Origin of the sequence: Paenibacillus sp. VCA1 (assembly GCF_031583795.1) — a bacterium.
Lineage (GTDB): Bacteria > Bacillota > Bacilli > Paenibacillales > Paenibacillaceae > Paenibacillus_AQ > Paenibacillus_AQ albilobatus.
Window position 1 is genome coordinate 57172 of record NZ_JAVLSX010000011.1, and the last position, 56050, is coordinate 113221.

General features: G+C 52.7%; 63 protein-coding genes and 3 pseudogenes (1 of these 66 cut by a window edge). 57 read left to right on the top strand and 9 right to left on the bottom strand.

Annotation, left to right across the window (positions count from 1 at the left end):
* From RJP21_RS23205 to RJP21_RS23270, 15 genes are all read left to right on the top strand, one after another.
* Positions 1–582, top strand: the final stretch of a protein-coding gene (locus tag RJP21_RS23205) for a transglutaminase-like domain-containing protein (protein ID WP_310861423.1). The gene continues 2034 nt to the left of window position 1, outside the view; 582 of the gene's 2616 nt are visible here — the last part of the coding sequence; its start codon lies off the left edge, out of view; it ends in the stop codon at positions 580–582.
* A 23-nt stretch (positions 583–605) separates the two neighbouring features.
* A complete protein-coding gene (locus RJP21_RS23210) occupies positions 606–1640 on the top strand; it encodes a glycoside hydrolase family 18 protein (protein ID WP_160042599.1) in 1035 nt (344 codons plus the stop codon).
* A gap of 250 nt (positions 1641–1890) precedes the next feature.
* Positions 1891–2049, top strand: coding sequence for a hypothetical protein (locus tag RJP21_RS23215; protein WP_160042597.1), 159 nt, complete (start codon positions 1891–1893; stop codon positions 2047–2049).
* Between the two features lie 48 nt (positions 2050–2097).
* On the top strand, positions 2098–2613 hold the full coding sequence (locus RJP21_RS23220; protein WP_310861424.1) for a GNAT family N-acetyltransferase: 516 nt from the start codon (positions 2098–2100) through the stop codon (positions 2611–2613).
* A 23-nt stretch (positions 2614–2636) separates the two neighbouring features.
* Positions 2637–4025 (top strand): GNAT family N-acetyltransferase, encoded by a 1389-nt coding sequence (locus RJP21_RS23225; RefSeq protein ID WP_310861425.1) that lies wholly within the window; start codon positions 2637–2639, stop codon positions 4023–4025.
* On the top strand, positions 4012–4356 hold the full coding sequence (locus RJP21_RS23230) for a cupin domain-containing protein (protein WP_310861426.1): 345 nt from the start codon (positions 4012–4014) through the stop codon (positions 4354–4356). The genes RJP21_RS23225 and RJP21_RS23230 overlap by 14 nt, the downstream gene beginning before the upstream one ends.
* Before the next feature lie 62 nt (positions 4357–4418).
* Positions 4419–5015, top strand: coding sequence for an AAA family ATPase (locus RJP21_RS23235; protein WP_310861427.1), 597 nt, complete (start codon positions 4419–4421; stop codon positions 5013–5015).
* Between the two features lie 21 nt (positions 5016–5036).
* Positions 5037–5414, top strand: a complete 378-nt coding sequence (locus RJP21_RS23240) for an aminopeptidase (RefSeq protein ID WP_310861428.1) — start codon at positions 5037–5039, stop codon at positions 5412–5414.
* The gene (locus tag RJP21_RS31340) at positions 5411–5515 is read left to right on the top strand and encodes a hypothetical protein (RefSeq protein WP_397386265.1); all 105 of its coding nucleotides are present in this window, start codon (positions 5411–5413) and stop codon (positions 5513–5515) included. The genes RJP21_RS23240 and RJP21_RS31340 overlap by 4 nt, the downstream gene beginning before the upstream one ends.
* Before the next feature lie 69 nt (positions 5516–5584).
* Positions 5585–6331: a GNAT family N-acetyltransferase gene (locus RJP21_RS23245; protein WP_310861429.1), complete on the top strand. Its 747-nt coding sequence runs from the start codon at positions 5585–5587 to the stop codon at positions 6329–6331.
* A 157-nt stretch (positions 6332–6488) separates the two neighbouring features.
* Positions 6489–7049, top strand: a complete 561-nt coding sequence (locus tag RJP21_RS23250; protein WP_310861430.1) for a DEAD/DEAH box helicase family protein — start codon at positions 6489–6491, stop codon at positions 7047–7049.
* A 25-nt stretch (positions 7050–7074) separates the two neighbouring features.
* Positions 7075–7692 carry a cyclase family protein gene (locus tag RJP21_RS23255; RefSeq protein WP_310861431.1) on the top strand — a complete coding sequence of 206 codons (618 nt, stop codon included), beginning with the start codon at positions 7075–7077 and terminating at the stop codon, positions 7690–7692.
* Between the two features lie 22 nt (positions 7693–7714).
* A complete protein-coding gene (locus RJP21_RS23260) occupies positions 7715–7897 on the top strand; it encodes a hypothetical protein (RefSeq protein ID WP_310861432.1) in 183 nt (60 codons plus the stop codon).
* Between the two features lie 16 nt (positions 7898–7913).
* Positions 7914–8726 carry a class I SAM-dependent methyltransferase gene (locus tag RJP21_RS23265; RefSeq protein ID WP_310861433.1) on the top strand — a complete coding sequence of 271 codons (813 nt, stop codon included), beginning with the start codon at positions 7914–7916 and terminating at the stop codon, positions 8724–8726.
* A gap of 49 nt (positions 8727–8775) precedes the next feature.
* Positions 8776–9294: an HXXEE domain-containing protein gene (locus RJP21_RS23270; RefSeq protein WP_310861434.1), complete on the top strand. Its 519-nt coding sequence runs from the start codon at positions 8776–8778 to the stop codon at positions 9292–9294.
* A 137-nt stretch (positions 9295–9431) separates the two neighbouring features.
* On the opposite strand, the gene RJP21_RS23275 is transcribed toward RJP21_RS23270, so the two are convergent.
* A complete protein-coding gene (locus RJP21_RS23275; RefSeq protein ID WP_310861435.1) occupies positions 9432–9734 on the bottom strand; it encodes a putative quinol monooxygenase in 303 nt (100 codons plus the stop codon).
* A gap of 134 nt (positions 9735–9868) precedes the next feature.
* On the opposite strand from RJP21_RS23275, the gene RJP21_RS23280 reads away from it, so the two are divergent.
* The 19 genes and pseudogenes from RJP21_RS23280 to RJP21_RS23370 all read left to right on the top strand — a co-directional run bounded on the left by RJP21_RS23280 (position 9869) and on the right by RJP21_RS23370 (position 20543).
* A complete protein-coding gene (locus RJP21_RS23280; RefSeq protein ID WP_310861436.1) occupies positions 9869–10282 on the top strand; it encodes a hypothetical protein in 414 nt (137 codons plus the stop codon).
* Positions 10269–10787, top strand: a complete 519-nt coding sequence (locus tag RJP21_RS23285) for a P-loop NTPase family protein (protein ID WP_310861437.1) — start codon at positions 10269–10271, stop codon at positions 10785–10787. The genes RJP21_RS23280 and RJP21_RS23285 overlap by 14 nt, the downstream gene beginning before the upstream one ends.
* A 206-nt stretch (positions 10788–10993) precedes the next feature.
* Complete coding sequence (locus RJP21_RS23290) at positions 10994–11716, top strand: SDR family NAD(P)-dependent oxidoreductase (RefSeq protein ID WP_310861438.1); 723 nt, start codon at positions 10994–10996, stop codon at positions 11714–11716.
* Between the two features lie 72 nt (positions 11717–11788).
* Positions 11789–12178: pseudogene (locus RJP21_RS23295) on the top strand (N-acetyltransferase family protein); the annotation flags it as partial.
* A gap of 72 nt (positions 12179–12250) precedes the next feature.
* Complete coding sequence (locus tag RJP21_RS23300; RefSeq protein WP_310861543.1) at positions 12251–12589, top strand: HIT family protein; 339 nt, start codon at positions 12251–12253, stop codon at positions 12587–12589.
* Positions 12590–12610: 21 nt separating this feature from the next.
* Positions 12611–12852, top strand: a pseudogene (locus RJP21_RS23305) (NUDIX domain-containing protein).
* A gap of 37 nt (positions 12853–12889) precedes the next feature.
* On the top strand, positions 12890–13309 hold the full coding sequence (locus RJP21_RS23310; protein ID WP_310861439.1) for a GNAT family N-acetyltransferase: 420 nt from the start codon (positions 12890–12892) through the stop codon (positions 13307–13309).
* Between the two features lie 70 nt (positions 13310–13379).
* Entirely contained in the window at positions 13380–14045 is a 666-nt protein-coding gene (locus RJP21_RS23315) for an HD domain-containing protein (protein WP_310861440.1), read from the top strand.
* A 16-nt stretch (positions 14046–14061) separates the two neighbouring features.
* The gene (pgsA, locus tag RJP21_RS23320) at positions 14062–14649 is read left to right on the top strand and encodes a CDP-diacylglycerol--glycerol-3-phosphate 3-phosphatidyltransferase (RefSeq protein WP_310861441.1); all 588 of its coding nucleotides are present in this window, start codon (positions 14062–14064) and stop codon (positions 14647–14649) included.
* A 47-nt stretch (positions 14650–14696) separates the two neighbouring features.
* Positions 14697–15131: a VOC family protein gene (locus RJP21_RS23325; RefSeq protein WP_310861442.1), complete on the top strand. Its 435-nt coding sequence runs from the start codon at positions 14697–14699 to the stop codon at positions 15129–15131.
* Positions 15132–15246: 115 nt separating this feature from the next.
* On the top strand, positions 15247–15687 hold the full coding sequence (locus tag RJP21_RS23330; protein WP_310861443.1) for a hypothetical protein: 441 nt from the start codon (positions 15247–15249) through the stop codon (positions 15685–15687).
* Between the two features lie 20 nt (positions 15688–15707).
* Positions 15708–16595, top strand: a complete 888-nt coding sequence (locus RJP21_RS23335; protein ID WP_310861444.1) for a TIGR01777 family oxidoreductase — start codon at positions 15708–15710, stop codon at positions 16593–16595.
* A gap of 99 nt (positions 16596–16694) precedes the next feature.
* Entirely contained in the window at positions 16695–17447 is a 753-nt protein-coding gene (locus tag RJP21_RS23340; protein ID WP_310861445.1) for an enhanced serine sensitivity protein SseB C-terminal domain-containing protein, read from the top strand.
* A 239-nt stretch (positions 17448–17686) separates the two neighbouring features.
* The gene (locus RJP21_RS23345) at positions 17687–18223 is read left to right on the top strand and encodes a hypothetical protein (RefSeq protein WP_310861446.1); all 537 of its coding nucleotides are present in this window, start codon (positions 17687–17689) and stop codon (positions 18221–18223) included.
* Positions 18224–18275: 52 nt separating this feature from the next.
* On the top strand, positions 18276–18446 hold the full coding sequence (locus RJP21_RS23350) for a hypothetical protein (RefSeq protein WP_310861447.1): 171 nt from the start codon (positions 18276–18278) through the stop codon (positions 18444–18446).
* Between the two features lie 68 nt (positions 18447–18514).
* Positions 18515–18703: a hypothetical protein gene (locus RJP21_RS23355; RefSeq protein WP_160042525.1), complete on the top strand. Its 189-nt coding sequence runs from the start codon at positions 18515–18517 to the stop codon at positions 18701–18703.
* Positions 18704–18706: 3 nt separating this feature from the next.
* On the top strand, positions 18707–18901 hold the full coding sequence (locus RJP21_RS23360) for a DUF4177 domain-containing protein (RefSeq protein ID WP_310861448.1): 195 nt from the start codon (positions 18707–18709) through the stop codon (positions 18899–18901).
* A 198-nt stretch (positions 18902–19099) separates the two neighbouring features.
* Complete coding sequence (locus RJP21_RS23365; protein ID WP_310861449.1) at positions 19100–19807, top strand: YjjG family noncanonical pyrimidine nucleotidase; 708 nt, start codon at positions 19100–19102, stop codon at positions 19805–19807.
* A 214-nt stretch (positions 19808–20021) separates the two neighbouring features.
* Positions 20022–20543 (top strand): hypothetical protein, encoded by a 522-nt coding sequence (locus RJP21_RS23370; protein ID WP_310861450.1) that lies wholly within the window; start codon positions 20022–20024, stop codon positions 20541–20543.
* A 96-nt stretch (positions 20544–20639) separates the two neighbouring features.
* Here RJP21_RS23370 and RJP21_RS23375 read toward each other — a convergent pair whose 3' ends face one another.
* Complete coding sequence (locus RJP21_RS23375) at positions 20640–21404, bottom strand: SDR family oxidoreductase (RefSeq protein WP_310861451.1); 765 nt, start codon at positions 21402–21404, stop codon at positions 20640–20642.
* A gap of 142 nt (positions 21405–21546) precedes the next feature.
* On the opposite strand from RJP21_RS23375, the gene RJP21_RS23380 reads away from it, so the two are divergent.
* Positions 21547–22353, top strand: a complete 807-nt coding sequence (locus tag RJP21_RS23380) for a DUF817 domain-containing protein (RefSeq protein ID WP_310861452.1) — start codon at positions 21547–21549, stop codon at positions 22351–22353.
* Between the two features lie 158 nt (positions 22354–22511).
* Here the strand turns inward: RJP21_RS23380 and cysK are convergent, their stop codons facing one another.
* The gene (cysK, locus tag RJP21_RS23385) at positions 22512–23435 is read right to left on the bottom strand and encodes a cysteine synthase A (RefSeq protein WP_310861453.1); all 924 of its coding nucleotides are present in this window, start codon (positions 23433–23435) and stop codon (positions 22512–22514) included.
* A 179-nt stretch (positions 23436–23614) separates the two neighbouring features.
* Positions 23615–24343 (bottom strand): YwaF family protein, encoded by a 729-nt coding sequence (locus RJP21_RS23390; RefSeq protein WP_310861454.1) that lies wholly within the window; start codon positions 24341–24343, stop codon positions 23615–23617.
* A 217-nt stretch (positions 24344–24560) separates the two neighbouring features.
* Between RJP21_RS23390 and araA the strand changes: the two genes are divergently transcribed.
* The 5 genes from araA (at position 24561) to RJP21_RS23415 (ending at position 31258) form a co-directional block, all read left to right on the top strand.
* Positions 24561–26048 carry an L-arabinose isomerase gene (gene araA / locus RJP21_RS23395; RefSeq protein WP_310861455.1) on the top strand — a complete coding sequence of 496 codons (1488 nt, stop codon included), beginning with the start codon at positions 24561–24563 and terminating at the stop codon, positions 26046–26048.
* A 129-nt stretch (positions 26049–26177) separates the two neighbouring features.
* Positions 26178–27272 (top strand): GntR family transcriptional regulator, encoded by a 1095-nt coding sequence (locus RJP21_RS23400; RefSeq protein WP_397386270.1) that lies wholly within the window; start codon positions 26178–26180, stop codon positions 27270–27272.
* 80 nt (positions 27273–27352) lie between these two features.
* Positions 27353–28048 carry an L-ribulose-5-phosphate 4-epimerase gene (gene araD / locus RJP21_RS23405; RefSeq protein ID WP_310861457.1) on the top strand — a complete coding sequence of 232 codons (696 nt, stop codon included), beginning with the start codon at positions 27353–27355 and terminating at the stop codon, positions 28046–28048.
* A 219-nt stretch (positions 28049–28267) separates the two neighbouring features.
* Positions 28268–29938, top strand: a complete 1671-nt coding sequence (locus RJP21_RS23410) for a ribulokinase (protein ID WP_310861458.1) — start codon at positions 28268–28270, stop codon at positions 29936–29938.
* Between the two features lie 192 nt (positions 29939–30130).
* On the top strand, positions 30131–31258 hold the full coding sequence (locus RJP21_RS23415; RefSeq protein WP_310861459.1) for a sn-glycerol-1-phosphate dehydrogenase: 1128 nt from the start codon (positions 30131–30133) through the stop codon (positions 31256–31258).
* Between the two features lie 211 nt (positions 31259–31469).
* Here the strand turns inward: RJP21_RS23415 and RJP21_RS23420 are convergent, their stop codons facing one another.
* A complete protein-coding gene (locus tag RJP21_RS23420; RefSeq protein WP_310861460.1) occupies positions 31470–32387 on the bottom strand; it encodes an ArsR/SmtB family transcription factor in 918 nt (305 codons plus the stop codon).
* Between the two features lie 617 nt (positions 32388–33004).
* Between RJP21_RS23420 and RJP21_RS23425 the strand changes: the two genes are divergently transcribed.
* The 3 genes from RJP21_RS23425 (at position 33005) to RJP21_RS23435 (ending at position 36138) form a co-directional block, all read left to right on the top strand.
* Positions 33005–34336 carry an ABC transporter substrate-binding protein gene (locus RJP21_RS23425; protein ID WP_310861461.1) on the top strand — a complete coding sequence of 444 codons (1332 nt, stop codon included), beginning with the start codon at positions 33005–33007 and terminating at the stop codon, positions 34334–34336.
* A gap of 71 nt (positions 34337–34407) precedes the next feature.
* Positions 34408–35301, top strand: coding sequence for a carbohydrate ABC transporter permease (locus RJP21_RS23430; RefSeq protein ID WP_310861462.1), 894 nt, complete (start codon positions 34408–34410; stop codon positions 35299–35301).
* A gap of 3 nt (positions 35302–35304) precedes the next feature.
* Positions 35305–36138, top strand: a complete 834-nt coding sequence (locus RJP21_RS23435; RefSeq protein ID WP_310861463.1) for a carbohydrate ABC transporter permease — start codon at positions 35305–35307, stop codon at positions 36136–36138.
* Positions 36139–36232: 94 nt separating this feature from the next.
* On the opposite strand, the gene RJP21_RS23440 is transcribed toward RJP21_RS23435, so the two are convergent.
* Complete coding sequence (locus tag RJP21_RS23440) at positions 36233–37150, bottom strand: ArsR/SmtB family transcription factor (RefSeq protein WP_310861464.1); 918 nt, start codon at positions 37148–37150, stop codon at positions 36233–36235.
* 357 nt (positions 37151–37507) lie between these two features.
* Here RJP21_RS23440 and arfA point away from each other — a divergent pair, with 357 nt between their 5' ends.
* The 7 genes from arfA (at position 37508) to RJP21_RS23475 (ending at position 45351) form a co-directional block, all read left to right on the top strand.
* Complete coding sequence (arfA, locus tag RJP21_RS23445; RefSeq protein WP_310861465.1) at positions 37508–39022, top strand: arabinosylfuranosidase ArfA; 1515 nt, start codon at positions 37508–37510, stop codon at positions 39020–39022.
* A 386-nt stretch (positions 39023–39408) separates the two neighbouring features.
* A complete protein-coding gene (locus RJP21_RS23450) occupies positions 39409–40623 on the top strand; it encodes an extracellular solute-binding protein (protein ID WP_310861544.1) in 1215 nt (404 codons plus the stop codon).
* Positions 40624–40709: 86 nt separating this feature from the next.
* The gene (locus tag RJP21_RS23455; protein ID WP_310861466.1) at positions 40710–41585 is read left to right on the top strand and encodes a carbohydrate ABC transporter permease; all 876 of its coding nucleotides are present in this window, start codon (positions 40710–40712) and stop codon (positions 41583–41585) included.
* Between the two features lie 51 nt (positions 41586–41636).
* Entirely contained in the window at positions 41637–42482 is an 846-nt protein-coding gene (locus tag RJP21_RS23460) for a carbohydrate ABC transporter permease (protein ID WP_310861467.1), read from the top strand.
* Positions 42483–42512: 30 nt separating this feature from the next.
* On the top strand, positions 42513–43994 hold the full coding sequence (locus tag RJP21_RS23465) for an alpha-N-arabinofuranosidase (RefSeq protein ID WP_310861468.1): 1482 nt from the start codon (positions 42513–42515) through the stop codon (positions 43992–43994).
* Positions 43995–44052: 58 nt separating this feature from the next.
* Complete coding sequence (locus tag RJP21_RS23470) at positions 44053–44319, top strand: DUF6171 family protein (protein WP_310861469.1); 267 nt, start codon at positions 44053–44055, stop codon at positions 44317–44319.
* Positions 44320–44367: 48 nt separating this feature from the next.
* Complete coding sequence (locus RJP21_RS23475; protein WP_310861470.1) at positions 44368–45351, top strand: glycoside hydrolase family 43 protein; 984 nt, start codon at positions 44368–44370, stop codon at positions 45349–45351.
* A 181-nt stretch (positions 45352–45532) separates the two neighbouring features.
* Here RJP21_RS23475 and RJP21_RS23480 read toward each other — a convergent pair whose 3' ends face one another.
* Positions 45533–46063 carry a GNAT family N-acetyltransferase gene (locus tag RJP21_RS23480; protein ID WP_310861471.1) on the bottom strand — a complete coding sequence of 177 codons (531 nt, stop codon included), beginning with the start codon at positions 46061–46063 and terminating at the stop codon, positions 45533–45535.
* A 298-nt stretch (positions 46064–46361) separates the two neighbouring features.
* Between RJP21_RS23480 and RJP21_RS23485 the strand changes: the two are divergent.
* From RJP21_RS23485 to odhB, 4 genes and pseudogenes are all read left to right on the top strand, one after another.
* Positions 46362–46910: pseudogene (locus RJP21_RS23485) on the top strand (AAA family ATPase).
* A gap of 85 nt (positions 46911–46995) precedes the next feature.
* On the top strand, positions 46996–47877 hold the full coding sequence (locus RJP21_RS23490) for a DUF72 domain-containing protein (RefSeq protein ID WP_310861472.1): 882 nt from the start codon (positions 46996–46998) through the stop codon (positions 47875–47877).
* Between the two features lie 349 nt (positions 47878–48226).
* Positions 48227–51103, top strand: a complete 2877-nt coding sequence (locus tag RJP21_RS23495; RefSeq protein WP_310861473.1) for a 2-oxoglutarate dehydrogenase E1 component — start codon at positions 48227–48229, stop codon at positions 51101–51103.
* Between the two features lie 6 nt (positions 51104–51109).
* The gene (gene odhB / locus RJP21_RS23500) at positions 51110–52363 is read left to right on the top strand and encodes a 2-oxoglutarate dehydrogenase complex dihydrolipoyllysine-residue succinyltransferase (protein WP_310861474.1); all 1254 of its coding nucleotides are present in this window, start codon (positions 51110–51112) and stop codon (positions 52361–52363) included.
* A 212-nt stretch (positions 52364–52575) separates the two neighbouring features.
* On the opposite strand, the gene RJP21_RS23505 is transcribed toward odhB, so the two are convergent.
* Both RJP21_RS23505 and RJP21_RS23510 read right to left on the bottom strand, forming a co-directional pair.
* On the bottom strand, positions 52576–53631 hold the full coding sequence (locus tag RJP21_RS23505) for an LCP family protein (protein ID WP_310861475.1): 1056 nt from the start codon (positions 53629–53631) through the stop codon (positions 52576–52578).
* Positions 53632–53860: 229 nt separating this feature from the next.
* The gene (locus tag RJP21_RS23510; protein WP_201452160.1) at positions 53861–54022 is read right to left on the bottom strand and encodes a hypothetical protein; all 162 of its coding nucleotides are present in this window, start codon (positions 54020–54022) and stop codon (positions 53861–53863) included.
* Positions 54023–54147: 125 nt separating this feature from the next.
* Here RJP21_RS23510 and RJP21_RS23515 point away from each other — a divergent pair, with 125 nt between their 5' ends.
* The 3 genes from RJP21_RS23515 (at position 54148) to RJP21_RS23525 (ending at position 55768) form a co-directional block, all read left to right on the top strand.
* Positions 54148–54768, top strand: coding sequence for an NUDIX hydrolase (locus RJP21_RS23515; RefSeq protein WP_310861476.1), 621 nt, complete (start codon positions 54148–54150; stop codon positions 54766–54768).
* Positions 54769–54926: 158 nt separating this feature from the next.
* Complete coding sequence (locus RJP21_RS23520; RefSeq protein ID WP_160042465.1) at positions 54927–55223, top strand: DUF6509 family protein; 297 nt, start codon at positions 54927–54929, stop codon at positions 55221–55223.
* A complete protein-coding gene (locus RJP21_RS23525; RefSeq protein WP_310861477.1) occupies positions 55220–55768 on the top strand; it encodes a hypothetical protein in 549 nt (182 codons plus the stop codon). The genes RJP21_RS23520 and RJP21_RS23525 overlap by 4 nt, the downstream gene beginning before the upstream one ends.
* Positions 55769–56050: the final 282 nt, after the last annotated feature.

Genomic DNA, 56050 nt, shown 5'->3' on the forward strand with positions numbered 1-56050 from the left:
TCTTACCGTTTGACGTCGGGCGTGCGTTTGAAGGATGGAACGGTTCAGGCGCGCTTTACCTATTTCAAGGTCGAAGCCGGCGAACAAACGGACGTCGTCCTGACGTATCGCCAAGCGAAGCATGACATCCCGGTGCTCGGGAAGATCGACCGCACCAGCGCGTTCGCGAAGCTGGACGGAACCCGCGCAACGCTTGGCGAGCTGATCGGCGCATCCGGCGCCCTCGTCGCCTGGATCGAGCCGGAGCGGGAGCCGACGAAGCATTTGTTCCGCGAAATCGGCGAGCTGGCCGAAGCGTATGCGAAGCTCGGCGCACCGATCGTGCTCATCATCGGCGACGCCGAATGGACCGCTTCCTTTGATCCGTCCGCTTATCCGAATCTGCCGTCCGGCACCGTATTCGTGCGGGATTCTTCCTATGCGGCGCTGCCGGATTTCATCGCCCAGTCCCCGGCTAGGGATGCAGGCTACCCGCATCTGTTCGTGCTGGACGCCCAGGATCAAATTCGCTATACGGCTTCAGGTTATAAAATCGGCACCGGCAAGGAAGCGCTGCAGGTGTTGACCGGCGTATGGCAGTAAATTACGAATCGGAGTGAAATCAAATGACCGAAAAAAAATATATCGTCGCGGGTTATGCCGTCGACGCCAAGCTTCCTGACATGACGCGGGAAGACCTCATGAAATTGACCCACCTCAACGTGGCTTTCGGCCATGTCGTAAACGACCGGATTTCGACGGCTCATCTGAAAAATACGGCCGTTCTGCGGAAAATGAAAGACGAGCATCCGCATTTGAACATCGTGTTGTCCGTCGGCGGCTGGAGCGCCGGAGGATTCTCCGAAGCGGCTTCGACCGAAGCCGGCAGACAAAGCATGGCCGAATCCGCGGTGCAGGCCGTTACGGAATATCCGTTTGACGGGATCGACCTGGATTGGGAATATCCTTGCTACGGCGAAGCCGAAATCGCGTCCAGCCCGGACGACAAAACGAATTTCACGCTGCTGCTCAAAACGATCCGCGAGGCGCTGGACCGCAAGGGCGCGGAAGACGGACGCCATTACCTGCTGACCATCGCGGCGGGCGCGGACCAATATTACGTGGACGGCACCGAGATGGACGAAGTGCAGAAATATCTCGATTTCGTTCAGCTGATGACTTATGACATGCGCGGCGGATTCCAGGTGCTGACCGGTCACCACACGAACCTGTACACGCCGACGGGCGACTTGTTCCGGATCAGCACGGACGCCTCCGTCAAGCTGTTTATGCGCGCGGGCGTGCCGAAGGAGAAAATCGTCATCGGGGCGGCATTTTATTCCCGCGTCTGGCACCAAGTGCCGGACCGCAACAACGGGCTCCATCAAATGGCCGGAACAACCGGCGGGTATGGGCCGGATTTCGCAACGCTTTCCAGGGAGTATATCAACAAAAACGGCTACACCCGCCATTGGGACGAGGAAGCGTGCGCGCCGTACCTGTTCAACGGTTCCAGTCTTATTTCCTACGACGACGAGGAATCGATCGGGCATAAATGCGGTTACGTCAAAGACAACGGCCTGGCAGGCATCATGTTCTGGGAATACAGCTGCGACGACACGCACCAATTGCTTGACGCGATGTTTCGCGGACTGAAGTAATTCATGTTTTGAGACCCGCTGTCATTTTATCCATATCATCATGTTAAAAAGGCTGAAGGCTTGCGGCATCGTTTGGTGCGCAGCCTTCGGCCTTTTTAGCATGGCGGGCGCTCGAAAGAGATTGACCGATCCCCGATTCCTTCGGACGATATCTTTCATGATGCAAATTTAAAGGGATTTTTGTCGGCATATGGAAGTGATTAAGGCGGTGGCTTACAGCATATAAATGATGGAGAAGGAGTGAAGCGGCATGCAAAAAGCATTTATTGTCTACTTTTGGACGGAAAAACGGAATAACCTTGACGAGCTGAACCAGCTGCTGTCCGAAGGCTGGAAGGTGCATAGCCAAAAACCGATGGGCACGGGCGAGTCAGCCGGAGCGTATTCGCTCGTTATTTTAGAAAAATAAGAAGCTGCAGGAATCGTCATGCTTAAGGCCAATATGAGGTGATCGAAAATGACTGACATCATTACATTAAAAAGATTGTCCGAGCCGGCGGAGGCCGGGATGCTGGACGAGGCGTTTTCCCGTCATTTTGGATGGTATAAGCCGGGGGACTATTATGACAGGTGCTTGCGGGAAAACCGGGAAGGAACGCGAATTACCCTGATGGCTTTTTGCGGGGAGGAGCTCGCAGGCTGCTGCCATCTGCTCCGCCAATCGAAGTATCCGTATTTCATGGAGCGCAATATTCCCGAAATCAACGATCTTAACGTATTTCCGGAATTCCGTCGCAAGGGCATCGCCAGCCGAATGTTTGACGAGTTCGAGCGCATCGCCGCAGAGCAATATTCCCATATCGGCCTTGGCGTCGGCATGTACGAGGACTATGGAAACGCCCAAAGAATGTATACGACACGCGGATACGTGCTGGACGGGCAGGGCCTGACCTATCGAAACGAAAAAGTGAAGCCGGGCGAAAGCGTCATGGTCGATGACGATCTGATTTTATATTTGATCAAAAAGCTTTAAAGCGAAAAGAGGACGGTGCCCGCATGATTCAATATTCGAACGGCAGGATCACGATATTTCAAAGCGCGTTGTTTCAGACGACATCCACCGTCGTTCATCTGGACGATTTCGTTCTCGTGGTGGACCCGAACTGGCTTCCCGGCGAGATTCGGGAGATCAAGGAGCATGTAGCCGCGGTTCAAGGAGACAAGCCCTGTTATTTGTTGTTCACCCATGGGGACTACGACCATATTATCGGATACAAGGCTTTCCCGGGGGCAAAAACCATCGGGAGCGCCGGTCTTGCGCATCACCCGCACAAAGAGCGGAAGCTGGGGCTGATCCGGGATTTTGATGCCATGTATTACGTGACCCGCGATTATCCGGTCGCTTTTCCGGAACTCGACATCGTCATCGGCGAAGACGGTCAGCAGGTGACGATCGGTTCGACGACGTTGACCTTTTACCTGGCTCCGGGCCATACGGAAGACGGCTTGTTCGCCGTGATCGACGCGGAGGGGGTCATGATCGCCGGCGATTATTTGTCCGATTTCGAGCTTCCTTTCATTTATCACAGCGCAAAGGCGTACGAGGAGACAATCAATAAAGCCAAGCAAATTTTGCGGGATCATCCGGTTCGCCTGCTCATTCCCGGCCATGGCCGTTATGCCGATGATCGCGCCGAGATGGACCGGCGGGTCCGCGTCGCGCTGGATCATTTGATGCGGCTGAAGGAGGCGGTTCTTGACGGCGACGAGGAGGCGCTGGAGCAGCTTAAGCTTGAGCATGGATTTTTATCCGAAACGACGATGGAGTGCCATAAGGAAAACGTGAGGATCATGCGGAAGGAGCTGTCGGGAGGAGTCGTCCGGCAAGAAGGACAAACGCTGAATTATGCCATCAGGCCGATTTCGGATCAGGACATCCCGTTTCTGTGGGACATGCTGTATGAATCGCTGTATGTGCCGGAAGGCGGAAAACCTTTTGGCAGAGAGATTCTGCAGGACCCGGCGATCGCCAAATACGCGGAGCATTGGGGTCGTCCGGGCGACATCGGATGGATTGCCGTCACGGATGACGGACAGCCGATGGGTACGATCACGGCGCGTTTATTTGACGAAAGCAACCGGGGATATGGTTACATCGGTCCGGACGTGCCGGAGCTCGGCATGGCGATTTCGCAATCTTATCGGGGGAAGGGCATCGGGACGGCGCTCATGAAGGCCTTATTCGATGAACTCCGGAAGCAAGGGATTTCCCGGGTATCGCTCAGCGTTGATCCCAACAACGAGGCGGCGGTCAAGCTTTATCGGCGTTTCGGTTTTATAGACGTTGGCGTCGTGGATACGTCGATTACCATGGTGGCGGACGTGAAGCGTACAGCATATTCATTTGGCGGAGCAAAGGGAGAGGAAGACGTTGAAAATCGTTGACTTCGGCAGCGAAAAGGGTAGAATCATTGAAGCCTATGGCAGCCAAAATCTCGTCATGACCCGCATTTTAAGCGGTTCGGGCGAATTGCAGACGGGATGCATGCATCTTGGACCCGGCGGCGTCGTGGGGTATCATCAAGCGACGGTGCCGCAGCTGTTTTTGGTTGTGGGGGGAGAAGGTTTCGTCAAGGGAAAAGAAAACGAGGAACTGCCCATTCAGGCCGGCAGCGCCGCTTTTTGGGAAGCGGGAGAATGGCATGAAACGAGAACGGAGCAGGGGCTGACCGCCATCGTGATCGAAGGGGAGTCGTTGAAGTTATATTTAGGATGAAGTCGGGAAATCAGGGCTCTTAAAATCTTGATGGCAGCCCGTTTTTAGTGAGGTGAACAAGTTTGATCATTTGGGTAAACGGCGCATTCGGCGCGGGAAAAACACAAACATCGCATGAACTGCACCGGCGGATTCCGAATTCATACATTTATGATCCGGAGAATGCGGGTTATTTTATACGCAAAAACGTTCCTGTATCCATGGCCAAAGGCGATTTTCAGGATCACAAGGCATGGCGCGAAACGAATTACAGCGTGATTAAGTACATTTACGAAGAATATGACGGAACGCTAATCATTCCGATGACGATCGTCAACCCGGCGTATTTCGACGACATTGTCGGCAGATTGAGGCGGGATGGGGTCGTCGTTCATCATTTTGCGCTTTGCGCCGCCAAGGAGACGCTGCTGAAGAGATTGCGAAGCCGGGGCGAAAATGAACGATCTTGGGCTGCGCAGCAAATTGACCGTTGTATCGCAGGGCTGTCTCTTCCCGAATTCGAACGGCAACTGCATACGGACGACATGACGATATCCGAAGTGGCGGAAACCATTGCCAAGGCTGTCAACATTCAGTTGGTGCCTGATCAGCGCGGAAGCCTGCGAAAGAAATACGACAGGATCATGACACAAATCAAGCATATCCGTTTTTTTCAATAACATGATCATTATGAAAGAGGGATGAATCTGAAAACAATCGAACAAAAATTGGAAGATTACGCTAAACTGCTCGTGAAAGTAGGCGTGAACCTGCGGGCCGGGCAGGTCCTTTACATCGAATCGCCGATCGAAACGATCGACTTCGCGCGCCTTGTCGTCAAGCAGGCTTACCAGGCAGGGGCTAAATACGTGCAGGTGGTATGGCAGGACGAAGTCACGGCACGGCTCCGCTTTGATGAAGCGGAGGAGTCTTCCTTTGATTATTATCCAAAGTGGATTGCGTCCTCCATGGAGCAGCTTGCCGAGTCGGGCGGCGCCGTCCTCTTATTGGATGGAGAAAATCCGAATTTGTACTACGGAGCGGCGCAAACGTCAGCCAATTTCACGAGGATTTCATGATTGGATCGTCCGAACTAAGCATCGATGCCGAGCTTGAAGACGGGAGTCTGGAACCATTGTTCCGAGACGGGAACTGGGTGGAGAAGCATGAACCAAAATAATGCTTGAGCAGGCCCGCAAACCTGTTGTATGATGCTACCAATCTACATTTGGAGGGGGTTGGGCGCATCTTGCATCTGAGTATCGAAGAATATGCCTTGAATGCATGGCCCGCATTGCGGACGATCGTTTATGACGGATGGCTGCTCCGTTTTGCCGAGGGGTACACGAAACGTTCCAATTCCGTTAACGCGATCTACAGCCGTGATGAAGACCATCTGGAACGGAAAATCGCCAAATGCGAGGAGTTGTACGCCAAGGCGGGGCTGCCTACCGTATTTAAGGTCACGCCGTTTGGTCCTCCTTTATTGGATCAGACGCTGGAAGACAGAGGGTATACGCTTGTCGACCCGTCCTGCAACATGCTTTTGGAGGATCTGGACGCATCGGCAAAACCGCTTCTCACGGACGTTGAAGTGTTCGCATCGCCGACTCCCGCATGGCTGGAGATCTTATCGAAACTGAATTCCAAGTTGTCGGAGCATCAACTGAACGTAACTTCAAAAATGTTTTCCGGCTTTTTGCTTCAAACCGGGTGTTTTGCGCTGTACGAAGGGGCCTTTCCCGTTGCCTGCGGCATTGGCGTTATCGAGGACCGGATGGTCGGTTTGTTTGACATTGTCACTTCCGAGCAGCACCGGAACCGGGGATACGGCGAGCAGCTGATCCGGAACATTTTGAAATGGGCAAAAGATAACGGCGCGACGCAAAGCTACCTTCAGGTTCTTCAGCATCATCCGCCCGCCCACAGGTTGTACGAAAAGCTGGGCTACCGCCAAATCTATTCCTATGGGTACCGCACCAAAAGTTTGTTGTAATACATATTTTTCAGACGCTAAAAAAGAGGACACATGGCATCAAAGCGATCAGAAAGACTAAATGACCAATGGTTCGCAGGCTGGCGCTGTGGATCATCTTGTTATCAGGCATTTGGACGGTTAACGGCACGTTATAAAAGAAAAGAGGTGCACGCGCATGAAGCTGGTCATTATATTCGGGCCGCAGGCGGTCGGGAAAATGACGGTCGGGCAGGAGCTCGCCAAAATAACGGATTTAAAGCTGTTTCATAACCATATGACGATCGACCTCGTCTCCAACTTTTTCAGCTACGGGTCGGCTCCCGGGAAACGTCTGGTCAGCCTGTTCCGGCAGGAAATATTTGAGGAAGTGGCAAAAAGCGATTTGGCCGGGCTGATTTTTACGTTTGTATGGGCGTTTGATTTGCAAAGCGATTGGGATTACATCAAGCATATCAGAGGTATTTTCGAAGAGCGGGGCGGTACGGTTTATTATGTCGAACTGGAAGCGGATGTAAACGAGCGGCTTGCCCGCAATAAAAGCCCTCACCGACTGGCCCACAAACCGACCAAACGCGATCTGGAATTCTCCGAGCGGGACCTGTTGGAAACGATGGAGAATTATCGACTGAACTCTTTGGAAGGCGAAATCACGCACCCCCATTATTTGAGGATCAACAATGCCAAACTCGACCCGGAAACCGTCGCTCGGATGATCAAAGAAAAATTCGAATTGTAACGGCACTTGAAGGAGAACAACCTCAATGAAATATATCGAGCTTTCTCATCTGATCCAGAACGGGCTGCCCGCATACCCCGGAGACACGGCAACCGAGCTAAAGCGGCACAAAACGCTGCAGCAGGATCATTACAACAACCATCGGCTGAACATCAACATGCACGCGGGAACCCATATCGACGGCCCGATGCATTTGACCGACCGGCGGGTCTTTCTTTGCGATTACGATCCCGACAAATTCATCGGTGAGGGCTGCGTGCTGGACGTTCGCGGCGAGCGGGAAATCGGATATCAAGCGGCGTATGAAGAACAAATCCAAGAAAACCGTATCGTGCTGCTCCATACGGGTCATGGCGAACGATACGGGCAAAGCGATTATTTTTCCGATTATCCGGTGCTGACCCTGGAGCTGGCCGAGTTGTTCGTGCGTAAAAAAGTGAAGCTGGTCGGGATGGATACCCCGTCGCCGGATACATTTCCGTTTGAAATACATAAGTATTTGTTTGAGCATGACATTTTGCTGATCGAAAATGTGGCGAATTTGGATGCGCTGGAAGGAATCGAGTCGTTTGAAATTATCGCAATGCCGCTGTATATCCGGGCCGACTCTTCCATAGCAAGGGTTGTGGCGCGGGTAAAATAACTTTTTTCCAGGGGGGCTTTGGATGAAAAAAGGATTTTTCCACGATGACAGGAAGGCTGAAACGGATGTATGGGTTTATTTGAAGTTATTTGCATACCGGCTGCTCGTGAAGTTCAAACCGGATCGGCCGCAATACCGGCGCAAGCTGGAGGATATCCAAAAACGAATTCAAGAATCGAGGAAACTGCGGATGAACGGGACGTAAAAAAGGAGGCAGCCGTATGAACAAAGTGATCGCCTATTATGATCGTTTCGACGAGTGGGGCCGGCTGGACCGCGAGCCGATCGAATTTATCATCAATTTCCACCACATCAAAAGCATGCTGCCGCAGCAGGGGCGCATTCTGGACAATGGAGCCGGGCCGGGAAAATATGCGATCGAGCTGGCGAAACTCGGGTATCGGATGACGTTGACGGATTTGACGCCAAGTTCGGTGGACATCGCGAAAAAGAAAGCCGCAGAATATCGGATAGAGGATCAATTCGACGGATTTTATGCGGCTGACGCCCGGGACTTGAGCATGCTGCCGGATGATCATTTTGATGCCGCGCTGATGCTGGGGCCGTTGTATCATCTGCAAGCGGAAGAGGGCAGAGTCAAGGCGGTACGGGAGCTGTACCGGGTTACGAAGCCGGGCGGGCTTGTATTTGTGGCCTTCATGACCAAAACGAGATTTTTAATGAACTCGGTGATGCACCCCGAACATTGGAAGCCCAACCATACGGTCGAGGGCATCCGCCAATTTTTGCGGACCGGGACGTTCGACCATGCGGACGAGGGACGTTTTACCGGAGCCTATTATTTTGACATCGCCGAAATCGGCCCGTTTATGGAGTCTCAAGGCTTTGAAACCATGAAGCTGATCGGTTCGAGCAGCATTGCAGGCGCCATGACGCCCGGGCAGTGGGACTATTGGCGGCAGCAGGGGGATGAAGCGTACCGTCAAATCATGGACATCGTCATCAAGGAATCCGAAAATCCGTATCTGCTTGGCTACGCTTCGCATCTGCTTTATATCGGCAGGAAGAATTAAGCAGGCTCTTTTTCCATAGATTTACGCAAGTGAGGGAGGGATCATAACAATGCATGATGTAACCCTGCAAACGCTGGTCTGGTTATTTATCGTTGTTTTTCTTCTCCACGACTTGGAAGAAATTATATGGGTCGAGGCATGGATCAAGAAAAATAGAAATCGGGTCTATACGAAGGTTCCAATAAGAATAAGGAATCAGTTGGACAAAATGTTTAATATCACCAGCGGACAATTTGCTTTTGCTGTTTTGCTTGAGTTTGTTGTTTTTATTCCATTTACTTTTATGGCGGCAGAGCACGAAAAGTTTTTTATATTCTTATCTTTTAATACTCTGTTTCTGCTGCATGTATTCACCCATTTAGGGCAAACATTGTATTTAAGAATGTACACGCCGGGAGTCGTAAGCGCTGTGATCCTTGTTCTTCCTTATACCGTATACTTGGGTTATAGAATGATTCATGAGGAATTGGTAACGTGGGGAGAGATTTTACTCAGTATTCCCGTTGGGTTGCTGCTGGTACCTATCGTGCTACTTGGTCATGAACTTGGAAGGAAATTTGTTAAATGAAAACTGCATTTAGAGCAGTCGGCCGTATCAATCAAGTCGAGAAATAGACCGTACCTCAACAAGGTAGGTCTATTTCTTTTTCAAGTAGATCGGCAACACCAAAATGAACAGGAGGCAGCCGTCCCCCTACCGTTCCCCTACAACCCTTTTCCGCCGACAGGCACCACCGGGATCGATTCGACGCCGGCAATGAGCGGCATGGCACGGGCGATGGACGCTTTCGTGTCAGGATTGTCGAGCGAAGCTTTATGGGCTTCGGCGCTGCTCCACACTTCGGTGACCCAGACGGCATCGGGTTCGGCATCCGACAGGTTGATGATATACACCTCGCATTCCTTCACGGTGCGAGCCGCGGCGGCCGCCTCCAGCAAAATGTCGGACAGCGTGTCCCGCTGCCCTGGTTTGGCCGTAAACTTCACATATGCTCCGTATTTGCTCAATTTGACCTCTCCTTTTTCAGCTGCTGCTAGTTTATCTCTATTTTCCCTGAAATCGTATACAATAACAACCAACATCGATTAAAATTGGAATTAAATATGCTTTCAAAAGTGATCCGCCGGGGAGGGCGCGTCTCATGCCATGGTTATCGAAGGCGTTATGCAGATTTGGCTGTGCGTCTATGGCCTGCGTCTTGTGTTTGGCCCCATGCCTTGTATATCTTCTTTTGCGGATGGATGTCGTTAGTGCCGTTCTTTTTTTCGTTTTCGGACTGTACATGGCATTTAAAGGGATGATCTCATTAACGGCGGTATCTTTCATTCTGGATGAGTGGCTATTAAACCGGTTACTAGAACGGATGGCATATAAGGCCAGGTTTTGGTTAAGGGTGCTGATCTATCTCGTTATGGGCGTGGTACTCGCCATCGTGCTTTACGGCAGAAATTCGTTTTTTATCGGATCGGGACTCATGGTCTCATTGATTTACATTTTGATGCTTCAAAGATGTTATCCGGCGGCTTATTCGCCTGAAGGGGGTGGCACCGATTAAAATCCGGATCATCGGTTCATGCGGCAGCGGCAAGTCTTATATCGCGCGCGAATGTTCGCGAATGTTTGGTATTCCCCATTATGAAACGGACAATTTCGTGTGGGAGCGCGGCGAAGTTCAGCGCAGATTTCCGGCGGAGACCCGGGATGCGCTTTTAAGAAAAGCGGTCAACGGTGAAACGTGGATCATTGAAGGTGTACATCACAAATGGGGGAAAGAGAGCTTTGAGCATGCCGATTTGATTTTTATAATTATGCCCAATCGCTGGGTGCGTGATTTCAGGATCATCCGCCGTTTTCTGCGCACCAGGCTTGGACTCGAGCGGGCCAACTACAAGCAATCTTTTAACAATTTGATCGAGATGGCTTTTGTATGGAACAGAAAATTTGACGAAGTGAACATGAAGGAGATTATGGAGATCACCGAGCCTTATAGGGCAAAAAGAATTGTCGTGCGGAAGAGTAAAGAGATTTTAAAATACATACAGGCGTGCGAAAGCCGATGAAAAAAAGAACGTACCCATTTTAATCATCACCGAAGATCGCGTCGAAACTTTCGAGGCTTCGGGTGACGGGGAATATGAATATAAGCTGGAGTTCGAAAAAAAACCGGAAGACGCTCCGGATCAAATTTTGGTTGAATGGACTGTAGGTACGGAAAAGTACGTCAAACGGATTAAATAAATACGCATTTCACCGGGGAGGAACGCACATGCCGAAGCGCTGTTTTATCATCACGGGGACATCCAAAGGAATCGGGGAATCTCTTGCAAGAACTTTGCTGGCACGAGGGGATAGGGTTGTAGGCATTTCAAGAAGAGAAGCGGGATCGTTGGATCAATTCCTCGGTTATACGCATGTCGCCTTTGATCTGATGCAGACCGCCGGGCTTGAGCCTATGCTGCAATCCATATTGGGGCGGATCAATCCGGAAGATTTGGACATGATCGGTCTGGTGAATAATGCCGCGATGCTGGAGCCGTTAAGGCGGATCGAGGCGATGCGGCCGGAGGAGATGGAAGCCAATTTTCGTGTCACCTTGATGGCGCCTATGATTTTGACCGCGGTATTTACCCGCGAGACCCAAGCATGGGATCTGCGGAAAAAGGTCATTCAAGTGAGCTCGGGCTCAGGCTCCTACGCCAATCCGGGAATGAGCGTTTATTCTGCCGCAAAAGCGGGATTAAACATGTTTACGATGTGTGCGGGAACCGAACTTGCGGACAGCGTTGAAGTGATTGCCATAGATCCCGGCATGGTGGATACATCGCTGCAGGCATCCGCCAGAAACAAAAGCGGCAAGGAATTTGAGCTGGCTCCGTATTTCGAGCAGGCTTACCGGGAAGGACAGCTGACGTCGCCGGATGACATCGCGAAGCGAATCGCGGAGATCATCGACGCCCCGATGAAATCCGGGAGCATTGCACATTGTTAAGGATTGCTAAAGGACAGAGGATCAAGGCCATTAAGATCAGAGGATTCAAAAGTAAAAAAGGAGAGAACCGCTATGAAATTGGTAACATCCACGCCTGAGCTTTTTGATAAAGAAGTGATCATTTTGAATTCGGATCCATTTTTTAATCGGATCTCGAAGGATAAGGACGTGTTCACGGAAGAAGAGATCCGGGAAGAGATCCAATCAGGCCAAAACATTGGCGCGGAACGGTTTCTCCTTCAAGACGGGGATCAATACGTAGGCGTGCTGGAGTTTTTGATGAACAATCCAAACGACGGTTATCCGTGGCTCGGACTGCTGCAAATCCGAAAGGACGCGCAAGGACATGGGTTTGGCCGAAGCGCAATGGAGTTATTTTACGGCATGATGAAGGAGAGAGGCGTGAAGACGTTTCGTTTAGGGGTGATTGCGGAAAATGAGCCGGGACACCGTTTTTGGAAAGGGCAAGGGATGGTTCCGGTCAAATCCGTGGTCAACCAGGATGGAAAAGGGATTGTCGTCTATGAAAAAGATGTGAGCCAAGATTTTTATTGCGACGAGGTTTTAAACGGGAAAATGCCTGTCCGCAAAGTGATGGAGACCGAGCGGGTTTTGGCGTACCACCACACAAGACCGTCCTACGAACATCATGTCGTCGTCATACCGAAAATTCACGTCGGCTCGCTGATTTCCGAGGAAGAATCCAATGATGACGGGCTTTTGCTGGAGCTGATGGCGGTCGTCAAAAAGGTCGCTGCGGACATGACTTTAAGCACGGGCGCCGCCAAAGTGATCACCAACCTCGGGGCATACCAAGACTCCAAGCATTTTCACTGGCATGTGGTGAGCGGCCAAAGAACCGGTTCAAAATAACGCGAAGAGAGGACGATCGACATGGAGCATGATCCGCCCAAGCACACGGTTTCGGTTTCCGCCTTGCTGATGAACGAACAAAACGAGGTGCTGCTCGTGAGAACGCACTGGCGGGGCGACACATGGGAGATGCCTGGAGGAAACGTGGATGAAGGGGAAAATCCCGCACGCTTGACGCGATGAAGGCCAAAGCCATGATCCCGTATGAGACATGGGAGGTCGACCCGTCATACCGATTGGTTTCAAGGATTGAAAATGGATAATAAAATAAAAGCAGATTTTTTTCACGGAGGGATCGTTGTGCAGCCTGTCATACGTTTCGGGGAACCCGGGGATTTTTCAAAGGTACGGGAAGTGGATCCGCATTTTGATCCGGAATTTTTACGGTGGAAGCTGAGCCGCCAAGAAGTGATTTTGGCCGAAAGCGAAGGGGCATTGCTTGGTTATTTGCGCCTGGAATACATATGGTCCACGGTTCCGTATATCGGCCTCATCATCGTAAAAGAAAGCAGCCGCGCGCAGGGAATCGGGAAGAAACTGCTGGATTATGCGTCAAACCATCTAAAAGAACGCGGTCACCGCTACCTGTACAGCTCGTCGCAAGTGAACGAAGCGGAGCCGCAAAGCTGGCACAGGCATGTCGGCTTCGAGGAAACCGGGATCGTCTCGGGCATCAACGAGGGCGGGATCGGCGAGGTCTTTTTCAGAAAAACGCTGTAAAACATCATAAGTAGCGGATAGGCTCTCAACAAGCTAATAAACCGCCATCGTAAAGGGAGCAGAGACAAACATGAAGATAGCAGATCATGCCGAACTTATAAAAGAAGCCGAACGATTCGTAAAACAGGTGCTTTCCGGAGAGGCGAGCGGCCATGACTGGTGGCATATCGAACGGGTGCGGAATACGGCGCTCGATATCGCCGCAAAGGAAAACGCCGACCGGACCGTGTGCGAGCTGGCGGCGCTTCTGCATGACGTGGCCGACGAGAAGCTGAACGCGAGCAAGGAAGCGGGATTGCAAAAAGTGAGAACATGGCTGGAAGGGCATACCGCGGATGGAGATTTGACCGACAGGGTGATGGACATCATTGCGAACATGTCCTTTAACGGCGGGAAAAACCCGCCGATGGCCACGCTGGAAGGGCAGGTCGTACAGGATGCGGACCGTCTGGATGCGATCGGGGCGATCGGCATCGCCCGAACGTTTGCCTATTCGGGGGCCAAAGGCCGTATCATCCATGATCCGGAGTTAAGCCCGGATGCGCTGGCGCAGCAGGATTACCGGTCAGCAGGCAAAACGGCCATCTACCATTTTTACGAAAAGCTGCTGAAGTTGAAAGATTTGATGAATACGCCGTACGCCAAGGAGCTGGCCGAGCAAAGGCATGCGTTCATGGAGCTGTATTTGCAGCAATTTTACAGCGAGTGGGGCAGCCGCAATCCGCAGGAAAAATGAAAGGAGGAACACAGTTTTGAATACGGCTAACCGGATCACATTGGCGCGGATCGCGCTCATCCCGCTGTTTATGTTCTTTTTCGCCGAGTGGCCTGCCAGTCTGGCGGATGCCGCGGTCTTCCGGTTTTTGAATGAATACGGATCCTACATGGCGGTTGCCATCTTTGTGCTGGCTTCCGGGACGGACAAACTGGACGGTTATATCGCCAGAAAATACAACCAGATCACCAACTTGGGAAAACTGCTCGATCCTCTGGCCGACAAACTGCTTATTTCCGTCGCGCTGATCATGATGGTGCAGGCCGACATGATCGCTTCTTGGGTCGCGGTGATCATGATCGGGAGAGAGTTTGTCATCACCGGCCTGCGGATGATCGCTTCGGCGCAGGGAATTGCTTTGGCCGCCGACCGGTTCGGTAAATGGAAAATGGTCGCCCAGGTCGTCGCCATCGTCGCCGTCATGCTCGAAAATGTTCCGTTCCAATGGTTTACCTATATACGGGTGGATCAACTCCTGATGCTGCTCGCCTTGCTGATGACGCTGGCCTCCGGGGTGCATTATCTGGTCAACAACTTTAAGGCGTTGAAACTGAACGAAATGTGATGGAGACTTGTCCAAGCAACGAAATGACTTTTTTGGGAGGGGTTATAATGACGTTTTCTTTCCTGCGGATCGGTTACGTGTACGTGCCGACGACCCGCATCGACGAATCGATTGCCTGGTATACGCAGCATCTCGACTTCAAGCTGATGGAGAAATTCGAAGACCGCGGTTCCTTTTTGGCGGTCCTGCATCATCCGCACGTAAACTCCATTGCCTTGCTGCTGATCGAAACCCGCGACAAGGAGCCGCTGGAAATCCGAAGAAACGGCCAACCTTTTCCGATTATGGCGCTGAACTGCGAGGACATCGAGCATACATACGACCAGCTGAAAAGCGCGGGCGTTCAGGTGGACGAACTGCGTACGCTTGGCCAGGGTGAAGCCAAATACTTTTATTTCCGGGATCCCGAAGGCAATCTGCTGGAAGCGGCCTGGTCCAAATGGGACCCGCAGGATGAAATCAAGGAACATTTTAAGGCGTGACCGGGTGGGCCGATAAATCGCGGGATTCATGTTTTAACGCTCAAGGGACACGTTCGCTAAGACGCCGTTAGTTCTACGGCAGAAGTGCGTTAATCGACGTTGATCGGAGGACGGCATGAAAAAACTAACCTTGCTGGTATGCATCTTTTTTCTGTGCATATCCGCGGAAGCTTCAGCCAGCTGGGCGTATCGTTTTGTCGTTTACAATCACGGTACTTATGAGGTGACCACGGAGCAAGTAGACTCGGATCGGATCGGGAAGAAGCTTGGGAAAGTGACCCGTTATTCCGACCGCGAAGGCACATACGGCGGCAACTTCTCGAATGTTTATCCGAAAGGGACGACGTACCATGAAATCAAAGGGATCAGCCCGAAGGAGCAAATTGCCGTAAAAACGGGCACCGACGCTTACATCAAGGCCGAATATAGAGGGGCGTATGCCGGACCGGCAGGCGGGCCAGGAGGAGTCTGGTTAAGCATTCTAATCATTGTGCTGCTTGCCGCAGGCGCCATGTTTTTCTACCATCGCCACAGAACGCGCAAACGGCCCACATGACGGAAAAGGAGAGAGAAACGGTGAGACAAAAAATCGTGATCGCGGGCGGGACCGGTTTTATCGGAACGTATCTCGAACAGGAATTCAAACAGCGCGGCTGGGAGGTGCGGATCATCTCCAGGCGGCCCGGCCATATTTCGTGGGAGTACCGGGAAGGCATCCGCGAGGCTCTTGAGCATGCGGATCTGCTCGTCAATTTGGCAGGCAAATCGGTTAACTGCAGGTACGATGAAAAAAACAAAGCCGAAATTTTGCATTCCCGGACCGAAACGACGGAAATTCTGGGAAAAGCCGTGCTTGCCTGCGAGCAGCCGCCTGAGCTTTGGATCAATTCGAGCACAGCAACCATTTACCGCCATGCCGAAGACCGTCCGATGACCGAGGAAGCCGGGGAGATCGGCTCCGGATTTTCGGTCGATGTCGCCAAGGCTTGGGAAGAGTCGTTTTTCTCTTTTCAGCTTCCGCATACCCGTCAAGCCGCTTTGCGAATTGCGATCGTGCTGGGGCGGGGCGGCGGGGTCATGACTCCATACCGCAATCTCGTCCGTTTTGGCCTCGGCGGCATTCAGGGCCCCGGCAGGCAGCGGTTCAGCTGGATCCATCTCCACGATATTTTGGGCATCATCTTATTCTTGAAGGAGCATCCGGAGCTTAGCGGTGTCTTTAACGTTTCCGCCCCGAATCCGGTGACGAACAAAGAGCTGATGCAGGAGCTCCGCCGGGCGATGCACATGCCTTTCGGGCTGCCGGCCCCGAAGTGGATGCTTGAAACCGGGGCAAGAATCATTCGGACGGAAACCGAGTTGATTTTAAAAAGCCGCTGGGTCATTCCGGAACGATTGATGCGGGCGGGGTACGACTTCAAATATAAAACGCTGGAAGAAGCTCTCCAAGAGATCATTCCCTGAAACAGATTCAAAGGAATTAGGGCTTTAGTTCACAGCCAAAGAAAGGTACACTACTTATATTGGTCCTTATCCGATACTTTCCTGAAGGGAGCATCAACCATGTCTTTTGAGGCAACGAACACGTTGGAAGAAAAGTTGATCAAAGCCGTCAACGAGCCTTCCGCCAGACCCGATTTTTATTACGAACTCCGAAATTCCGAAATTTACGCGATTCAAGGCGGGACAAACCCTGTTCAGGAAAAAACCGAACTGTCCGCAGGGCAGTCTATTCAGCTGTTGAGCGTTGAAATGAACGGGAAACGGTACATCCCGATATTTTCTTCTTTGACCCGCATGCAGGCCTTTATTCAAGAGCCGGTTCAATATTTGGCGATCAATGCGGTTCATTTTTTTAACTTGACGAAGGGAGCGGACTTGCTGCTCAACCCGGGCTCCGCTTTCGGCAAAGAGTTTACCGCGCAGGAAATCGAAGCGATTCTGAACGGCTCCGTCTTTAACGCCCAAGAAGCCTATGTGGTGGAAAAAAACACGCAAACGATGATCGGTCCCCCTGCGGAGCCGCCGACAGAGCTGCTAGACGAGCTCAGCAAAGTGTTTGAACGCCTCAAAAACGTCATCTGCGCCTACAATGCCCAGGTGTTTAACCCCCGCACGGATCAAGCGCCGCGCACGATGATTGCGGTCAGCTACATCGGCAAAGGCGATCAAATCCTTGCCGAAGCGGGGAAGGTCGCCGAATCGGTACGGGTGCAATATCCACCGGTGCAGTTTGTAGAGCTGAACGGCAGCTCGGGGCTGGAAAGTTATTTTGAAAGCAAGTGCAAGCCGTTTTATTTGAAAGAAACGTTCTAAGCCGTCAATGCATTGTTATGCCCTGTTCCGGTTGTTCCGGAATGGGGCATTTTATTTTTACGGGAAAACGAAACAACCGAATTCCGCCGGATTCGTTTCGTTTTTTAGTTCACCTGATATAGGTTTTCATGTAAAATAGTGGGTAATTGTAGCGAAGAAAAGTTCTAATCGTTTTTTGAATGACATCCGACCGGAGAACTTTTGTTTTTCTTTATACTGCCGGGAAGGAGGACGGAGACATGAGGAAAAGGTGGTATATCGTTGTTATGGTGCTCCTGCTGGCCACCAACGGGGTGACGCTTGGTTTGCTGATCCAGCGGTTAGGCGGACCCGCCAAACTCCCGGATAGCGGAAAAGCATGGGAAGCCTTTACGTTGAATGGTCAAAGCAAGTATTGGCAGGTAGAAGATTTTAAAATCATACGGACGGCCTCTGGCATTTTTAGGGGAAACGGAAATTTGAGGTACATAGGAAATCCGGATCATTTCAAACCGTACGATTATTTCGGCTACGCATTTTTTGAACGGCCGGGTGAAGGAAGTCCGAAACCCGTCATGAGCTATGCCGAAACCAGCAAAGGTGGAACGATCGACATTCCGGCTGCAGCCTGGCATATCGGCTCCATTAAAGGCACCGTTTCGGATTGGGAGCTCGCGGAAACGCAAGCGGACCTAAGTCTGTCGCACATGGAGGTGAGTTGGAAAGATAACGGGGGGATGCTCCACCAAGAGCTCATTCCGATGTCCGTAACGGAGGCTTATTCTAGTATGGAATAATTCGGGCAAACCCTCCGAAGGCATGAAATCACAGGCGAGAGGAAGGATAGCTATGGATACTACTACGGTAACAGGCAGCGGTATTTTTGCAATTATTCCATTCTTGATCATGTTGGCTTTTGCCGCGCTTGGCATAACGTGCATGATTTTGTTCATCCGCGTTGCCGTCCGGGCGATAAAGGCGCTGGATATTTATTTGGCAGAAAAATCTCGGAGGATGTAGCGGATTGATGCTTTCTCGGATTTACATCATGATTCAATCGTGATAAAAGTGATGAGGGGGATTTGACCATGAATAACGGGACAGGCGGTTATGTCGTCGGCTGGGGGACATTGGCGCTGATCAACGCCGGTTTGGCGCAGGGAAAAAACCGAAGCGGCCTGAACTGGTTTTTGATTTCGCTGCTGATCGGTCCCTTGGCGACGCTGCTCATCGTGGTGCTGGACAAATTGGAACCACCTAACGGAAGGATGCGTTAAATAATGGAGAATTGGGAATACAAAACGGTCAAATATCAAACGGGCGGTTTTTTGGGAGGAAAGGTCGACGAAGAGGAGTTCGAAAATTTGCTGAACGAATACGGCATGAAAGGCTGGGAATTGGTCTCCTGCTTTGACACGAACGCCGGCCAAGGGCACTCGCGGGATGTCATTGCGGTTTTCAAGCGAAAAGCGTAATGATGATCCTCAAAAACAAGCACATGGCGGATTCCGGAGATTTTCCGGCAGGCTGTGTGCTTTATTTATGCCGACGAAACGGAAAAAAGCCGGATAGAGAGTCCCCGCCCAAGGTGGATAAAATGCGTCTTTTCCCTTAAACTAGGATAGAATAAAGGCTGACATAAGCCCATTTTAAATAGAAGGAAGGCTTGCAACTTGTCTTACGAGTGGATTTTGTTCGATCTGGATGAAACGTTGTTTGATTTCAAAATGTCCGAGGCACGCGCCTTGGCTTACGTTCTGGCAAGCTTGAATCTGGATCCGGAGGATGCGAGCATTACCGATTGTTATAACCGGATCAACAAGGGGCTTTGGAAGGAGCTTGAGCAGGGCCTGATCAATTCGACGGAGCTGAAAGTGGAGCGTTTCCGGCGGTTTTTCCTCGAGCAAAAGCTGAATGAGGACGCGCAAGCCGTCAGCGACCGCTACATTCAATCCCTTTCCGAGCAATCGTTTGTGTTTGAGGGAGCGCTTGAGTTATGCCAATATTTAAAGGAAAACGGCTATCGCATCGCGGCCATCACCAACGGCATCAAGCAGGTGCAGTTCGGGCGGCTCAACCGTTCGGCGCTGAAGGACTTTTTCGAGGCGGTGATCGTTTCCGAGGATACGGGCTTCCAGAAGCCGCAGACGGGCATTTTCGAGCATGCGTTTGCCCAGATCGGCAGCGCCGACAAAGAAAAAATGCTGATGGTCGGCGATTCCTTGACATCGGACATTCAAGGCGGCAACAACGTCGGCATCAATACGTGCTGGTATAATCCGAACCGTCTTCCGAACCCGACGGGAATCGTCCCGACGCATGAGATTCACCAGCTGGATGAACTGAAATCGATTTTGACGCGCAGCAAAGTGAAAGCCTGATTGAAAGCGCATTGAACATGACAACAATTTGATGTGGTTGTAACCTAATTGTGACGATTTGGCGCGGCGGGATGTTTTATAGTGAAGCTATAAGAGATCCACGCCCGATCGGAGCCATTTCGAACTTTTTTGCAACATTCGGTTTGAAAATAACTCGGCAGGGTAATGGATCATATGGAATGAAATACTTGGTCCATTAAAGGAGATATTTTCAATGAAAAAAATCACGCTGTTTGCTACCCTCATCATCGCCCTGCTCATTATGACAACGTCGGCCAGCGCAGTCGGAACGGACAAGGAATATACCCCGGTTCCTCCGAGCGAGGACACAGTGACAGCTTTGATTTCTTCGATAAAGCAGGAGAACGGACACCTTGTCGTCCAAGCCGATCCGATCGAATGGTATGAAGGCGACGCGGCCGACCAGAAGTTCAAGGAACGGGAACCGGAAGCCGCCGAAGAATTGGGAGGCGCGCCTGACGGCTATTACATCGTCAACGACGATCAGACGCTGGAGACTTACGAGATCGCCCCGGATGCGAAGGTGCTGATGCAGCTGTATGACCACGACGGAACGTACGAAGGCATGGAAATCCAGTGGAACGAACCGGTATCGCTGGATAAATACGTGGCCATCATGAACAACGACAAGCTGATGGACATGAAAAGCTTCCCGTACCACCTGACGATAAAGGACGGCAAAGTCGTACAAATCGTGCAGCAGTATATTCCTTAAGCCACAAGCGAAAAAATCCAGTACTGTTGAAGTGCTGGATTTTTTCGGTTTACGGCTCATCCTGCGCAAATCGTCAAGCCCCGATGAAGGCAGCCATCATAGATGCGATCCGCCGCTGGCGTCAATCAGCTGGCCGGTGATCCAGCGGCTGTCCTCCGAAGCGAGGAAAGCGGCGATATCGGCGACATCCTCCGGCTGCCCCCAGCGCCCAAAAATCGAAAAATCCGCGCCGAATTTCCGGCCTTCCGGGGTTGACAGGCTGCCGGCATTCATATCGGTCTCGATGAAACCGGGGAGAATCGCGTTGATCGTAATTCCGCGCACGCCCAGCTGGTTCGCCAGGGAAAGCGTCAAAGCATTCATCGCGCCTTTTGTCATGCTGTACGCAGCAACGACAGGCAGGGATATTCGGGTGGTGGCGGAAGAAAGGTTGATGATGCGCCCGCCGTCCCGCAAGCGGGGAAGCGCCTGCTGAATGATGAAAAACGGGGCCTTGACGTTGACGGCCACGACGTCGTCAAAAGCTTGCTCCGTCGTCTCTTCGATGGGGATCGGCAGGCCGACTCCGGCGTTGTTGACCAAAATGTCGAGGCCGCTGTCCTGCAGGTGTTCCTGCATCAATGCATCCAGCGAAGCAAACAGCTGCCCAATGCCTTCCATTGAGCGAAGGTCCGCTCCGACGGCAAACGCGTCGCCGCCTTGCTGCTTGATTTCCTGAACGATCGCCTCGGCTTCGGCATGCTTGCTCCCGTAATGGACGGCGACAAGCGCGCCTTCTTCCGCCAAACGTTTCGCGACGGCACGTCCGATTCCGCGGCTGGCGCCCGTTACCAGGGCGGTTTTTCCCGTCAACTTGCTCATGTTCCCAACTCCCTTTATCGTTAACAGGCGCATTTTTGGCATTCCTGTTTGACACAGTTATAACATAGGGAAGATGCTAAAATTTTGCTCTCTCATTCGGGAAGATGAAACGGCACCATACATACCTAATTTGGAGGGGACTATGAACCCGATACGGACATTCATCATTTTTGGCCTTCAACAGGCCCGCTCCTGCATTTTTCCCGCGGTCATCTTTTTGACGCTCGCGGCTTCGAAGCTGATTCACATTCCCTTTGTCTCCAGATACGATTTCATTCTGGCGGTGTGCATTCTCGCTCAGGCGCTCATGCTAATGTTCAAGCTGGAAACATGGGATGAGTTCAAGGTCATCTGCATGTTTCACGTCATCGGCCTCGTGCTGGAACTATACAAGGTACACATGGGCTCATGGTCTTATCCGGAGGAAGGCTGGACGAAAATCGGCGGGGTGCCTCTTTACAGCGGCTTTATGTACGCGAGCGTGGCCAGTTACATCTGTCAGGCATGGCGCAATTTGAACCTGCGTATCCGTAACTGGCCGAAGGCGGTGTGGACCGTCGGGATCAGCGTGCTGATCTACCTGAATTTTTTCACCCACCATTACCTATGGGATTTGCGCTGGTGGCTGACGCTGCTGCTGGTCGTCGTATTTTTCAGAACCTGGGTATACTTCGACGTGGCCGGCAAAACCTTTCGCATGCCGCTGGTGCTGTCCTTTTTCCTGATCGGCTTTTTCATCTGGGTGGCGGAAAACATCTCGACCTTTTTCGGCGCATGGCAGTACCCGGATCAGGATCATGCCTGGAGGCTTGTGCACATCGGGAAAATCAGCTCGTGGTTTTTGCTTGTCGTCATCAGCATCATCATCGTGGCGCAGCTGAAAAAAGTGAAGGAAAACGAGCAAGCGGCGGAGAGAACTGCGGATGCGGTCCGGCATCCTCTCCCGTAAAACACCCCTCATCGCACAAAAGCGGGGCTTTGGTTTCGAAGCCGATTCAGGTCTTTTGCGGGGACCCCGGAATTTTATACATTTGTATTGAAAAAACAAGCCCGGTACCATGGCGGTACCGGGCATGTTTGTGCTTCGGGTGCGGCTTTTTTGCAAAACTAAAATATTCCCATGCTGAGATAACGTTCTCCGGTATCCGGTGCGATGCACAACACGCGTTTGCCCGGCCCCAGCCGCCGCGCCACCTGCAGGGCCGTCCATACGGCGGCGCCGGAGGACGGTCCGACCAAAACGCCCTCTTCCTTCGCCAGCCTGCGGGCGGTCCCGATGGCATCCTCGTCGCTCACCTGAAAGATTTCGTCGTATACGTTCGTGTTCAGGATGGGAGGGATAAACCCCGGGCTTGTCCCCACCAGCTTATGCGGACCCGGCTGTCCGCCGGACAGCACGGGCGAGCCTTTCGGTTCGGCAACGTAGATGCCGATGTCCGGAATCTTGTCCTTGAGTACCTCGCCGGTGCCGGTAATCGTTCCACCGGTGCCCGCCGTCGCCACAAAGGCGTCCAGACGGCCATCCATCTGTTCGATGATTTCCAATGCCGTCGTCTGGCGGTGAATGTCGGGATTGGCTTTGTTTTCGAATTGCTGGGGAATAAAGCTGTCCGGAATTTCCTTGTTGAGCTCAAGCGCCTTGCGGATCGCACCCGGCATCCGTTCGGCGGCCGGAGTCAGCACGACCTCCGCGCCGTACGCCTTCAAAATATTGATGCGCTCCTTCGTCATATTGTCGGGCATGACCAAGATGGCACGGTACCCTTTGGCGGCGGCGTTCATCGCCAGTCCGATGCCCGTGTTGCCGCTCGTCGGTTCGATGATCGTGGAGCCGGGCTTAAGCAGACCGTCTTTTTCCGCTTGAGCAATCAGGTTGAAGGCCGCGCGGTCCTTGACGCTTCGGCTCGGATTGAAATATTCGAGTTTGACGTACACTTCGGCGTCCTCCGCGGTCACGAGGTGGTGCAGGCGGACGGCGGGGGTGCCGCCGATCAGTCCGGTGATGTTTTGTACCACTTTGGGCTGTGTCATGATTTGGGGAGCTCCTTTACGATTTCTAACCGCAAAAAAAGGTAAAGCTTTTCCCATTATTATAATTCCGGGGCGGCAAACGTACAACGAAGATACGAAGCCGTAAGGTGTTATGTAAGGGAACGGGGGCCGTAAAGTACTTGAACAGGCTGTTAAGCGACGTTCCCTCTCCGGGAGGTTTACATGGCCGATGGCCCGCACAATGCGCTTTTCCGCCGCCATTTTTCCGGGAGAACGAAAAAGATCAGCTGCATCAGGGCGAAAACGAGCAGGGCAATCCCTTCCTCGGCCAGTAAATAAAACGGATACGGACCGAGAACGTCAAGCAGGGACGGCGTAGAAGGTTTATGCATCAAAAACATGTAGTTGGCGTCCAAAACGTAATCCAGCACGCCGACGATAAAGGCGGCGATATTGAGAAAAATCATCGCAACCCCGACGGATTTCCAGGTCGGCTTATAGTTTTCGACCCACGTCATGTACAGCGAAGCCAATATGATCAACATATGGGCGATAAAAAACTGGAAGAAGCGGATATGCGGATAGCCGTAAACCAGATTGGGCGTAAAAAGAGCCTGCAGCGCGCCGCCGATCCCGGCGAAAAACAAAATTTGATAAAGCAGCCGGCTGCGTGTCAGCAGCATGACAACGGACAGCAAAAGAGTGATGCTGCAAAGCTCCAAAGGCAGCGTATACCTCGGGCTCCACGTCCCTTCGGCGATATTCCACGCATCCAGAACTGCTTCCGAAACGGCGAGCAGCGCGGCCAGGAAAAGGCGGAGCAACTTTTTGGCGCCCTGGCTGTCGCGTAAGCGGTTACGGAACGCGTAAAGCAGAAGTGACGCGGCGAGAAGCGAAAGAAGCATAAGCAGGTGGGAAGCTGAGTAGGGGACAAACGGGTCGATCATGGCCATGCCCTCCTAAAAGCTGTTTGATATTTCCATGATAGCGGTTCGGCCTGCAAACGCAAAGATAAAAAATGTTTTGCTTGCTTTTTTGGGGAAGCGGGCATAATATAAAGCCATGGATAAATGTACGTACAAGTATGATTTTAAACAAATTTTAATCGTATATGTATGTACAAGTCGATGAACTCATACGCACCCATTAAGGAGGGCTAACAAGATGAATTTGAAACCGCACTCATTTTGGTTTGTCACCGGCAGCCAGCATTTATACGGACCCGAAACGTTGGAGCAGGTAGCTGCGCACTCGCAAATCATCGCCAAGGAGCTTGATCAGGATGCTTCTTTTACATATCCGGTCGTATTCAAGCCGATCGTCACGACGCCGGATGAAATCTACAACCTGATCATTCGGGCGAACAGCGATGAAACCTGCGCGGGCATCATCACGTGGATGCACACCTTCTCTCCGGCCAAAATGTGGATCGCCGGCCTTTCGCAGCTGCAGAAGCCGCTGCTCCATCTGCATACGCAGTTTAACCGCGACATTCCGTGGGAAACGATGGACATGGATTTCATGAACCTGAACCAATCCGCCCACGGCGACAGGGAATACGGCCATATCGGCGCCCGTCTAGGCATCGCCCGGAAAATCGTCGTCGGACATTGGGAAGACCCTGAAGTCCGCGAATCCATTGCCGGCTGGACGCGCACCGCAGTCGCCTTTGCCGAAAGCCGCCGCCTGAAAGTAGCCCGTTTCGGCGACAACATGCGCGAAGTGGCCGTAACGGAAGGAGACAAGGTGGAAGCCCAGATCAAATTCGGCTGGTCGGTCAACGGCTACGGCGTCGGCGATCTGGTGCAGGTGTTGAATGAAGTGACGGACAGCGAAGTGAAGGCGCTCCTGAACGAATACGCGGAGCAATATACGATTACCCAGGCCGGACTTAGCGACGGACCGGTGCGGGATGCGATTGCGTACCAAGCCCGCATCGAAATCGCGATGAAACGTTTCCTCGAGGAAGGCGGTTTCGGCGCATTCACGACGACGTTTGAGGACCTTCACGGCTTGAAGCAGCTTCCGGGTCTTGCCGTGCAGCGTCTGATGGAAGCCGGTTATGGCTTCGGCGGCGAAGGGGACTGGAAAACGGCGGCGCTGACGCGGGTTCTGAAAGTGCTCGCGAACAACAAGAATACGTCGTTCATGGAGGATTACACCTACCACTTCGAGCCGGGCAACCATATGATCCTCGGCGCGCATATGCTGGAAGTGTGCCCGACTATCGCGGCGACGCGCCCGTCGCTTGAAGTGCACCCGCTCGGCATCGGAGGCAAGGAGGACCCTGCCCGCCTCGTATTCGACGGTCGCGACGGCCAAGCGGTCAATGCGTCCCTCGTGGATCTCGGACACCGTTTCCGCCTGCTCGTCAATGTCGTGGACGGCGTGAAAGTCGAGAAGGCGATGCCCAAGCTGCCGGTTGCGCGCGTGCTTTGGAAACCGCAGCCTTCCCTGCGCGAATCGGCGGAGGCATGGATTTTGGCGGGCGGTGCGCATCACACCGTTCTCTCGTACGCGATCACGGCCGAAAACTTGGCCGATTTTGCGGAAATGGCCGGCATTGAAGCCGTCATCATCGACAAAGACACGTCGGTTCAGCGCTTCAAAAACGAACTTCTGTGGAGCGACGCCGCATATCGCTTAAGATAAGGGCAGTTTTGTCCCTATTCGCCCAGCCTATGATACAATAGCTATAAATGGAAGAGCCTGTCCGGCAGCACCGAACCTGACATGGTGCCCGGCAGGCTCTATACTCGAATTGTTTCGCTGAGGTGAATGATGAATAATAGACGGATTCCCAAATATATTCAATTAAAGAAAGAGCTGCTGTCCTGGTTCGAATCGGGCAAGCTGCAGCGGGGACAGCAGGTCCCGTCGGAGAACGAGATCGCGGAGCAGTTCGGCATGAGCCGCCAGACGGTCCGCCAAACCTTCGGGGAGCTGGAGAAGGAAGGATGGCTGGAAAGGATCCAAGGCAAAGGCACCTTTGCCCGCGAGCCGCAGCGCCGGGAAGGCGAACAGGCGAAAACGATCGGCATTATTACGACGTATATATCGGATTACATCTTTCCGCATATCGTCCGCGGCGCCGAAGCGGAGCTCCGGAGCAAGGGATACCGGCTTCTGCTGTCGAGCACCGACAACAACAAGGAAAAGGAAATGGAAAGCCTGCAGCTGATGACCAGCCAGCCGCTCAGCGGACTGATCATCGAGCCGACGAAAAGCGCCGAGGGCAATCCGAATTTGGCCTATTTTCTGGAGCTTCAGGAAAAGGGAATCCCCTATCTGATGATCAACGAAAAGTACCGGGAGCTGGAATGCGCCTGCCTGAAGGTGGACGACGAAGCGGGAGGCTACAAAGCGGTGCAATATTTGCTGGAGATGGGACATACCCAGATCGCCGGGTTCTTCAAACGGGACGACCTGCAGGGCGTCAATCGCCTGAAAGGGTTTCTGGCGGCGCATAAAGCGGCGGGAATGAGCGCTTCGCCGAAAAGGGTCGTCACCTACACGACGGAGGAAAAAAACGATCTGCCTTACCGGCAGGCTTTGCAGATGCTGGGCGAAGGAGAAAACCGACCGACGGCTTTCGTATGCTACAATGACGAGCTTGCCGTGCTGCTGATGGAGGCGGTTGCCGAAAGCGGGCTGCAGGTTCCGGAAGACGTGTCCGTCATCGGATTTGACGATTCCAGCCTGGCGACCGCTTCGGGGACGAAGCTGACCACGCTGACGCATCCCAAGACGGAAATGGGGCGGACGGCGGCAAGCCGGCTGATTGCCATGATTGAACAAGGAAAGACGGCACAGGATGCGGTATACGAGCCCGAGCTGATCGTGCGGGATTCCGTAGCCAAAAGAACCCAGGATTAAGAGGGACGGGTCTGCTTCAATGCGGACTCTTCCGCTCTTGCTTGTACGTACAACTACAAACCTGAAAGGATGTGTCCGACATGCTGGAAGCATTAAAACAACAGGTGCTTGAAGCCAATTTGGCTTTGCCGAAACATGGCCTCGTTACTTTTACATGGGGCAACGTAAGCGGAATCGACCGGGAAAAAGGGCTGTTCGTCATTAAGCCGAGCGGCGTGCCTTACGAGGATTTGAAGGCGGAAGACCTCGTCGTCGTCGATTTGGAGGGACGGGTCGTCGAAGGCGATTTGCGTCCGTCATCCGATACCCCGACACATATGGTGTTATACCGCGAATTCCCTGAAATCGGCGGGGTTGTACATACCCATTCGCCGTGGGGAACCAGCTGGGCGCAAGCAGGCCGGCCTTTGCCGGCGTCGGGAACGACGCATGCGGATTATTTTTACGGCGAAATTCCCGTCACGCGGCCGATGACGAAGGTGGAAATCGAAGGCGCTTACGAGCTCGAGACCGGGAACGTCATCGTGGAGCGGTTCCGTGAGCTCGGACTGGACCCGATCCAGGTTCCCGGTATTCTGGTGCATGCGCATGCGCCTTTTGTATGGGGAAGCGACGCCTTGAATGCGGTCCACAATGCGGTCGTGCTGGAGGAAGTGGCCAAAATCACCGCGCGGCAGCTGCAGCTCAATCCGGACAGCAAGCCGATGGACCAAACGCTCCTCGATCGCCATTTCCTGCGCAAGCACGGAGCGAATGCTTACTACGGCCAAAAATGATCGATCCCGGCTGGCTTCATTCATACAAATGATTAGCTCAACTTGTACAAAAGCGAAGTTTTATCGCAATGATTCGGATTTTTCAATATGCATTTCAGCCGCTTCCGTGTAAGATATTGACAAGTTAACCTGATTTGATCTTTATCGCTTGATCGGAAGCCGCATTTCGGATTTGCAGCATCGTCATCATAACTCGTTTTCGAGCTGGAGGGGACTCAAATGAGCAAAAAGTATACGATCGGAGTGGATTACGGGACGCAGTCCGGCCGCGCCGTATTGGTTGATTTGGCCGACGGCCGCGAAGTGGCGGACCATGTCACGCCTTATCCGCATCACGTCATCGACGAAAAGCTGCCGGGTTCCGGGAAAAAGCTGGACCATGACTGGGCGCTGCAGCACCCGGCGGATTACATCGAAGTGCTGCGCCGTTCGGTGCCTGCCGTCGTTCGCGATTCCGGCGTAGACCCGGCCGACATCATCGGCATCGGCATCGATTTTACGGCCTGCACCATGCTGCCGGTGGACGGCAAGGGGGAACCGCTTTGCCTGAAGCCCGAGTTTCAGGATCACCCGCACAGCTGGGTGAAGCTGTGGAAACACCACGCCGCCCAGCCGGAAGCGGATGCGATCAACCGGATCGCGGCCGAGCGCGGCGAAGCGTTCCTGCCGCGTTACGGCGGCAAAATTTCTTCGGAGTGGATGATCGCCAAAGCATGGCAGATTTTGAACGAGGCTCCGGAAATTTATGACCAAGCGGACATGTTCCTGGAAGCGACGGACTGGGTCATTTCGCAAATGTCCGGCAAAATCGTCCGCAACAGCTGCACCGCCGGCTACAAAGCAATTTGGCATAAGCAGGAAGGTTATCCGGGCAAGGAATTTTTCAAAGCGCTGGATCCGCGGCTCGAGGATTTGACCGAAACCAAGCTGCGCGGCGAAGTCATTCCGCTGGGTACGAACGTCGGCGGGTTGACGGAGGAGATGGCGGCGATGATGGGACTTCGGCCGGGCATCGCGGTTGCGGCCGGCAACGTCGACGCCCATGCGGCCGTGCCTGCCGTCGGCGTCGTGACGCCGGGCAAGCTGGTCATGGCGATGGGAACGTCCATTTGCCATATGCTCCTCGGCACGGAAGAGAAACAGGTCGAAGGCATGTGCGGCGTCGTGGAAGACGGCATCATCCCGGGATTGTACGGATATGAAGCAGGCCAGTCGGCTGTCGGCGACATTTTTGAATGGTACGTGGAGGAAGCGCTGCCGGCTTATGTGAAGGAAGCCGCGGACAAAGAGGGGATCGGCGTCCATGCCTGGCTCGAAAGGGAAGCCGCGCAGTATAAGCCGGGCCAAACCGGGCTCCTTGCGCTCGATTGGTGGAACGGCAACCGTTCGGTGCTTGTCGATACCGATCTGACGGGTATGATTCTCGGCATGACGCTCCTGACCAAGCCGCAGGAAATTTACCGCACCCTGCTTGAAGCGACGGCTTTCGGCACGCGCAAAATCGTCGACGCTTTCCATTCGAGCGGCGTAAGGGTTGACGCCTTGTACGCATGCGGCGGGCTGCCGCAAAAAAACAAGCTGCTGATGCAGATTTACGCGGACGTCACGAACCGCGAAATTTACGTTGCGGATTCCAAGCAGACGCCGGCGCTCGGAGCGGCGATTTTCGCGGCGGTAGCGGCCGGACAGGAAGCCGGAGGATACGACACGGTGATCGCGGCGGCCGAAAACATGGCGAGGGTCAAAGAAGAAACCTTCAAGCCGATTCCGGAGAACGTCGAAGTGTACGAACGTCTTTATCAAGAATACAACCTTCTCCATGATTATTTTGGCCGCGGCGCAAACGACGTGATGAAGCGGCTGAAGAACATAAAAAAGTCGGTCGAATAACCGGAGGGAAGATGGTTACATCAAGGCGCAGGACGGAGCATTCGGCCTGCGTCCCACGTTTACGATCGGAATAAACGCAAGAAAGGGTTGAAAACGAACGTCTTCAGCTCTCAGCGGCTATGCAAAGGGCAGACGGTTGTTGTCAGACCGACGGTCTTTTCGTTATGGGGGCAGATATAAGGAGGGATCAGCATGAACAACGTTCCGGTGGAATACGCGCTGGATCAAATGGTGCTTGAAAAGGGAGCGATCAAACAAGCGGCCGCCTATCTCAAGGAAAAAGGGTGTCAAAACGTCATTCTGACGGTGGATGGGAACACCTACGAGGCTGCGGGCAAGGAGCTGGAACGGGAGCTGAAGGCTGCCGGCGTCGGCATTCGCTTGTGCCTGATCGAGCCCGGGCCGTCCGGAGACGTCGTGGCCGACGAACCGTCGCTTCTGCAGCTGCTGCTTGAAGTGAACCCGGAAACGACGGATGCGGTGATCGCGGCGGGTTCAGGAACGATCCACGATATTGTTCGCTTCGTATGTTACAAAACGGGGAAACCGTTCGTTTCGGTGCCGACGGCTCCGTCGGTGGACGGTTTTACGTCAAAGGGAGCTCCCTTGATCGTCCGCGGCGTGAAAAAGACGTTTCCGGCCACGGGACCGGTGGCGATTTTCGCCGATCTGGACGTTCTGACGAAAGCGCCGCAGCAGCTGGTTGCCGCCGGATTCGGCGACATGCTCGGCAAATACACTTCGTTATTCGATTGGAATTTTTCGCATTTGACTGCGGCGGAGCCTTACGACCAGGAAGTCGCGGCCATGACGGAAAAAGCGCTGAACGCCTGCGTAGAGCATGTCGACGAGATCGGTAACCGGACGGAGGAGGGCATCCGCATCCTGATGACGTCCCTGATTGAATCCGGGATCGCGATGCTCAAATTCGGGCAGTCCCATCCGGCCTCCGGCGCCGAACATCATCTCTCCCATTTCTGGGAGATGGAATATTTGCGCCGCGGCAGCCGGGCGCTGCTGCACGGCGCGAAGGTCGGCGTGGCCTGCGCGGAAATTTCGCGCCTCTACCATGACGCGGCCTTCCGCGGCGTTTATCCGCGGCAGGAGCCCGACATGCTGCGGAAGCATGGCGCACAGGTGCGGGAGTGGCTCGGCGCGGTGCCTGCCGAAGCCGAAATCCGCTCGCTCCTGCAGCGCGCAGGCGGACCTTCAAGCCTGCAGGAGCTCGGCATTGACGACGGGCTGTTCGCGGAAAGCCTGCGCGAAGCCCATCTCTTGCGCGACCGCCATACGCTGCTGCGCGCGTTGAATGAAGCCTGAAGCCGTTGCCGCGTGACGGCGTTGCCTATCGAAAAGTAAAAGGGACCCTGGAGCATATGAATGCATGTCCAAGGTCCCCTTTATGAAGATATAAGAAGTTTCGAAGCGATGGCTCCCTTATACCTCAAGAAAAAATTCCGCTAAGCATGGTCTGTCTTCCGTGAAAGTACGGCGATAGACGTTTTTCTTAAAAGGCATGGCGGGCGTCCGCTTAATCCGGATTGACGTCGTACAGCACGCGGGCCAGCAGGTCCTGGCTGTAGTTGCCGAAGTTTTTGCCGAAGATGGTCAGGCCCCGTTTGTTCTCGGACTGTTCCGTGACGGCGATCCGGAAGGTCAGCTCGCTTTTGTAGTCGAGGTTGATTTGGTCCAGCGTTACGTCCGATATCCGGCATCCGTCGATAAAGCTGCCCTCTTGATTGATGCGGATCAGCTTTAGCATGCCGTATTGGTTCAAATGCGGCGGCCACCATTCCGGATTGAACGTGCCGCGGGCGTCGCCGAAATCGCCGGGACTGGTCCAGCAGCCGATCTCGATCCCGTTGACGTAAAAATATATGTCCGAAGGATAATTGTCGCAGAAGCCGGGGGCTTCGGACCCGAGTTCCATCGAGAACTGGATTTCCCGGAAAGACTGATTCGGCTTCAAATAGTTGGGAATGCGGTATTCCAAAAAACCTTCGGCCAGCCAGATGATTTCCGCGTCGATCCGCTGCGGGTCGGCGAAATACCGGGGATCGTCGAAATCGCCGACGATGCTGTCTTTGGTTGCAAGTCCGCAGGTCGGAACCGCTTGATAGTTGCTGTAATGTCCGACCTGGATTTCCACTTCGTACAGGTTGTCGACGTCTTTGCTTCGCAGATCGACCATCAGCTTGTCTTTATTCAAGTAGCACATTTTTTGGATGCCGTGCTTGCCGACGCTGGTGTTGATTTCGATGAGTCCGCTTTCCTCCAGCTTTTTGACATGCATCGTAATGGCTCCATTGCTCAGGTTGAGCTTCCCCGCAAGATCGTTCAGATTCAGCGCCTGGTTCGTCGCCAGCAGTTCGAGGATCCGGATCCTGATCTCCGAGCTTAACGCTTTGAAAATATCAATGCCGCTCATTAAATCCTTGATATAAATCATATCATCGAACCCTTCTTCAAATAAGTATGGATACATCCCTATTTCTTTTATTTTAAATAATTATAAACTAATATAATTGTTAAAGATAGTGTGCCGCATGTTTTTTTAAGAAACAACAATTTTTTTATAACATTTGACAGATTTATAGCAGTTCATTTCAAACAAACTTAAACTTATAACGTCATGTTCGGACGAGGAACGAAGCTTATTTAAAGATTTTATCACTTATTTATGATTGAACATTATTTTGTTTTAATAAACAATAAAAAGTTTTATAGTTATTTATTTACAACAGGGAAATGGTGTGCTATTTTATATTTGAAAGCGAATTCATTTGTATATACATAAAACGTTTTATGTTTAATGAAATTAAATAATCGGCTGCAACCGTCAAAAGAACGAAGGTTCTGGAGGAAGCAGCCCGCGTCGAATCGCCGAACCCAAGGCAGCCCTGACATCCATTTGTGAAAGCGGTTCATGCCGAGACGATCGGAGTCAAACCTCACTTCCGGAAGGAAGGATGCCGCGGCTTAGAACCCGCACGCTCCAATTCCGCTTCCGGAGTGTTCTATGTTTGAACAAGGCTTAAGCCAACAAATCATTCAGGAGGGTCAAGGATGAAGAAAACATGGCTGGTTACGCTTCTGGTGCTTTTGATGACAACGATCTTATGGGGGTGCGGCGGGAAGTCGTCGTCTTCGGGAGGGAAAACGTCCGTGCTGGATGGCGGTGCGGGCAAAAGCGCAACGGAATTATCGTATTGGACGTTCGTGGAGCTGCATGGGCAGCACTTCGAGAAAATGCTTGAAAAATGGAACAAGGCCAATCCGGACCGGCAAATCAAGCTTAACGTGACCGTCATGCCTTACGACGACATGCATAACAAGCTGTCCATCGCCGTGCAAACCGGGGTCGGCGCCCCCGATATCGCGGACATCGAGCTCGGCAAATTCCCGGATTTTCTGAAAGGGACCCCGCAGCTGGAGCCGCTGAATGATGTGATCGACCCGTATCGGGACACGATCGTGAAGTCGAGAATCGATCTGTACAGCAAAGACGGCAAAAATTACGGCGTTCCGACCCACGTCGGAGCATCGGTTGCATTTTACAATACGGAAATATTGAAAGAGGCCGGGGTCGATTACACGAAGATCGTCACCTGGGAAGATTTCAAACAGGCCGGCATCAAGGTGCATGAGAAGACGGGAAAATATATGGGGACCGCGGACACAAGCGCGCTTTGGCAGGTTTCCCAGCTGCTCGCCCAGCAGGGAGCGGATCTAACCGACGATCAGGGCAATCCGGTGGTGAATTCGGAAGCGGCGGTAAAAGCGCTGAAGATGCTGAAAGATTTGCAGGACAACGACGTCATTGCGACGATTGCCGGCGGCCAGCCGGATACCGAAGAAGCTTACGGGGAATTTAATTCCGGCAACTACGCGACGGCGTTCATGCCTTTGTGGCAGATGTCCCGCTACACCAATTACATGCCCGATTTGGCAGGGAAAATCGCGATCGCGCCGATTCCGGTCATGGAAAAAGGAATGCCCCGTTCCGTCGGCGGCGGGGGCACGGGCACCGTCGTTACGAAAACGGCGAAGGACGTGCAGCTGGCCAAAGATTTCCTGGCATTCGCCAAATTGAGTTTGGACGCGAACAAGGAAATTTGGAACACCCTCGGCTTTGACCCGGTCAATATGGATGTTTGGAACATGAAGGACGTCACCCACAATCCGGAGAACAAATTCGTCAAATATTTCGTCAACAATCCGTTTGACGTGCTGAACGAGATCAAGGACGAAATTCGGCTCATCAAATCGACGCCGGCAAGCCCGACGATCAACAACGTGCTTTGCACGGTGACGCTGAACGAAATATTCGAGGACGGCAAGGACATTAAGCAGGCGCTTGACGATGCCCAGTCGCAAATCGAGCAGGAACTGAAATAAGGCTGCCGTGATGACAAACCGGGAAAGCTGCCCCTCGAACGGGCAGCTTTCTTCGAAAGGAGTCTGACGTTATGGTCAAAAGATTTTTGTATTCGCAGAAGGTCGCTCCGTATGTCTTTGTTCTTCCGTTTGTTTTAGTCTTTCTCGTATTTTGGATATACCCGCTCGCCAGCTCCGTGGGGATGAGCTTTCAGAAGGTGACGCTGGGGCAGGAGGCGCAGTGGATCGGATTCGACAATTACGCCAAGCTCATGGGGGATAAGACGTTTTTTAAAGCCGTGGCGAACAGCGCGGTTTACATGGTGCTGACGCTCCTGATCCTGATCCCGTTTCCGATGCTTTTTGCGGTGCTGATCAACAGCAGGCTGATGTGGGGAAGGGAATTTTTTAAATCGTCGTTTTTCTTCCCGGCGCTGACCTCGGTGGTCGTGGCGGGGACGATTTTTCGGCTTATGTTCGGGGAAATGGAGGGTTCGCTGATCAACAGCATTCTCGGCTGGTTCGGCATCGACCCGGTCAAGTTTTTGAAGGGGCAGGTGACGGGATACATCGCGCTTGTCGCATTGGCAACGTGGAGATGGACCGGGGTGAACATGCTTTATTTTTTGTCGGGGCTCAAAAACATTCCGGACGACTACTATGAAGCCGCATCGATGGACGGCGCGTCAAGCTGGCAGAAGTTTACGAGGATCACGATGCCGCTGCTGAAGCCGACGACGATTTACGTGGTGACGATCAGCATCTACGCGGGGCTCGCCATGTTTATTGAAAGCATGATGCTGTGGAACGGCAACAATTCGCCCAAAAACATCGGTTTGACCATCGTCGGTTACCTGTACCGCCAAGGCATCGAGAAAAACAATCTCGGCTACGCGGCGGCCGTCGGGATCGTGCTGCTGGCCATCACCATGATCATCAACCTCACCCAGCTTGCATTCTCCGGCATGTTCAAGAAGGAGGAGTAACCCATGAAAAAAGAGCTAACGGCCAAAATCGTCCTTTTTGCGTTGTTTGCCGTCATCTGTCTCCTGATCCTCATTCCGTTTTACGCGGTAACGATCGCCTCCTTTAAGCCGGGGGAGGATTTGATCCGTTACGGGCTGAACCTTCGCTTCGACTTGTCCGTGATGAGCCTGGACAACTTCGCGTATTTATTTACCGGCGATCATGCCTATTTTAAATGGTTTTTCAACTCGCTGCTGTTGACCGTCGTTCAGGTTGCCTTGACGCTGATCGTCAGCGCGACGGTGGCTTACGGTTTTTCGGCGTACGAGTTCAAAGGAAAAAACGTTTTGTTCGTCTGCGTGCTGCTTATCATGATGGTGCCGTTCGAAATATTGCTGCTGCCGCTTTATACGCTGATCTACAACATCGGGCTTATGAACTCCTATTCGGCGATCGTTTTGCCCGGCATTGCGAGCGCGGCGACGATTTTCTTTTTCCGGCAGTATCTCAGCGGCGTTCCCAAGGAGATCATCGCGGCGGGCCGGGTCGACGGCGCCACCGAATACGGCATTTACGCCCGGTTGATTTTGCCCGTGATGAAGCCGTCTTTTGCGGCGATGGCCATTTTAAACGGGATGAACAGCTGGAACAACTTCCTGTGGCCGTTTATGGTGCTCAGCGACGACAACAAATACACGCTTCCGATCGGTTTAAAAACGCTGCTGACGCCGTACGGCAACAACTACGACCTGCTGATCGTCGGCTCGTTTTTTTCGATCATTCCGATTTTTATCCTGTTTGTCGCCTTCCAGAAATATTTTATCGACGGCATGACGGCCGGGGCGGTAAAAGGGTGAGCGTCCGCTTCGAGCAAGGGCATGCGGCGGGCGAAAAAAAGGGACCTTAGGCAAAATGATCCTGCCAGGTCCCCTTCCGTGTTAGGGCATTGGTTTATTCCTGCTTTACATCATACAGCACGCGGGCCAGCAAATCCTGGCCGTAATTGCCGAAGTGTTTGCCGTAGATCGTCAGGCCCCGTTTGTTTTCGGCATGCTCCGTGACGGCGATCCGGAAGGTCAGCTCGCTTTTGTAATCGAGGTTGATCTGATCCAGCGTCACGTCCGAAATCCGGCAGCCGTCGATATAACTTCCTTCCTGGTTGATGCGGATCAGCTTCAGCATGCCGTATTGGTTCAGATGGGGCGGCCACCAGTCGGGGTTGAACGTGCCCCGCGCGTTTCCGAAGTCCCCGGGACTGGTCCAGAAGCCAATTTCCACGCCGTTTACGTAGAAGTAAATGTCCGACGGATAGTTGTCGCAAAAACCCGGAGCTTCGGAGCCGAGTTCCATCGAAAATTGAATTTCGCGGAAGGTCTGGTTCGGCTTCAGGTAGTTGGGGATGCGGTATTCCAGAAAACCTTCGGTCAGCCAGATGATTTCGGCGTCGATCCGCTGCGGATCGGCGAAATAGCGGGGATCGTCGAAGTCGCCGATAATGCTGTCTTTGGTTGCAAGTCCGCAGGTCGGCTCGGCCCGGTAATTGCTGTAATGTCCAACCTGAATTTCGACTTCGTACAGATTGTCGACATCTTTGCTCCGCAGATCGACCATCAGCTTGTCTTTATTGAGATAGCATATTTTTTGAATGCCGTGTTTGCCTACGCTGGTGTTGATTTCGATGAGCCCGCTTTCCTCAAGCTTTTTGACATGCATCGTGATGGCACCGTTGCTCAAATTCAGCTTGCCCGCAAGATCATTCAGGTTAAGAGCCTGGTTCTGGGCCAGCAATTGCAGGATTTGAATCCTGATTTCCGAGCTTAACGCCTTGAAAATGTCGATGCCGCTCATTAAATCCTTGATATAGATCATATCATCGAACCCTTCTTCCGGTAGATATGGAAAAAAACAAAGATCATATCCCAATCATTATAAACGAACAAAACGGCTAAAGATAGTAGACCGCCTGTTGGAGGCATTGGCATGAACCGTTTGGTTTTTCCCATTTGTTTTATATAAATATAAAAAATAAGCAAAAAGTAGAGTCATCATACCGCTTTTTACTACGAATTCAGCGCATTATCGACAATTAATTTTATAAAAACATGAAATGTTTTATATATTCATGTTTACTTTTTACTGATCCTATGTTATTTTATATCTGTAAGCGGATTCAATCAAGTTTACTAAATTAATTCATACATTGCTAAAATGGAAGGTGGTCGACAGATGTCATCGACAGCACATAAAGCCCGCATCGTTATAGATAAAGCCTTCAAAATCGCGGAAGTAGACAAGCGGATTTACGGCTCGTTCATCGAACATTTGGGACGCGCGGTATATGGCGGAATCTACGAACCGTCGCATGCTACCGCCGACAGCCTCGGTTTTCGCGGAGACGTCAAGGAGCTCGTCCGGCAGCTGGGCGTTCCGATCATCCGCTACCCTGGCGGCAACTTCGTGTCGGGGTACAACTGGGAAGACGGCGTAGGGCCGGTCGAGCTTCGACCGAAACGGCTGGAGCTGGCCTGGAGAACCGTCGAACCAAACGAGGTGGGGACCAACGAGTTTATGCGCTGGGCGAAGGAAGTCGGCTCGGAAGTGATGATGGCCGTCAACCTGGGAACCCGGGGCGTGGATGCGGCGCGCAACCTGCTGGAGTATTGCAACCATCCTTCCGGCAGCTATTACAGCGATTTGCGGCGCAGTCACGGATACGAAGCTCCGCATAAAGTCAAGACGTGGTGCCTCGGCAACGAGATGGACGGTCCTTGGCAGATCGGGCAGAAGACGCCGGTCGAATACGGGCGTTTGGCTTATGAAACGGCCAAAGCGATGCGTCTCGTCGATCCTGACATCGAACTAGTATCCTGCGGCAGCTCAAGCACCGGCATGCCAACCTTCCCCGAATGGGAAGCAGTGACGCTGGATCATACGTATGACGTCGTCGATTTCGTTTCACTTCACCAATATTACGGCAACCGGGATAACGACTCTGCGAACTTTCTTGCCAGAACGATGGATTTGGAGCACTTTATCCATACCGTCATTTCAACTTGCGACTACATAAAAGCGAAGAAGCGCAGCAAGAAGACGATGTATCTCAGCTTCGACGAGTGGAACGTCTGGTATCACTCCAATCAGGCGGACGCTAAAATCGAGCCTTGGTCGGTCGGACCTCCGCAGCTCGAAGACATCTATAACTTCGAGGACGCCCTTCTGGTCGGCGGCTTCCTGATCTCGTTCCTGAGACATGCCGACCGCGTCAAAATGGCCTGCCTGGCCCAATTGGTCAACGTCATCGCGCCGATCATGACCGAAAACGGCGGCCGAGCCTGGAAGCAAACGATCTTTTATCCATACCTTCACGCTTCAATGTATGGACGCGGCACTTCGCTGCAGCCGATCGTCGATTCGCCGAAATATGACGCGCAGGACTATACGGACGTACCGTACCTGGAGAGCGCGGTTGTCTATAACGAAGAGGACGAAGAGCTGACCGTCTTTGCGCTGAACCGCCATTTGCAGGATGCGCTCGACGTGGAATGCGACGTCAGAGGTTTCGAAGGCTACCGCGTCGTGGAACATATCGTTCTGGAGCATGACGATCTGAAGGCGGTGAATACGGCTGCCGAGGAAAACGTCAAACCTCATTCGCGCGGAAATGCGGAATGCAAGGACGGATTCGTGCATACCCGGCTCGCCAAAGCGTCCTGGAACGTCATCCGGTTGAAAAAGGCGTAAACGACTGGAAACTGCGGTTGTTCGGCGCCCAAATACGGGGATTACCTGCTTATTTTCATACATTTCAGTTTGGTTCTGCCGATTCCTTTTTGCTCTTCGGGAAGGAAAATGATAGAGGGGTAAAAAGGAACGGCAGATTTTTAAATTTTGCGATGGGGGTGAGGTACGGCGGCCGCCGAGAGGAAATCGCGGATAGAAAAGCATAGGTTCGAGCACGCCAACATGTACGTACAAGTTGAAGGCGGGTCATGGGAAATCGCAATGATTCAAGGTTTTTAATGAAATGAAAGCATGCTTTCAAAAAAGAAAAAATCGAAGGATTTTAGGGAATCCATGTTTAGGGGGCGGAAGTTTTGAAAAAGAAAAGCTTTGTTGTTTCATTGTTGATGGTATTCGCGGCAAGCATGCTGTTGTCCGCATGCGGAAGCGGCAGCGACAGCAAGACGATTACGTTCTGGACGCCGCTGACGGGCGACGACGGGGCTTATATGGATGAAATCGTGAAGGAATATAATGCGACAAATCCTGAAATCAAGGTCAAACACGTCATCACATCCGATATGTACACGAAAATTTCCACCGTGCTCAACTCCGGCAAAGGCATTCCGGATCTGGCGATCATCCACGCGGACCGCGTTCCGGGCTTCGCAAAGCAGGGCGTTTTGGAGCCGATTGACAGCGCCATTAAGGGGCAGCCGGAGATCAAGCAGGAGAACTATTTGCCGCAAGCCTGGTCCACGGGCAACATTGACGGCACGCAGTATACGGTTCCGCTCGATATTCACAGCAACGTGATGTACTACAACAAGGATCTGCTGAAAAAATATAACGCGGAGTCCATCCTCGACGACAATGTCGTGACGATCGACGAAATGCTTTCCCTGAAAGGGAAACTGGCTCCGGACGAATATGTCGTGAACGACGCGCTGCTCGGCTGGGTCATTTTGGCGCAGGTGCAAGACTTGGGCGGCGACATTCAGGAAAACGGCAAGCCTGCCGTCAATACGCCGGTGATGAAGCAAGCGTTCGAAAACGTGAAAAAGATTGCCGACGCAGGACTCATGACACCGTTCGGCGAGGACGGTTACCTGATGTTCCAATCCGGCAAAGTGCTCTTCTCCACCGACGGAACTTGGAGCTCGACGGCGCATGCCAAGGTGGAAGGCTTGAACTTCGGCGTGACCAACATCTATTCGCCGACGGCTGACAAGTTTACGAATCGCGCTTCTTCCCACTTGTTCGCCATGTTTAAAAACGACAAGCGTTCCGATGAAAAAGAAGCCGGAATCGGCGCCTTCCTGGAGTTCGTTCGCGAACATTCCCTGGAATGGGCGAAAGCAGGACAAATCGTAGCGAGTAAGCAAGTCAACGAAAGCCCGGAATACAAGCAGTACATGCAATCCTTCTTCACATCGAATGAGCAGGAGACGAAATCGCTCTACATCTACACTTACGAGTACTATCCATACGTAGCCGAAGCGGTTGATACCTATTGCGCGGATATCGTTCGGGGAAATGTCGATTTGGATGAAACGCTTCAGAAGATGCAGAAATTCGTAGAGGACAAGATCGCGGAGAGCAGCAAACAGACGACCAAGTAAGCCTTAGCAAAATAGAAAGATAGAAATAATGTGCCGGACTTGCCTGCCTGGCGCATTATTTCTCCAAAAGGAGAAATTACAAGGCTATGAAAAAGAAATCATTTGCACCGTTTTTCTTTGTCGGCCCTCACTTGATTTTATTTCTGATTTTCATCCTGATCCCGACGATCTACGGGATTTATGCTTCGTTTACACAGTGGAACCTAATGAACGATCCTGCGTGGATCGGCCTGCAAAACTATAAGACGATTTTGTTCGACACGAGTTCAACGTTTCATACCCAATTTTTTAACGGTTTGAAAAACACCTTGATCTTTGTCGTCATCAGCGTTCCGCTCCTGATCGTCATTCCGCTCATGGTTGCCGTCGCTTTGGAGCATAAAAAGGTGAAGCTGAAGGGCGTCATTCAATCGATTATTTACATTCCGGGACTGATTTCGATATCCGCGGCCGCATTGATTTGGCTGCTGATTTTCAATAAACAGCTGGGCATTACCGGCAACGTGCTTCATTCGACGGTCTCCTGGGCGGCAACCCAGCCTTATGCATGGATCATCATTTTCGTCATTACGGTATGGGGCGGCGTCGGCGGCAATATGATCATTTACCGGGCTTCCATTGCCGGTGTTTCCAAAGAATTGTACGAGGCGGCGGAGATCGATGGAGCCGGATCGGTACGGAGATTTTTCAGCATTACCTTGCCTTCGATCAATTTCCCGTTAATCTACACGTTTGTCATGACGACGGCGGGCGCCTTCAACGTGTTCGGGCAGCCTCTCATGATGACCAAAGGCGGTCCGCAGCAAAGCACGCACGTGCTCATGATGTATATTCGCCAGCTTGCTTTCGGCAATGGGGAATCGATTGCGGGAATGGCATCTGCCATGGCCGTTCTGCTCGGTTTGGTCATTTTGGTCATCTCAGCGCTGCAATATTATGTCATGAACCGGAACACGAAGTAGGTCGTTTAAGCAGATGCTGGATTTAGGAAACGAGAGGTAGGGTTAATCAAAATGTCGAAAAAAGTGAGCATCTCCAAATATGTCGCGTACCTATTCTTAATCGTACTTTGTGTCATATGGGTCGTCCCGGTGTTGTTCGGGATTTCGACGTCGTTCCGTTCGCAGACCGAAGTGGTATCTTCGGGTTTCCGTCTTTTTCCGAAAGAATGGACGTTCGAAAACTACGTAGCGATTTTGGACAATACGTCCACGGCGCCGATCTTGCGCTGGCTGTTTAACTCCGTATTTATCGCGGTGTCGCACACCTTGCTTGTCATCGTTATCATTTCGCTGACGGGTTACGGGTATGCCCGCATGAATTTCAAAGGCAGAGACGCGCTGTTTTTTACGCTGCTCGGCATTTCGTTTTTCCCGGGGGTCGTCAACATCATTCCGTCCTACAAAATCATCGATGCCTTCGGGTGGGTAAACACGTCCTTGGCCATGATTATTCCCGGCCTCGCAGGAATGGGGAACATCTTCCTCGTCAGACAGTTCCTGAAGGGAATTCCGGGCGAGCTGGACGAATCCGCGCGCGTGGACGGCGCCGGCGATTTCAGGATTTATTATTCGATCATTTTGCCGCTCATCAAGCCGGTTCTTATCGTTTGCGGCCTGTTTTCCTTCGTCGGATCGTGGAACGACTTCCTGTGGCCGGTCATCGTCTATACGGATGTCGACAAAATGCCGATTACGGCAGGGCTGCTTTTGCTGCAGGATATTTACGGCAACTACCGCATGATCGGGCAATTGATGGGTTCGGCGATGCTGGCGATCATTCCGACGCTGCTGCTGTTCGCGTTCGCCCAAAAATATTTTATTCAATCGATCAATTTGAATTCAGGCATCAAGGGATAAAAATACAACGTCATATTGGAGGATTCAACTATGCATAACGTGATCGTCAACACGGACATTTCCAGAGGAAAGATCAGCAAACATATCTACGGCCATTTTGCCGAACATCTCGGCAGATGCATCTACGAAGGCATTTGGGTCGGCGAGGATTCCCCGATTCCGAATACGAAAGGGATCCGAAGCGACGTGCTGGAAGCCTTGAAAAACATCAAGGTGCCGGTTCTCCGTTGGCCGGGAGGCTGCTTCGCCGACGAATACCACTGGAAGGACGGGGTCGGCCCGAGAGAAAGCCGCAAACGGATGGTCAACACGCATTGGGGCGGCGTGGTCGAAAACAACCATTTCGGCACGCATGAATTCATGCTGCTGTGCGAACTGCTCGAATGCGAACCGTACATTTGCGGCAACGTCGGCAGCGGGACCGTTCAGGAGATGTCCGAGTGGGTCGAATACATGACGTTCGACGGGGAATCGCCGATGGCCAACTGGCGCAAGGAAAACGGCAGAGAAGAACCTTGGAAGCTGAAATATTTCGGCGTCGGCAACGAAAACTGGGGCTGCGGGGGCAACATGCGTCCGGAATATTACGCCGACCTGTACCGTCGTTACCAGACGTACGTCCGCAATTACGGCGGCAACAAAATCTACAAAATCGCCGGCGGCGCCAACGTGGACGACTACAACTGGACGGAAGTGCTGATGAAAAACGCCGGTTGGCTCATGGACGGCTTGAGCTTGCACTATTACACGATTCCGGGCGATTTCTGGCTCGGCAAAGGATCGGCGCTTGATTTTGAAGAAGGCGAATGGTTCATCACGATGAAAAAGGCCCTTCACATGGACGAACTCATTACGAAACACAGCACGATCATGGACAAATACGATCCGGAGAAACGCGTGGGCATGATCATCGACGAGTGGGGCACCTGGTTTGACGTCGAACCTGGCACGAATCCGGGATTCCTGTATCAGCAAAACACGATCCGCGACGCGCTGGTGGCCGGCGTTCACTTCAACATTTTCCACAAGCATGCGGACCGCGTGCATATGACGAACATCGCGCAGACGGTGAACGTGCTGCAGGCGATGATTTTGACCGAAGGCGAAAAAATGATCCTGACTCCGACGTACCATGTGTTCGACATGTTCAAGGTGCATCAGGATGCCGAGCTGCTGGCGGTCGATGCTTCGGTCGGCACTTATGAAATGAGCGGGGAAACGCTGCCGCAGGTGACCGTGTCGGCTTCCAAGGATGCGGAGGGCAAAGTTCACGTCAGCCTGGTCAACATCGACCATCAAAACGAAGCGTCGGTCAGCCTGGAGCTCCGCGGGCTTCGAGCCAATCCGCAGGTGACCGGCACGGTTCTGACGGCCGACCGTTTGAACGCGCACAACACGTTCGAGCAGCCGAAAAATGTCGCTCCGGCAGCGTTTAACGGCGCTATCGTGGAAGGCGGCAAGCTGAACGTGAAGCTTCCGGCGATGTCCGTCGTTACGCTGACCATCGAATAAATCGGCGGGACAATCGACTAAACGCCAAAACAGGCAAGCGGGAAAGGGAGGCTGATCGATGATGGAGGAGCGTCAGGAAAGCTGCAAGGGATGCAGCGCGAGCGTACAGGTTTCGCCGGAAAAGCTGCAGCGGCTCGTCGAGATCGCGACGCGCGGCAGAGAAACGGCCTCCGAGGAGGTATACCGGCAGCGGATCGGGCAGTGCGAGCGCTGCCCGGGGCTTCAGTATGGAACGACCTGCCAATATTGCGGGTGCCTCGTTGCGGTTAAAGCCCGGCTGAAGGATTCCGCTTGCCCGTATCCTTTTGCTCCGAAATGGAGCTGAAGAGGAACCTATCAAGATTCGGCATTACGTTATAAAGGAGAACCTGATATGGAGAGAAACCGAAAATACAACAACCCGATCGTATGGCAGCGCGCCGACCCTTGGGTATACAAGCATAGCGATAACTATTATTATTTTACGGCTTCCGTTCCGGAATACGACCGGATCGAAATCCGCAGATCCAAGACGCTGCAGGGACTGGGGGATGCCGAGCCGGTCGTGGCATGGCGCAAATACGAAACCGGCCCGCTTAGCGCGAACATCTGGGCGCCGGAGATTCATTATATAGAAGGAAAATGGTACATCTATTTTGCCGCCGCCCGAACGACCGAAACGAAAGAGGGACTGTTCGACCACCGGATGTACGTTTTGGAAAACGCGTCCGAGAACCCGCTCGAAGGCCAGTGGGTCGAAAAAGGTCAAGTCCGTACCCAGTGGGAATCCTTTGCGCTGGATGCGACCACGTTCGAACACCGTGGGGTGCGTTATTACGTCTGGGCCCAAAAGGATCCGGAAATCGAAGGCAATTCGAACCTGTACATTTCGGAAATGAGCAATCCGTGGACGCTGAAAGGCAAGCAGGTCATGATCTCGACGCCGGAGTATCCGTGGGAAGTGATCGGATTTAAAGTCAACGAAGGTGCGGCCGTGCTGAAACGCAACGGGCGCATCTATATCGGCTATTCGGCCAGCGCCACCGATCACAACTACTGCATGGGACTGTTGTACGCCGACGAATCGGCGGACCTGCTCGATCCGGCTTCCTGGATGAAGTCGCCGGAGCCCGTGTTCCAAACATCCGAGGCGACGGGGCAATACGGCCCGGGGCACAACAGCTTTACCGTCTCCGAGGACGGCGAGGACGTCATCGTGTACCATGCCCGCAATTACAAGGAAATTACGGGGGATCCGCTGTACGACCCGAACCGGCATACAAGAGCCCAGGTTTTCACCTGGAACGAGGACGGAACGCCGAATTTCGGCGTTCCGGAGCCGGACGGCGCCGAAAGCGAAGATCAAGTCAAAGCTTAATATGAACGAAATTGCGGAAGTCCGCTGCGAAGGCAGCGGGCTTTTTTTTGACGGCTCGTTGCCTCCGAAGACTGTTTCACCGTTCTTTCCTCGGTATATGTATGTACCAAAACGAAATTTGCGTCATAATCCAAGGTCTAAGGAGGAGAAACGCATGAGCGAACGCGACCCCCGGGACTGATTATGAGGTTAATGATTTTTGCATAAAGATGACAATATCGGAGCGAATCCTTGTTCCGTTCTTATCATGGTATTCCCAATTGATTTGAAAATCACCGTAGCCCCAGTCTATAAAACCCAGGTTTTCATATAACCTTCTTGCTTCGGGATTATCCTTGCTGCTTACTTCCAAACCGATATGAGTGCATCCTCTTTCTCTTGATAATCTCTCGGCTTCGCGAATGATTGCTGTCGCTACACCTTTTTTACGGTAGTCATCTTTGGTTAATCCTCCCTCCAAGAAGGCGCTATGCGTTACGTCGATATATTGGGTTACACGAGCATCCCGAGGACCGCTCCATCGCAATAAAAAGTGCCCGATCGGACGATTTTTATGCCATGCGATTAAATATACGCCTTCGCCTTTCCTCTGCACATCGTACCGACGATACTGAGGTTTTGTCAGATTGCCGGGTGAAAACACTTCTTCAAGAAAATCCAATTGATGCTCTTCGGCTGGTTTGACAACAAGATCAAAATCGTGCTGATTCATTATTGCATCACTCCTGCCCGTTTATTTTGAATATCGTATTTGAGTGCTTTTGCTCCTTAATAACACGAACCGTACTAGCCATTCTGAATAGGGATGACCTATTCCTTCCTTGTAAGTTTGATGATGTAAATGTAAATCTAGGAAGATCTATGACTATATCATGATGCGGGGAACAAAGCAAAAGCGGCCGCATAACAATCTCTCAGGCAAATTAACGCTCCTAATCCCCGCGGGCCTTTTGTATACTAGCAGTAGAAAGATCATTAACCGTTTTTTTTCAAGAGAGGAGCTTAGAGCTATGAAATCCAGCCGGCAGGCGATGATTTTGATCACCGGGATCATGGCCAGCGGAAAATCAACCGTTGCGCAGCTGCTAGCCGAACGATTGGACAGATCGGTGCATTTGCGCGGAGACATGTTCCGGAAAATGATCGTAAACGACCGGGAGGGAGGTCCGGCCCGATGCCGATGGGGCGGAGCTTGAGCAGCTTTCGCTGCGATACCGGTTGGCCGCGCAGGCGGCCGATGCCTATTATGCGGCGGGGTTTAACGTTGTCGTGCAGGACGTAGTGATCGGCAGAGTGCTTGAGGATTTCGTCTCTTATGTACAGACACGCCCTTTGTACGTCGTCGTGTTATGCCCCAATCCTTCCGTCGTGGCGCAAAGGGAAGCCGGGCGGTCAAAAAAGGTTACGGGGAATGGACGATGGAAGGGCTGAACGAAGTGCTGCTCGGCGAAACCCCACGGATCGGCATGTGGCTTGACACTTCTTCGATGACTGCCGAGCAGACCGTCGATGAAATTATGAAATCGGTATGGGATCGCGGAGACGCGGACGTTTCATAGGCAAATCGCCGGACCGGTTTTTGGGTATAAATGTTATTGTAAGGAAGTTGTTGGTCATACTAAGACATGATGGAGTCGATTGCCATTGAAACATACGGACATAAGCGAAAAACAGGTTCAGATCGGCCTGGCGGGCTGGGGAGACCATGACGATATTTATCCCCCGGGGACGAAAGCGGGAGACAAGCTGAAGGAATACGCCCGCCGGTTTCCGATCGTGGAGCTCGACAGCTCTTTTTATGCGATTCCAACGCCGGAAAGAATGCTGAAATGGAGCGAACAGACGCCGGATTCCTTCGGCTTTGTCGTCAAGGCCTATCAGGGGATGACGGGCCATACCCGCGGCAAAATCCCTTTTCCTGACGCGAGGTCGATGTTTCATGCGTTCCGGGAGTCCGCAGAAGCGCTGCAGGCCGCCGGCAAGTTGAGGGCGGTGCTGTTTCAGTATCCGCCTTGGTTTGATTGCGGTCGAAAAAACGTGGAAGTGCTGCGCCGAACCCGGCAGTGGATGGACGGGCTGCCGCTTGCGCTGGAGTTCCGCCATCAAAGCTGGTTTGCCGGGGAGATGCGGGACAAGACGCTTGCCTTTATGCGGGAAGAGGGCTGGATCCATTCGGTTTGCGACGAGCCGCAAGCGGGGGAGGGATCCATTCCGACGGTTCTTGCGCCTACGCGGGACGACGCCACCCTTGTGCGCTTGCATGGGCGGAACGCCGAAGGATGGCAATCCGGCGGGCAGCCGAACTGGAGGGAGGTTCGTTATCTGTATCGGTACGCTGAGCGGGAGCTTGCGGAATGGAAAGAGAATATCCTCAGGCTGCTCGAATCCACGAAAACGTGCTGGGTTGTATTTAACAACAACTCCGGCGGGGATGCGGCTCATAACGCGCTGCAGCTGATGCGTTCGTTCGGTTTGGATATGCCCGAGCTGCCTCCGGACCAATTGTCGCTTTTTGATGAACAATAAGAGGGCGTTTGTTCACAGATTCGAACCGGTAAAAAGCCCATTTTTTTCGTGGAATTTCCAAATCGATGCCTCATTTGCATGGGTGTTGTCAATGTTTCCATATCGATTGGCGGCAAAAAGCACGTTTTTGCCCCGATTGATCTGTTTTTTAGATCATAACTATATTAAATGGTTATTTCAGGTATGGAGAGGATTTGTTTATAATAGAAATTGAGCCGCTTACATTTTGCTGAAACGGCTTACAAGAATCATTTTTTCAGATTTCCGTCCAACGTATAGATTGAATGATTCGAAGGATTCTCATTCTATATGACTATTAAAAAACCAAGGCGGAGGTATTACTTTAGCGATGATAACCAATAAGAGCGACACACAAACGCAGGGTGCCTGGGAATCTTACTACGGCCCCAACCTGGGATACGTTCAGGAGCAGTACGAACGTTACGTCAACGATCCCGAATCGGTGGACGAAACGTTCCGCAAAGTGTTTCAAACATGGGGCGCGCCTCCGATGGCGCCGGTACAATTGGCGCCTGTAAGCGCAGTATCTGCCAACGCGCCGTTTGACCCGAGCCTGCTGAAAAAAGGCGTGGATGCCGGAAAACTCGTATGGAACATCCGGGCGTACGGCCATTTGGCCGCCGACATCGATCCGCTCGGCATCATTCCGAAGCCGGATACGCGCGTGCTTGAACCTGAACAATACGGACTGAGCCAGTCCGATCTTGCGGCATTCCCTGCATCCCTGATCTGGGACGGAGCGCCCGAGAATGTCAAAACCGGTTGGGAAGCGATCCAGAAACTGCGTCAAACATATACCGGAACGATTGCGTTTGAATTCAGCCACGTGCATGAAACGGAAGAACGCGTATGGCTGAACCGTCATGTCGAAAGCGGCAACTTCCCGACTCCGCTCAGCGAAACGGAGAAAGTGAACCTGCTGGAAAGACTGATCGAAGTCGAGCAATTCGAGGAATTTCTGCACCGTACCTTCGTTGGGCAAAAACGTTTCTCCATCGAAGGAAACGACGTGCTGGTTCCGATGCTCGACGAATTGGTGCGCAATATGGCGGACGACGGCGCGGAGCATATTCTGATGGGAATGGCTCACCGCGGCCGCTTGAACGTACTTGCGCATGTGCTCGGCAAGCCTTACGAAAAGATTTTCTCTGAATTCCATCATTCGCCGAACAAAAAACTGTTCCCGTCCGAAGGCTCGATGGGCATCAATTTCGGATGGACCGGCGACGTCAAATACCACTTAGGGGCAAAACGCGTCCTGAAGGACGGCAGTGTCGTTCAAACCCGCATCACGCTCGCGAATAACCCGAGCCATCTGGAGTTCGTCAATCCGGTGGTGGAAGGCTTTGCGCGCGCGGCGCAGGAAGACCGTACGAAACCCGGTTATCCGGAGCAGGACGTGAACAAAGCCGCCACGGTTCTCATCCACGGGGACTCCGCTTTCCCTGGCGAAGGCATCGTGGCCGAAACGCTGAACTTCAACAAGCTGCCTGGTTTCCAAAACGGAGGAACCATTCACATCATCGCGAACAACAACATCGGATTTACGACGGAAAGCCGCGATTCCCGCTCGACCCATTATGCCAGCGACCTGGCCAAAGGGTATGAAATTCCGATCGTCCACGTCAATGCGGATGATCCGGAAGCATGTATCGCCGCGATCCGCCTTGCATGCGAATACCGCAACAAGTTCAAGAAAGACTTCCTGATCGATCTGGTCGGCTACCGCCGTTACGGCCATAACGAAACGGACGATCCGGATACGACGCAGCCGCTCATTTACGACAAAGTGAAAAGCCATCCGCGCGTTGCCGCCATTTATGCCGGCGTGCTTGAACAAAGCGGCTTGGTCAGCAAGGAGCAAAGCGGCCGCCTGATCCAGGACGTGCAGAACCGCATGAAGGAAGCGTACGACAAAATCAAGGATCAGGAGCAGGAGCCTGCGAATACCCATCAGCAATCGCCTGCCGAAGACCGGATTAAGGCGATCAAAACCGGCGTGCCGCTGAAAAAGCTGCGGGAAATCAACTCCGACTTGCTGAAGCGCCCTGAAGGCTTCAACGTTTATCCGAAGCTGCAGCGCATTTTGGAACGCCGTGAAACGGCGCTGAACGACGGGGAAAAGGTAGACTGGAGTTTGGCGGAAACGCTGGCGTTCGCAAGCATCATCGCCGACGGCAAGCCGATCCGCATCACGGGCCAGGACGCCGAACGCGCGACGTTTGCGCACCGCAACCTCGTCCTTCACGACGTGAAAAACGGTTCGACTTTCTGCCCGCTGCATGAGCTGCCGCAGGCGAAAGCATCCTTTGCGATTCATAACAGCCCGCTGTCCGAAGCTTCCGTGCTCGGATTCGAATACGGCTATAACGTGTATTCCCCGGAAACGCTGGTCATCTGGGAAGCGCAATTCGGCGATTTCGCCAACTGCGCGCAGGTCATTACGGACCAGTTCATTTCGGCCGGACGTTCGAAGTGGGGACAAAAATCGAGCCTTGTCATGCTTCTGCCTCACGGTTACGAAGGACAGGGACCGGAGCACTCCAGCGCCCGTCTCGAACGTTTCCTTCAGCTGGGCGGCGAAGAGAACTTCACCGTCGTCAATCTGACGAGCGCGGCTCAATATTTCCACCTGCTTCGCCGTCAGGCCGCTTTGACCGAAAGCGAAGACGCGCGTCCGCTGATCGTGATGTCGCCGAAGAGCCTCATCCGCAACAGCCGCGTCGCATCCAGCGGCAAGGAGCTGAGCGAAGGGCGTTTCCATCGTGTGCTTGAGCAAGAGGGACTCGGCAAACATCCGGAACGGGTGGAACGTCTCGTTCTTTGCAGCGGCAAAATCGCGGTTGAGCTGGAAGAAGCCTTGAGCAAGGAAGAAGGATCCCATGACTGGCTGCACATTATTCGCATCGAGCAGCTGTATCCGTTCCCTGAGCAAGAGGTCCGCGAGATTTTCGCAAGATATACGAACGCCAAAGAAATTTTGTGGGTACAGGAAGAACCGGAAAACATGGGCGCTTGGCGTTATATCGAGCCCCATCTCCGCAAACTGGCGCCTCAAGGCACGCCTGTGAACTACAACGGCCGTCCTGAACGTTCGAGTACCGCCAGCGGCTTCCAGCAAGTACACAGCTTTGAGCAGCAGCAGATCGTATCGACAGCATTGAACCAAAAATCTATCAAGCATAACATCGCATTGGGGAGGTAGCAGGCCGTGAGCGAAATTACAGTACCGGCAATGGGTGAATCGATTACCGAGGGAACAATCTACAAATGGCATGTTCAAGAAGGGGATGCCGTAAACCAGGGTGATGTGCTTCTGGAGCTCGAAACCGACAAGGTCAATCTGGAAATCAGCGCGGAGGAGTCCGGCGTCGTCGAGAAGATTTTGAGAAAAGACGGCGATACCGTTCAAATCGGCGAAGTGATCGGTAGACTTGCGGCTGGAGGCGAAGCTGCGGCCGCAGCTTCCAGCGCGCCTGCGAAAGAAGAGCCGAAAGCCGAAGAAAAAGCACCGGCCGCTCCGGCAGCGCCAAACGCGCCGGCTGAACCTGCGAAAGAAGGGGAAACGTATCTTGCGGCTTCTCCGGCTGCACGCAAGCTGGCCCGCGAGCAGGGCATCGATCTGGAGCAGGTGAACCGTGATCCGAAAGGACGCATCTTCCAGGAAAACGTTAAAAACCATGCGGAAGCTCCGGCTCCGCGTCCGGCAGCCGCGGCCCCTGCAGCGCAAACGGCGGCGCCGGCCGTAACCGGCCAACCGGGAAAACCTGCCGAACGCCAGCGCATGTCCCGCCGCCGGGCAACGATCGCCAAACGTCTGGTGGAAGCACAGCACACGGCCGCTATGCTGACTACCTTCAACGAAGTGGATATGACCGCAATCATGGACATCCGCAAACGCCGCAAGGATGCGTTCAAGGACAAACATGATATCGGACTCGGCTTTATGTCCTTCTTCACGAAAGCGGTGGTGGGCGCGCTGAAGCAGTTCCCGCTGCTGAATGCGGAAATCGACGGCGAAGACATCATCGTGAAGAAATATTACGACATCGGCATCGCCGTGGCGGCGAAGGAAGGTCTCGTCGTACCGGTCGTCCGTGACGCGGATCGACTCAGCTTTGCCGCCATCGAGAAGGAAATCGCTTCGCTGGCTTCCAAAGCCCGCAGCAATACGCTGGCATTGTCCGAACTTCAAGGCGGAACGTTCACGATTACGAACGGCGGCACATTCGGCTCGCTGATGTCCACGCCAATCCTGAACTCGCCGCAGGTAGGCATCCTCGGCATGCACAAAATCCAGCTCCGTCCGGTTGCCATCGACGAAGAACGCTCGGAAAACCGTCCGATGATGTACATCGCGCTTTCCTACGATCACCGGATCGTAGACGGCAGCGACGCCGTCCGCTTCCTCGTCACGGTCAAACAATTGCTGGAAGATCCGGAATCCCTGCTGCTTGAAGGCTGATTGCATGATACCTTACTAGGAACCTTTAAGCCGTCCCGAATGGTCCGAAGACCCGGGGCGGCTTTTTTGCGCTTTAAAAAGGGCATTGTGCGATATGGGATCGCTCTACGCTTTCCAATCGGCCAACCGCTGCGAAGCTCGATGATCCCACGGAAAAAGGCATCCCTATACCTTCGCGTTCGGAAGGTCGGATGCCTTTTATAGGTTTGAAGTTATTTGCCTCCGCTTGCCGCAGCCTTATTCTCATCCGAGACAGGCTCCATCAGCTGGGCGGCTGGGGTATTCGGGTCATGCCAATTGGCAATGAGCTTCTGGATGTATTCGATATCTTTTTGATCCGGATCGTAATACCAGATCGAGTCGCGCATGGCTCCCTCGCCTTTCAGCATGTAATTGCTGAAGGTAGGCATGCCGCCTTCGTAAAAGGATTTGGCCAAGTCGATCATAAAGGTGGACGTCATGTTGGTCTTGAAGTTGCTTCCCGCGACCTTCAGCAGATCCGGAAGCTTCGTAATATTTTGAATTTCAAGCGCTCTCGCCAAAATCGCGTCGATCAGCACGCGGTGCCTCATCGTCCGGTTAAAATCGGAATCCTCGCGGTAGCGGGCATAACTGAGCGCGTCCTGGCCGTCGTAAATCGGTTTGTTTGGTTCGATGCGCAGCTTTTCATGGATTTTCTGTTTGTTCTCAATGACTTTGGTAATCGGGAGATGTACGCCTCCCAGCTTGTCGACGACGTCTTTCAAACCTTGAAAGTTAATGGTCGCATAAAAATCGACGTTATTGCCGACCAGGTTTTCGACCGTATCGACGCTGCGTTTGATCCCGCCGCGGGCATAGGCGGCGTTGATTTTGCTCTTTTTGTTTTCCTCCGCAATTTCGGTATAAGTATCGCGGGGGATGGAGATGAGCAGAACTTTGCGATCCTCCGGACGAACGACGGAATAGATGATCGTATCGGAACGGCCGGGTTCGTCTTTGCGTTCATCGGTGCCGAGGAGGAGTACCGAAAACGGGTTTTGCACCTTCTCGGGTTTGACTTCCTCGTCGATTTTTTCATAGGATTGGTCCAGCGTTTCGGCAACGGTATCTTTCATGAACGTGTCAAAAGCGAGCAGGGCGACCTGCTTCCTGAAGATATACCCGGCTCCCGCCACGAGCAGCAGGCAGACGAGCGTAATGAGCAGCCACTTTCCTTTACTTTTCTTTTTATTTTTCCTTTTCCTTTTCCTGGGGCGGGTAAGCCGCGTTGGCTCTTGATTTTCCATCGGTCACTCCTGTTTCGGTTTACAAAATTTTCTTTCGCTTTCAACCATTTTATAGTATTCTCTTAAAAAAATAAACATCAGGGTTCGCGGACGTTCGGCATGAACCGCTATTTTTCGCGATATGGGCAGCAAAAAAGACGGCCTGATGAAGAGCCGCCTATCGAATGGAGTTTTGCAAAAAGATGGAACTCGCTATAAACTGTATTCAATTGAAAGATTGGACATTCGTTTACGATTTCAGGGCAAACGCCTGCTGTCTGCTTTGAAGCCGTTCCAGCTTGCGGATGATTTCCTTTTGCCATCTGGCGTCATCCAGCCGCTTGGCAAGATTCAGCAGATCGAGATAATCGTCAATGCGAAGTTCCGCACGCTGCGCCGATATGTTCGCCATGCTCGTCGACTCCTTACCGTTGGTGTAGATTGCGATCTAAACATGATTGTATCATAAACTTATTTGATAGTGATAATCTTTCTCAATAAAATCCGAAATTTTTTTGCAAAGGAGCCTGTTCGGAAATGGAGACATCGCTAAAGTGGCTGGATTGGGCCAAACGGATTCAAGGGATCGCGCAGACCGGCCTGGCTTATGCCAAAGATGTATACGACAAGGAAAGGTATGAACAGCTGCGCGAGCTCAGCCTGGAAATCATGGCGGAATACACGGAAGTGGAAACCGGAAAGCTGACGCAGCTTTTTGCCGGAGAACAGGGTTACGCCACGCCGAAAGTTGACATCCGCGGCGTCGTCATTCAGGATGGGAAGATTTTGCTTGTACGGGAGAAGGAAGACGGGGATTGGTCGCTGCCGGGCGGCTGGGCCGATCTGCTGCTGTCGCCGACGGAAATCGCGGTCAAAGAGGTGTGGGAGGAATCCGGCTACGAAGTAAAGGCAAAACGTTTGCTGGCCGTGATGGACAATCACAAACATAATCCGCCCGCTCCCTATCATGTCTATAAAATGTTCATTCAGTGCGAAATTACCGGCGGAACGGCCCGGGAAGGCGTGGAAACAAGCGCCGTGCGGTTTTTTGGGCGGGACGAATTGCCGAACCTGTCGCGCAGCCGGAATACGGAAGCTCAAATCGGGTTGATGTTCGACCTGCTTGCGCATCCGGAACGCATTCCGGTGATCGATTAGAGGGAGTCCGATCCATCGTCGCTCACGTATTGCCATCCTGGCAGGGGATATAACGTCAGGCTGATAAAAGCGCATGTTCCGCCTCCATCTCTGTTAGAATAAGAAGGAACGCCTGTGAAACGGCAATCATAGCCAAGAGCTTAGGAAGGATGACATGCATGCTGACGATTACCGAATATGAAGTGGAACATATCAAAGACCCTTTTCGCATTTTGGAGGGCAAACGTTATGAATACAAATTGGACGTCGAAGTTCCGGAGGACGACGAGCTGTACTCGGAAAACGGCCTGTACGTCCGTGCCATTTACAATGAACGGGAAGAAGGCGGCCGTCTCGTAAAATACGATTTGTACGAAAAATCCACGGACCGCTACCTTGATTTCGATCTGGAAGACGACGAGGTGCGGATGATCGAAGCGTTTTGCCGCGAGCATCTGGAGGATGCGGAAGCATGAAGCGCTCTCCCGTGACGGTACCCTTCGGATATGAGCCTCCCGATGAACATGTCAAAGGAACGCTGATTTTTTACGACGCCTTCGAGGATATCGCCGACCATGAGCTGCTGGGGGCGGAGAAAACGGCGGAGGAACGCCGGTTTTCGCGGTTCGTGCTGTATCCGCTGCATGAAGAAACCGCCAAACGTATGCTGAAAGCTCCCGTGGCGCCTTTTTACAAACGCGAGCGGCGGCTTGAAAGCTGGAAGCTTGAGCATCGTTCCGAAGCCGTGATCGAGGTATTTGAAGCCAAACGCAAAAAATATACCCCGATGGATACCGCCCTGCGCCATTTGACGGATAAATACCCTGCGCCCCATTTTTTGTACCTGACTCCGGATATGGCGAACCTGTTTGCTTCTTATTCCTCTTTTCGCGAGTGGATCGCCAAGCTGCGGCTTATTTTATCGGAGCGGCCGAAGCGGCTGCATCCGCGGCTTGAAGAGCACCGCAATCGGTGGGACGTGGCTGGGGAAGAACCTGCGGATGATATAAAAGACGTATAATACAATTGACCTGAGTGACAGAGCCGGCGGAGCCGGCTTTTATCATTTCGGGGCTCCCGGAAAATTACCCGATCGGCTTAGAAGCCATCGGCCTTACGATGTAAGGGTATTTTGTGCTTGCGGCGGGGTCTTGCCGGCAACAATCCTAGCGGTTGCTCAATCCCGCAAACCTCGGTAAACTTAGAAGTAAAGGCTTTTTGAAGATGACCGCATGTGCAGGTTTTTTCTATTTTTGAAAGTGCGTGAAATGAGTTTTTTACTAGATTTCGTTAGGAGTCCGTA

Excerpts from the sequence above, each read along its gene's own strand:
- RJP21_RS23460 (WP_310861467.1), top strand. The coding sequence starts at position 41,637 with ATGTCGAAAAAAGTGAGCATCTCCAAATATGTCGCGTACCTATTCTTA.
- RJP21_RS23390 (WP_310861454.1), bottom strand. The coding sequence starts at position 24,343 with ATGATCGACCCGTTTGTCCCCTACTCAGCTTCCCACCTGCTTATGCTT.
- RJP21_RS23480 (WP_310861471.1), bottom strand. The coding sequence starts at position 46,063 with ATGAATCAGCACGATTTTGATCTTGTTGTCAAACCAGCCGAAGAGCAT.
- araA (WP_310861455.1), top strand. The coding sequence starts at position 24,561 with ATGAATTTGAAACCGCACTCATTTTGGTTTGTCACCGGCAGCCAGCAT.
- RJP21_RS23260 (WP_310861432.1), top strand. The coding sequence starts at position 7,715 with ATGAAAAAAGGATTTTTCCACGATGACAGGAAGGCTGAAACGGATGTA.
- RJP21_RS23465 (WP_310861468.1), top strand. The coding sequence starts at position 42,513 with ATGCATAACGTGATCGTCAACACGGACATTTCCAGAGGAAAGATCAGC.
- RJP21_RS23360 (WP_310861448.1), top strand. The coding sequence starts at position 18,707 with ATGGAGAATTGGGAATACAAAACGGTCAAATATCAAACGGGCGGTTTT.
- RJP21_RS23350 (WP_310861447.1), top strand. The coding sequence starts at position 18,276 with ATGGATACTACTACGGTAACAGGCAGCGGTATTTTTGCAATTATTCCA.
- RJP21_RS23340 (WP_310861445.1), top strand. The coding sequence starts at position 16,695 with ATGTCTTTTGAGGCAACGAACACGTTGGAAGAAAAGTTGATCAAAGCC.
- RJP21_RS23415 (WP_310861459.1), top strand. The coding sequence starts at position 30,131 with ATGAACAACGTTCCGGTGGAATACGCGCTGGATCAAATGGTGCTTGAA.
- RJP21_RS23430 (WP_310861462.1), top strand. The coding sequence starts at position 34,408 with ATGGTCAAAAGATTTTTGTATTCGCAGAAGGTCGCTCCGTATGTCTTT.
- RJP21_RS23380 (WP_310861452.1), top strand. The coding sequence starts at position 21,547 with ATGAACCCGATACGGACATTCATCATTTTTGGCCTTCAACAGGCCCGC.
- RJP21_RS23375 (WP_310861451.1), bottom strand. The coding sequence starts at position 21,404 with ATGAGCAAGTTGACGGGAAAAACCGCCCTGGTAACGGGCGCCAGCCGC.
- RJP21_RS23455 (WP_310861466.1), top strand. The coding sequence starts at position 40,710 with ATGAAAAAGAAATCATTTGCACCGTTTTTCTTTGTCGGCCCTCACTTG.
- RJP21_RS23505 (WP_310861475.1), bottom strand. The coding sequence starts at position 53,631 with ATGGAAAATCAAGAGCCAACGCGGCTTACCCGCCCCAGGAAAAGGAAA.
- RJP21_RS23255 (WP_310861431.1), top strand. The coding sequence starts at position 7,075 with ATGAAATATATCGAGCTTTCTCATCTGATCCAGAACGGGCTGCCCGCA.
- RJP21_RS23215 (WP_160042597.1), top strand. The coding sequence starts at position 1,891 with ATGCAAAAAGCATTTATTGTCTACTTTTGGACGGAAAAACGGAATAAC.
- RJP21_RS23345 (WP_310861446.1), top strand. The coding sequence starts at position 17,687 with ATGAGGAAAAGGTGGTATATCGTTGTTATGGTGCTCCTGCTGGCCACC.
- RJP21_RS23510 (WP_201452160.1), bottom strand. The coding sequence starts at position 54,022 with ATGGCGAACATATCGGCGCAGCGTGCGGAACTTCGCATTGACGATTAT.
- RJP21_RS23495 (WP_310861473.1), top strand. The coding sequence starts at position 48,227 with ATGATAACCAATAAGAGCGACACACAAACGCAGGGTGCCTGGGAATCT.
- RJP21_RS23400 (WP_397386270.1), top strand. The coding sequence starts at position 26,178 with ATGAATAATAGACGGATTCCCAAATATATTCAATTAAAGAAAGAGCTG.
- RJP21_RS23270 (WP_310861434.1), top strand. The coding sequence starts at position 8,776 with ATGCATGATGTAACCCTGCAAACGCTGGTCTGGTTATTTATCGTTGTT.
- RJP21_RS23265 (WP_310861433.1), top strand. The coding sequence starts at position 7,914 with ATGAACAAAGTGATCGCCTATTATGATCGTTTCGACGAGTGGGGCCGG.
- RJP21_RS23210 (WP_160042599.1), top strand. The coding sequence starts at position 606 with ATGACCGAAAAAAAATATATCGTCGCGGGTTATGCCGTCGACGCCAAG.
- RJP21_RS23410 (WP_310861458.1), top strand. The coding sequence starts at position 28,268 with ATGAGCAAAAAGTATACGATCGGAGTGGATTACGGGACGCAGTCCGGC.
- RJP21_RS23220 (WP_310861424.1), top strand. The coding sequence starts at position 2,098 with ATGACTGACATCATTACATTAAAAAGATTGTCCGAGCCGGCGGAGGCC.
- cysK (WP_310861453.1), bottom strand. The coding sequence starts at position 23,435 with ATGACACAGCCCAAAGTGGTACAAAACATCACCGGACTGATCGGCGGC.
- RJP21_RS23435 (WP_310861463.1), top strand. The coding sequence starts at position 35,305 with ATGAAAAAAGAGCTAACGGCCAAAATCGTCCTTTTTGCGTTGTTTGCC.
- RJP21_RS23420 (WP_310861460.1), bottom strand. The coding sequence starts at position 32,387 with ATGATTTATATCAAGGATTTAATGAGCGGCATTGATATTTTCAAAGCG.
- RJP21_RS23520 (WP_160042465.1), top strand. The coding sequence starts at position 54,927 with ATGCTGACGATTACCGAATATGAAGTGGAACATATCAAAGACCCTTTT.
- RJP21_RS23370 (WP_310861450.1), top strand. The coding sequence starts at position 20,022 with ATGAAAAAAATCACGCTGTTTGCTACCCTCATCATCGCCCTGCTCATT.
- RJP21_RS23240 (WP_310861428.1), top strand. The coding sequence starts at position 5,037 with ATGAATCTGAAAACAATCGAACAAAAATTGGAAGATTACGCTAAACTG.
- RJP21_RS23280 (WP_310861436.1), top strand. The coding sequence starts at position 9,869 with ATGCCATGGTTATCGAAGGCGTTATGCAGATTTGGCTGTGCGTCTATG.
- RJP21_RS23290 (WP_310861438.1), top strand. The coding sequence starts at position 10,994 with ATGCCGAAGCGCTGTTTTATCATCACGGGGACATCCAAAGGAATCGGG.
- RJP21_RS23525 (WP_310861477.1), top strand. The coding sequence starts at position 55,220 with ATGAAGCGCTCTCCCGTGACGGTACCCTTCGGATATGAGCCTCCCGAT.
- arfA (WP_310861465.1), top strand. The coding sequence starts at position 37,508 with ATGTCATCGACAGCACATAAAGCCCGCATCGTTATAGATAAAGCCTTC.
- RJP21_RS23225 (WP_310861425.1), top strand. The coding sequence starts at position 2,637 with ATGATTCAATATTCGAACGGCAGGATCACGATATTTCAAAGCGCGTTG.
- RJP21_RS23330 (WP_310861443.1), top strand. The coding sequence starts at position 15,247 with ATGAAAAAACTAACCTTGCTGGTATGCATCTTTTTTCTGTGCATATCC.
- RJP21_RS23325 (WP_310861442.1), top strand. The coding sequence starts at position 14,697 with ATGACGTTTTCTTTCCTGCGGATCGGTTACGTGTACGTGCCGACGACC.
- RJP21_RS23315 (WP_310861440.1), top strand. The coding sequence starts at position 13,380 with ATGAAGATAGCAGATCATGCCGAACTTATAAAAGAAGCCGAACGATTC.
- RJP21_RS23250 (WP_310861430.1), top strand. The coding sequence starts at position 6,489 with ATGAAGCTGGTCATTATATTCGGGCCGCAGGCGGTCGGGAAAATGACG.
- RJP21_RS23425 (WP_310861461.1), top strand. The coding sequence starts at position 33,005 with ATGAAGAAAACATGGCTGGTTACGCTTCTGGTGCTTTTGATGACAACG.
- RJP21_RS23470 (WP_310861469.1), top strand. The coding sequence starts at position 44,053 with ATGATGGAGGAGCGTCAGGAAAGCTGCAAGGGATGCAGCGCGAGCGTA.
- RJP21_RS23475 (WP_310861470.1), top strand. The coding sequence starts at position 44,368 with ATGGAGAGAAACCGAAAATACAACAACCCGATCGTATGGCAGCGCGCC.
- RJP21_RS23440 (WP_310861464.1), bottom strand. The coding sequence starts at position 37,150 with ATGATCTATATCAAGGATTTAATGAGCGGCATCGACATTTTCAAGGCG.
- RJP21_RS23515 (WP_310861476.1), top strand. The coding sequence starts at position 54,148 with ATGGAGACATCGCTAAAGTGGCTGGATTGGGCCAAACGGATTCAAGGG.
- araD (WP_310861457.1), top strand. The coding sequence starts at position 27,353 with ATGCTGGAAGCATTAAAACAACAGGTGCTTGAAGCCAATTTGGCTTTG.
- RJP21_RS31340 (WP_397386265.1), top strand. The coding sequence starts at position 5,411 with ATGATTGGATCGTCCGAACTAAGCATCGATGCCGAGCTTGAAGACGGG.
- RJP21_RS23355 (WP_160042525.1), top strand. The coding sequence starts at position 18,515 with ATGAATAACGGGACAGGCGGTTATGTCGTCGGCTGGGGGACATTGGCG.
- RJP21_RS23450 (WP_310861544.1), top strand. The coding sequence starts at position 39,409 with ATGGTATTCGCGGCAAGCATGCTGTTGTCCGCATGCGGAAGCGGCAGC.